The organism is Verrucosispora sp. CNZ293, assembly GCF_002754655.1.
This window is the reverse complement of record NZ_PEFR01000001.1, coordinates 2,341,911-2,395,000: the sequence shown is the minus strand read 5'-3', so window position 1 is coordinate 2,395,000 and position 53,090 is coordinate 2,341,911. Positions and strand designations below refer to the sequence as shown.

Annotated in this window: 40 protein-coding genes, 1 tRNA gene and 2 rRNA genes (2 of these 43 cut by a window edge); 33 read left to right on the top strand and 10 right to left on the bottom strand. The window is 70.3% G+C overall.

From position 1 onward, the window contains the following. The 5 genes from CLT74_RS10915 to CLT74_RS10900 form a co-directional block, all read left to right on the top strand. Positions 1 to 1,745, top strand: a 23S ribosomal RNA gene (locus CLT74_RS10915) (it extends 1,364 nt beyond the left edge of the window). A 101-nt stretch (positions 1,746 to 1,846) separates the two neighbouring features. Then, a 5S ribosomal RNA gene (rrf, locus tag CLT74_RS10910) occupies positions 1,847 to 1,963 on the top strand. A 290-nt stretch (positions 1,964 to 2,253) separates the two neighbouring features. Next, positions 2,254 to 3,762 carry a ribonuclease E domain-containing protein gene (locus CLT74_RS30775; RefSeq protein WP_199172164.1) on the top strand — a complete coding sequence of 503 codons (1,509 nt, stop codon included), beginning with the start codon at positions 2,254 to 2,256 and terminating at the stop codon, positions 3,760 to 3,762. Further along, complete coding sequence (locus CLT74_RS10905; RefSeq protein WP_486582717.1) at positions 3,699 to 4,775, top strand: tetratricopeptide repeat protein; 1,077 nt, start codon at positions 3,699 to 3,701, stop codon at positions 4,773 to 4,775. Before CLT74_RS30775 ends, CLT74_RS10905 begins: the two co-directional genes overlap by 64 nt. Then, complete coding sequence (locus CLT74_RS10900; protein ID WP_099846433.1) at positions 4,772 to 5,788, top strand: HAD-IIA family hydrolase; 1,017 nt, start codon at positions 4,772 to 4,774, stop codon at positions 5,786 to 5,788. Before CLT74_RS10905 ends, CLT74_RS10900 begins: the two co-directional genes overlap by 4 nt. Before the next feature lie 13 nt (positions 5,789 to 5,801). Here CLT74_RS10900 and CLT74_RS10895 read toward each other — a convergent pair whose 3' ends face one another. Beyond that, positions 5,802 to 6,140: an SCP2 sterol-binding domain-containing protein gene (locus tag CLT74_RS10895; protein WP_093409767.1), complete on the bottom strand. Its 339-nt coding sequence runs from the start codon at positions 6,138 to 6,140 to the stop codon at positions 5,802 to 5,804. Positions 6,141 to 6,251: 111 nt separating this feature from the next. Here CLT74_RS10895 and CLT74_RS10890 point away from each other — a divergent pair, with 111 nt between their 5' ends. From CLT74_RS10890 to CLT74_RS10830, 13 genes are all read left to right on the top strand, one after another. Continuing rightward, complete coding sequence (locus CLT74_RS10890; RefSeq protein WP_099846432.1) at positions 6,252 to 6,824, top strand: hypothetical protein; 573 nt, start codon at positions 6,252 to 6,254, stop codon at positions 6,822 to 6,824. Next, positions 6,821 to 7,048 (top strand): hypothetical protein, encoded by a 228-nt coding sequence (locus tag CLT74_RS10885; protein WP_099846431.1) that lies wholly within the window; start codon positions 6,821 to 6,823, stop codon positions 7,046 to 7,048. The genes CLT74_RS10890 and CLT74_RS10885 overlap by 4 nt, the downstream gene beginning before the upstream one ends. A gap of 16 nt (positions 7,049 to 7,064) precedes the next feature. Beyond that, positions 7,065 to 7,925: a TlyA family RNA methyltransferase gene (locus tag CLT74_RS10880; RefSeq protein WP_099846430.1), complete on the top strand. Its 861-nt coding sequence runs from the start codon at positions 7,065 to 7,067 to the stop codon at positions 7,923 to 7,925. Between the two features lie 132 nt (positions 7,926 to 8,057). Next, entirely contained in the window at positions 8,058 to 8,942 is an 885-nt protein-coding gene (locus tag CLT74_RS10875; RefSeq protein WP_099846429.1) for an NAD kinase, read from the top strand. Between the two features lie 57 nt (positions 8,943 to 8,999). Continuing rightward, the gene (gene recN, locus CLT74_RS10870; protein WP_099846428.1) at positions 9,000 to 10,757 is read left to right on the top strand and encodes a DNA repair protein RecN; all 1,758 of its coding nucleotides are present in this window, start codon (positions 9,000 to 9,002) and stop codon (positions 10,755 to 10,757) included. A 118-nt stretch (positions 10,758 to 10,875) separates the two neighbouring features. After that, positions 10,876 to 12,054 carry a putative cytokinetic ring protein SteA gene (gene steA / locus CLT74_RS10865; RefSeq protein ID WP_099851729.1) on the top strand — a complete coding sequence of 393 codons (1,179 nt, stop codon included), beginning with the start codon at positions 10,876 to 10,878 and terminating at the stop codon, positions 12,052 to 12,054. 27 nt (positions 12,055 to 12,081) lie between these two features. After that, complete coding sequence (locus CLT74_RS10860; RefSeq protein ID WP_099846427.1) at positions 12,082 to 13,023, top strand: copper transporter; 942 nt, start codon at positions 12,082 to 12,084, stop codon at positions 13,021 to 13,023. An 81-nt stretch (positions 13,024 to 13,104) separates the two neighbouring features. Further along, on the top strand, positions 13,105 to 13,971 hold the full coding sequence (locus CLT74_RS10855; protein WP_099846426.1) for a hypothetical protein: 867 nt from the start codon (positions 13,105 to 13,107) through the stop codon (positions 13,969 to 13,971). 1 nt (position 13,972) lies between these two features. Beyond that, positions 13,973 to 15,607: a lipid II flippase MurJ gene (murJ, locus tag CLT74_RS10850; RefSeq protein ID WP_099851727.1), complete on the top strand. Its 1,635-nt coding sequence runs from the start codon at positions 13,973 to 13,975 to the stop codon at positions 15,605 to 15,607. Positions 15,608 to 15,776: 169 nt separating this feature from the next. Further along, the gene (locus CLT74_RS10845) at positions 15,777 to 16,943 is read left to right on the top strand and encodes a glycosyltransferase family 4 protein (RefSeq protein WP_099846425.1); all 1,167 of its coding nucleotides are present in this window, start codon (positions 15,777 to 15,779) and stop codon (positions 16,941 to 16,943) included. Continuing rightward, a complete protein-coding gene (locus tag CLT74_RS10840; protein ID WP_099846424.1) occupies positions 16,943 to 19,228 on the top strand; it encodes a hypothetical protein in 2,286 nt (761 codons plus the stop codon). The genes CLT74_RS10845 and CLT74_RS10840 overlap by 1 nt, the downstream gene beginning before the upstream one ends. Before the next feature lie 135 nt (positions 19,229 to 19,363). Then, on the top strand, positions 19,364 to 21,103 hold the full coding sequence (pyrG, locus tag CLT74_RS10835; RefSeq protein ID WP_099846423.1) for a CTP synthase: 1,740 nt from the start codon (positions 19,364 to 19,366) through the stop codon (positions 21,101 to 21,103). Then, positions 21,100 to 21,720 (top strand): NUDIX hydrolase, encoded by a 621-nt coding sequence (locus tag CLT74_RS10830; protein WP_099846422.1) that lies wholly within the window; start codon positions 21,100 to 21,102, stop codon positions 21,718 to 21,720. Before pyrG ends, CLT74_RS10830 begins: the two co-directional genes overlap by 4 nt. Positions 21,721 to 21,782: 62 nt before the next feature. On the opposite strand, the gene CLT74_RS10825 is transcribed toward CLT74_RS10830, so the two are convergent. Beyond that, the gene (locus CLT74_RS10825) at positions 21,783 to 22,172 is read right to left on the bottom strand and encodes a TM2 domain-containing protein (RefSeq protein WP_099846421.1); all 390 of its coding nucleotides are present in this window, start codon (positions 22,170 to 22,172) and stop codon (positions 21,783 to 21,785) included. A 160-nt stretch (positions 22,173 to 22,332) separates the two neighbouring features. Here CLT74_RS10825 and ald point away from each other — a divergent pair, with 160 nt between their 5' ends. The 9 genes from ald to CLT74_RS10780 all read left to right on the top strand — a co-directional run bounded on the left by ald (position 22,333) and on the right by CLT74_RS10780 (position 31,124). After that, the gene (gene ald, locus CLT74_RS10820; RefSeq protein ID WP_099846420.1) at positions 22,333 to 23,448 is read left to right on the top strand and encodes an alanine dehydrogenase; all 1,116 of its coding nucleotides are present in this window, start codon (positions 22,333 to 22,335) and stop codon (positions 23,446 to 23,448) included. An 11-nt stretch (positions 23,449 to 23,459) separates the two neighbouring features. After that, a complete protein-coding gene (locus tag CLT74_RS10815; protein WP_099846419.1) occupies positions 23,460 to 24,446 on the top strand; it encodes a tyrosine recombinase in 987 nt (328 codons plus the stop codon). Positions 24,447 to 24,720: 274 nt separating this feature from the next. After that, on the top strand, positions 24,721 to 25,644 hold the full coding sequence (locus CLT74_RS10810) for a ParA family protein (RefSeq protein ID WP_099851725.1): 924 nt from the start codon (positions 24,721 to 24,723) through the stop codon (positions 25,642 to 25,644). A 97-nt stretch (positions 25,645 to 25,741) separates the two neighbouring features. Continuing rightward, a complete protein-coding gene (locus CLT74_RS10805; RefSeq protein ID WP_486582716.1) occupies positions 25,742 to 26,977 on the top strand; it encodes a segregation and condensation protein A in 1,236 nt (411 codons plus the stop codon). Next, positions 26,974 to 27,867 carry an SMC-Scp complex subunit ScpB gene (gene scpB, locus CLT74_RS10800; RefSeq protein WP_099846418.1) on the top strand — a complete coding sequence of 298 codons (894 nt, stop codon included), beginning with the start codon at positions 26,974 to 26,976 and terminating at the stop codon, positions 27,865 to 27,867. The genes CLT74_RS10805 and scpB overlap by 4 nt, the downstream gene beginning before the upstream one ends. Continuing rightward, positions 27,854 to 28,624: a pseudouridine synthase gene (locus tag CLT74_RS10795; RefSeq protein WP_093409729.1), complete on the top strand. Its 771-nt coding sequence runs from the start codon at positions 27,854 to 27,856 to the stop codon at positions 28,622 to 28,624. Before scpB ends, CLT74_RS10795 begins: the two co-directional genes overlap by 14 nt. Before the next feature lie 147 nt (positions 28,625 to 28,771). After that, entirely contained in the window at positions 28,772 to 29,452 is a 681-nt protein-coding gene (cmk, locus tag CLT74_RS10790) for a (d)CMP kinase (protein WP_099846417.1), read from the top strand. Further along, complete coding sequence (gene der / locus CLT74_RS10785; protein WP_099846416.1) at positions 29,449 to 30,852, top strand: ribosome biogenesis GTPase Der; 1,404 nt, start codon at positions 29,449 to 29,451, stop codon at positions 30,850 to 30,852. Before cmk ends, der begins: the two co-directional genes overlap by 4 nt. A gap of 198 nt (positions 30,853 to 31,050) precedes the next feature. Further along, a tRNA-Pro gene (locus tag CLT74_RS10780) sits at positions 31,051 to 31,124 on the top strand. Between the two features lie 106 nt (positions 31,125 to 31,230). Here CLT74_RS10780 and CLT74_RS10775 read toward each other — a convergent pair. Next, entirely contained in the window at positions 31,231 to 32,439 is a 1,209-nt protein-coding gene (locus CLT74_RS10775; RefSeq protein ID WP_099846415.1) for a site-specific integrase, read from the bottom strand. A gap of 648 nt (positions 32,440 to 33,087) precedes the next feature. On the opposite strand from CLT74_RS10775, the gene CLT74_RS10770 reads away from it, so the two are divergent. The 6 genes from CLT74_RS10770 to CLT74_RS10745 all read left to right on the top strand — a co-directional run bounded on the left by CLT74_RS10770 (position 33,088) and on the right by CLT74_RS10745 (position 43,810). Then, positions 33,088 to 34,629, top strand: a complete 1,542-nt coding sequence (locus CLT74_RS10770) for a DUF2397 family protein (RefSeq protein ID WP_099846414.1) — start codon at positions 33,088 to 33,090, stop codon at positions 34,627 to 34,629. Next, entirely contained in the window at positions 34,626 to 35,930 is a 1,305-nt protein-coding gene (locus CLT74_RS10765) for a DUF2398 family protein (protein WP_099846413.1), read from the top strand. Before CLT74_RS10770 ends, CLT74_RS10765 begins: the two co-directional genes overlap by 4 nt. After that, the gene (locus CLT74_RS10760; protein ID WP_143697138.1) at positions 35,927 to 37,426 is read left to right on the top strand and encodes a hypothetical protein; all 1,500 of its coding nucleotides are present in this window, start codon (positions 35,927 to 35,929) and stop codon (positions 37,424 to 37,426) included. The genes CLT74_RS10765 and CLT74_RS10760 overlap by 4 nt, the downstream gene beginning before the upstream one ends. Next, on the top strand, positions 37,408 to 40,896 hold the full coding sequence (locus CLT74_RS10755) for an SbcC/MukB-like Walker B domain-containing protein (RefSeq protein WP_143697137.1): 3,489 nt from the start codon (positions 37,408 to 37,410) through the stop codon (positions 40,894 to 40,896). Before CLT74_RS10760 ends, CLT74_RS10755 begins: the two co-directional genes overlap by 19 nt. A gap of 5 nt (positions 40,897 to 40,901) precedes the next feature. Continuing rightward, the gene (locus tag CLT74_RS10750; RefSeq protein ID WP_486582235.1) at positions 40,902 to 42,080 is read left to right on the top strand and encodes a TIGR02679 domain-containing protein; all 1,179 of its coding nucleotides are present in this window, start codon (positions 40,902 to 40,904) and stop codon (positions 42,078 to 42,080) included. A gap of 269 nt (positions 42,081 to 42,349) precedes the next feature. After that, a complete protein-coding gene (locus CLT74_RS10745; protein ID WP_143697136.1) occupies positions 42,350 to 43,810 on the top strand; it encodes a hypothetical protein in 1,461 nt (486 codons plus the stop codon). Positions 43,811 to 44,044: 234 nt separating this feature from the next. Here CLT74_RS10745 and CLT74_RS10740 read toward each other — a convergent pair whose 3' ends face one another. From CLT74_RS10740 to CLT74_RS10710, 7 genes are all read right to left on the bottom strand, one after another. Then, positions 44,045 to 44,482: a hypothetical protein gene (locus tag CLT74_RS10740; RefSeq protein WP_099846409.1), complete on the bottom strand. Its 438-nt coding sequence runs from the start codon at positions 44,480 to 44,482 to the stop codon at positions 44,045 to 44,047. A 1-nt stretch (position 44,483) separates the two neighbouring features. Next, positions 44,484 to 46,883, bottom strand: a complete 2,400-nt coding sequence (locus CLT74_RS10735; RefSeq protein WP_143697135.1) for a hypothetical protein — start codon at positions 46,881 to 46,883, stop codon at positions 44,484 to 44,486. A 267-nt stretch (positions 46,884 to 47,150) separates the two neighbouring features. Beyond that, on the bottom strand, positions 47,151 to 47,474 hold the full coding sequence (locus tag CLT74_RS31285) for a transposase (protein WP_486582234.1): 324 nt from the start codon (positions 47,472 to 47,474) through the stop codon (positions 47,151 to 47,153). A 47-nt stretch (positions 47,475 to 47,521) separates the two neighbouring features. Continuing rightward, positions 47,522 to 48,127 (bottom strand): helix-turn-helix domain-containing protein, encoded by a 606-nt coding sequence (locus CLT74_RS31280; protein ID WP_486582233.1) that lies wholly within the window; start codon positions 48,125 to 48,127, stop codon positions 47,522 to 47,524. 215 nt (positions 48,128 to 48,342) lie between these two features. Continuing rightward, positions 48,343 to 50,196, bottom strand: coding sequence for a DUF2357 domain-containing protein (locus CLT74_RS10720; protein ID WP_099846407.1), 1,854 nt, complete (start codon positions 50,194 to 50,196; stop codon positions 48,343 to 48,345). Next, positions 50,196 to 52,445: an AAA family ATPase gene (locus CLT74_RS10715; RefSeq protein ID WP_143697134.1), complete on the bottom strand. Its 2,250-nt coding sequence runs from the start codon at positions 52,443 to 52,445 to the stop codon at positions 50,196 to 50,198. The genes CLT74_RS10720 and CLT74_RS10715 overlap by 1 nt, the downstream gene beginning before the upstream one ends. A gap of 76 nt (positions 52,446 to 52,521) precedes the next feature. Further along, positions 52,522 to 53,090: the end of a hypothetical protein gene (locus CLT74_RS10710; protein ID WP_099846405.1), read on the bottom strand. It continues 979 nt past the right edge of the window; 569 of the gene's 1,548 nt are visible here — the last part of the coding sequence; its start codon lies beyond the right edge, outside the window; the stop codon is at positions 52,522 to 52,524.

Genomic DNA, 53,090 nt, shown 5'->3' with positions numbered 1-53,090 from the left:
GTGAGAATGCAGGCATGAGTAGCGAAAGAAGGGTGAGAAACCCTTCCGCCGGATGACCAAGGGTTCCAGGGCCAGGTTAATCCGCCCTGGGTGAGTCGGGACCTAAGGCGAGGCCGAGAGGCGTAGTCGATGGACAACGGGTTGATATTCCCGTACCCGCGAAAGAGCGTCCCTGATGAACCTCGTTGTGCTAACCATCCAAACCAGCTGAGGCCTTCGGGTTGAGGTTGGGGAGCGTGGGAACCTGGCGGGTAGTAGTCAAGCGATGGGGTGACGCAGGAAGGTAGCTGAGCCCGGCCGGTGGTTGTGCCGGGGTAAGCGTGTAGGCCGCGCCATAGGCAAATCCGTGGTGCACAGGGCTGAGACGTGATGCCGAGCCGATTCAGGTGAAGTCAGTGATCCTATGCTGCCGAGAAAAGCCTCTAGCGAGTTCTGAGCGGCCCGTACCCCAAACCGACACAGGTGGTCAGGTAGAGAATACCGAGGCGATCGGGCGAACTGTGGTTAAGGAACTCGGCAAATTGCCCCCGTAACTTAGGGAGAAGGGGGGCCGGAGACGTGAAGCCCCGCGCGGGTGGAGCGTTGTATGGCCGCAGAGAGCAGGGGGAAGCGACTGTTTACTAAAAACACAGGTCCATGCGAAGAAGTAATTCGATGTATATGGACTGACGCCTGCCCGGTGCTGGAACGTTAAGGGGACCTGTTAGCTCTTCGGGGCGAAGCGGAGAACTTAAGCGCCAGTAAACGGCGGTGGTAACTATAACCATCCTAAGGTAGCGAAATTCCTTGTCGGGTAAGTTCCGACCTGCACGAATGGCGTAACGACTTCCCCACTGTCTCAACCACAGGCCCGGCGAAATTGCAGTACGAGTAAAGATGCTCGTTACGCGCGGCAGGACGGAAAGACCCCGGGACCTTTACTATAGCTTGACATTGGTATTTGATTCGGCTTGTGTAGGATAGGTGGGAGCCGGTGAAGTCCATACGCCAGTATGGGTGGAGGCAATCTTGAAATACCACTCTGGTTGATTCGGGTATCTAACTTCGGACCGTTATCCGGTTCAGGGACAGTGTCTGGTGGGTAGTTTAACTGGGGCGGTTGCCTCCTAAAGGGTAACGGAGGCGCCCAAAGGTTCCCTCAGCCTGGTTGGCAATCAGGTGTTGAGTGCAAGTACACAAGGGAGCTTGACTGTGAGACTGACGGGTCGAGCAGGGACGAAAGTCGGGACTAGTGATCCGGCACTTGCGTGTGGAAGCGGTGTCGCTCAACGGATAAAAGGTACCCCGGGGATAACAGGCTGATCTTCCCCAAGAGTCCATATCGACGGGATGGTTTGGCACCTCGATGTCGGCTCGTCGCATCCTGGGGCTGTAGCAGGTCCCAAGGGTTGGGCTGTTCGCCCATTAAAGCGGTACGCGAGCTGGGTTTAGAACGTCGTGAGACAGTTCGGTCCCTATCCGCCGTGCGCGTAGGATACTTGAGAAGGGCTGTCCCTAGTACGAGAGGACCGGGACGGACGAACCTCTGGTGTGCCAGTTGTCCCGCCAGGGGCACGGCTGGTTAGCTACGTTCGGAAGGGATAACCGCTGAAAGCATCTAAGCGGGAAGCCTGCTTCAAGATGAGGTATCCCACCACTTTCGGGTGGGTAAGGCCCCCAGCTAGACGACTGGGTTGATAGGCCGGAAATGTAAGCCCGGTAACGGGTTCAGTTGACCGGTACTAATAGGCCGAGGACTTGACTACAAAGATTGTCGCTCGCGTCCACTGTGTAACTCACAACAAACAAACAACACACCCGACACGTGATGGTTTGGTGTTGGTGTTGTTTGACATGTTGATAAGGTTACGGCGGTCATGGCGGAGGGGAAACGCCCGGTCTCATTCCGAACCCGGAAGCTAAGCCCTCCAGCGCCGATGGTACTGCACCCGGGAGGGTGTGGGAGAGTAGGACACCGCCGGACACACGTCACAGTCGAGGGCCACCCGGAATCGGGTCGGCCCTCGACTGCGTTGCGTCGTAGATACGACGTACTCAGGAAGGATGTACCTGTGAGTTCAGCACCTCAGGGCGGAGACCGCCCCCGGGGGTACGAGGGTCGGGCCGCGGATCGCGACGGCGGATCCCGCCGCGGTGACCACTCGTCGCGCCAGGACCGGGGAGAGGAGCGGGGCTCCCGCGACGGACGCGACGCCGGCGGATACGGCGGCGACCGTGGCCGGTCCGGCGGCTTCCGCCGGGACGGTGACCGGCGTGAGGGCAGCTTCCGCGACAGCGGCCGTTCGGGTGGTGGGTTCCGGGGCGACCGCAGCGACCGTGTGGGCGGGCGCGACGGCTCCGGCGACCGGGACCGTGGCACTGGCGGCTTCCGTGGCGCCGACCGTCGTGATGGCGACCGCCGTGACGGCGGGTTCCGCCGCGATAGCGGCGAACGCTCCGGCGGGTTCCGCGGTGGCGACCGCCGCGAGGGCGGTTTCGGTGGCGGTGACCGCCGTGACGGTGGCTTCCGCGAGGGTGCCCGTCGTGAAGGTGGTTTCCGTGGCGGTGACCGCCGCGAGGGCGGTTTCCGGGACGGTGACCGCCGGGACGGTGGGTACCGCGGCAATGATCGCCGTGACGGCGGTGAGCGCCGCGAGGGTGGTTTCCGTGGCGGCGACCGTCGCGAGGGTGGCTTCGGCGGTGGTGACCGCCGTGAGGGCGGTTCCCGTGACGGTGGTTTCCGTGGCGGTGAGCGTCGTGAGGGTGGTTTCCGTGGCGGTGACCGCCGGGACGGTGGTTTCCGTGGCGGTGACCGCCGTGAGGGCGGTTTCCGTGGCGGTGACCGCCGTGAGGGCGGTTTCCGTGGCGGTGACCGCCGTGAGGGCGGGTTCCGGGACCGCCGTGATGGCGACAGCTCCGGCGGTGAGCGTCGCGAGGGTGGTTTCCGTGGCGGTGACCGCCGTGAGGGCGGTTTCCGTGGCGGTGACCGCCGTGAGGGCGGTTTCCGTGGCGGTGACCGCCGTGAGGGCGGTTTCCGTGGCGGTGACCGCCGTGAGGGTGGCTTCGGTGGCGGTGACCGCCGTGAGGGCGGGTTCCGGGACCGCCGTGATGGCGACAGCTCCGGCGGTGAGCGTCGCGAGGGTGGCTTCCGTGGCGGTGACCGCCGTGAGGGCGGTTTCCGTGGCGGTGACCGCCGTGAGGGCGGTTTCCGTGGCGGTGACCGCCGTGAGGGCGGTTTCCGTGGCGGTGACCGCCGTGAGGGTGGCTTCGGTGGCGGTGACCGCCGTGAGGGCGGGTTCCGGGACCGCCGTGATGGCGACAGCTCCGGCGGTGAGCGTCGTGAGGGTGGCTTCCGTGGCGGTGACCGCCGCGAGGGTGGTTCCCGGGACGGTGGGTTCCGTGGCGGTGAGCGTCGCGAGGGTGGGTTCCGGGACCGCCGTGATGGCGACAGCTCCGGCGGTGAGCGCCGGGACGGCGGCTTCCGTGGCGGCGACCGCCGTGAAGGCGGCTTCCGGGATCGGGACGGCGCTCGTGCCTCGGGTGGCTACACCGATCGCCGTGGCGGCGGAGTTCGGGACGACCGGGACGGCGAGCGTCGCTTCGGGCGGCGTGAGGACCGGGACGGACCTGGTGCGGCCGAGGATGGTCGTACGGAGGCGCCGGCGCTTCCCGACGAGATCGTCGCGACCGACCTGGACAAGGACGTCCGCGCCGAACTGCTGTCACTGGCGAAGCCGGTCGCGGACACCGTTGCCCGGCACCTCGTGGCGACCGGCCAACTGATCGACGAGGACCCGGCCGAGGCACTCGCGCACGCACTTGCCGCGCGCCGGCTCGCATCGCGGATCTCCGCGGTCCGGGAGGCGGTCGGCTTGGCCGCCTACCACGCCGGGGAGTGGCAGTCGGCCATCGCCGAGCTGCGGACGTACCACCGGATGAGTGGTGCGCAGAGCCACCTTGCGGTGATCGCGGACAGCGAACGGGCACTGGGCCGTCCCGAGCGTGCCATCGACCTGTTCCGGGGTGCCGACCAGGAGAAGCTGGACCCGGCCGTGGCGACCGAACTGCTGATCGTGGCCGCTGGTGCGCGCGGCGACCTTGGCCAGCGGGACGCGGCCGTGGCGATGCTTCAGGTCCCCGACCTGACCAGCGACACCGTCCAGCCGTGGACGGCACGGCTGCGGTACGCGTACGCCGATGCCCTGCTGGCCGTCGGGCGGCGGGCCGAGGCACGGGAGTGGTTCTCCCGCGCGGCGGAGGTGGACACCGAGGCGGAGACCGACGCGGCCGAGCGGCTGCTGGAACTCGACGGTGTTGTCATCGAGGGCGACGACCAGGACGAGGTGACCGAGGAACTGGTTGCTGGTCCCGGTGCCCCTGGCGCCGTACCGACCAGCCCGGACGCCGGCCCGTCGACCACCGCCGAGGTGGCCGACCAGGACGACCCGGTCGGCAGTGACCTGACGTCCGACGGGCCCGAACACGATGCGACCACCGGCGCGGAGCCGGCCATCGAGCAGCCGGACGGCGACGACGCGGCGGTCGAGGAGCGGGTGGACGACCGGTCCGCCGACGATCAGGTGGACGGCGAACAGCTTGCCGGCGACCGACCGGTCGCTGCGTCGACCGCTGACGATCGGCGCGATGCGGCAGACGGCGTGGCCGAGGACGTGGCGGTGGATGGCGTGGCCGAGGACGTGGCAGCGGACATCGAGGCCGCACCGGAGGTCGCCGAACTCGGTGCGGATCGTCCCGAGGCGAACGGAGCCGAGGAGCCGGAGGCGCGGCAGCGATGAGCGGGGAACGGCTGGTTGACGGTTACGCCCTTGTCGTTTTCGACCTGGACGGGGTGATCTACCTGATCGACCAGCCGATCCCCGGCGCGGTCGAGACGGTCGCCCGGCTGCACGGTGAGGGCCGGGCGGTCGCGTACGCGACGAACAACGCCTCGCGCCGCGCCGCCGACGTGGCCGACCTGCTCACCGGGATGGGTGTGCCGGCGCGGACGGAAGAGGTGCTCACCAGCGCCGCCGCAGCCGCCCAACTGCTGGGCGAGCGACTGCCGGCCGGCGCGCCGGTGCTGGTGGTGGGCGCCGAGGCGCTCCGGGCCGAGATCAGCGAGGTCGGGCTCAAGCCGGTCTCCACGGCCGACGAGTCACCGGTCGCGGTCATCCAGGGGTACGGTCCGCAGGTGGGCTGGGCCGATCTGGCCGAGGCAGCGGTGGCGGTGCGGGCCGGCGCGACCTGGGTGGCCACGAACACCGACCGGACCCTGCCCAGCGGGCGTGGACCGTTGCCGGGCAACGGCGCACTGGTGGCCGCGCTGGCCACCGCGCTCGGCCGCGACCCGGACGAGATCGTCGGTAAGCCGGCGCCGGAACTGTTCGCCACCGCGGCCCGACGGGCGGGCGAAGGTCGTACGGTGGTCGTCGGCGATCGGCTGGACACCGACATCGAGGGCGCCAATCGGGCCGGTCTGGACAGCCTGCTGGTCCTCACCGGTGTCAGCGACGCCGCCGAGCTGCTCGCCGCGCCTGCCGAGCGGCGGCCGACGTACGTCTCGTGGGACCTGACCGGACTCTTCGATCCCGACTGCGTGGTGCGGGTGCCGGCGTCGGACGCCGACCACGGTGGCTGGCAGGTGACCATCACCGGGGCCGACGATTGGCAGCTGTCCGGCTCGGGCCGTGACCTGGACGCGCTCGCCGCGCTCTGCGCGGTGGCCTGGCGCAGCCACCCGTCCGGTACGGCTCGGCCGGCATCCCCGGAGGCGGGGAAGGCGCTGGAGAAGCTCGGCCTGGCAACCTGACCGGACTGCCGGCTCAGAGCAGCTTGCGCAGCTTCATCAGGTCGAACGGGTTCGCCTTGATCGACACGCGGCGATTGGCGACCGCGCGGGTTACGTCGAGATCGCCGCGCACCAGGGCGAGCAGGTCGTCACTTGTGGTGCTCATGGCGATCTTCGCCTTCGGGTCGTCACCGTCGGCGAGTTCGACAAGCCTGCCGCCGGTGAGCCGACCGTGGAAGGCGGTCTCCAGATCAGTGATCCGGCAGGCCAGGGTGCGATCCAGGTCCACGCGATCACGGACGGTCTCCGCGTTGCGTTCGAGCCGGGCGGCCAGATCCTGCAACGCCTGCCGACACTCGTCCACCGTGGCCACCAATCGCCTCCTCGCCACACCACGTCGTCTCCCGGCACCGTACCGCACAGGACGGTTCCGGCGGCCCGGTAGCGTGACACCTGCACAGCCGCCGGGCGAAAGGACTCAGGCATGCAGGACGCGTGGCGCGCCTACCTCGAACTGGCCATGGGCCTGACGGAGGCGCCCCGGAAGAAGGCGCAGGACGCGGTACGCCGGGCGATGGGATCGACCGGAGCGACAGCCGCCCAGTTGCAGACCCTCGCCGAGGAGTTGCGGTCGACCGGCGCGGCCAACCGCGAGGCCCTGACCAAGCTTGTGCGGTTCGAGGTCGAACGGGCGCTCGGTGTGGTGGGCCTGGCCACCGCCGAGGAGGTCGCCGAGCTGGATCGCCGGGTCCGTGAGTTGGAACGGCAGCTTCGAGCCGCCGCCGGCACGCCCACCGGTGGCCCGACGCCGGGCCCCTCCACGGCCGCCGGATCCGCTGAGACCCCCTCCGTCGGCACGCCACCGACCGCCGCTGCGGCCCCACCGACAAAGGCGGTCGCCAAGAAGGCAGTCGCCAAGAAGGCGGTGGCCAAGAAGACCGTGGCGAAGAAGACCGTGGCGAAGAAGACGCCCGGAACCGTGGTGCGTGCCGTCGATGGCGAACCGACGCCGCGACCGGCGAAGACCGCGCCGCCGCGACCGGACGGTGTCGCGTGACCGCACCGCGCCCCGGTCCGCCGCTGGGCCCCGGCCCGCGGCCCGGTCCACCGCCGCAGCGCTGGACCGGGGAGGGCACGGAGGGCGACAGCCATCCGGCGGTGGACGCCGCGGTGCAGGCGATCGCCAACGCCGCGACCCTCGGCCCCGCCGACCAGATCGCTCAGTACGAGGCCGCGTACCAGACGCTGCGGGAGACGCTGGCCACCATCGACCAGGCCTGAGGAGACACGTCGATCCATGGCACGGCGTAACCGGTTGGACGCCGAACTCGTCCGTCGCGGGCTGGCCCGTTCCCGCGAGCAGGCGGTCGCGCTTGTCGAGGCCGGCCGCGTGCAGCTGCGTGGGGTGCCGGCGCGCAAGGCCGCCGCGATGGTCGATCCCGCCGATCCGCTGCTGGTCAGCGGCGCCGACCCCACCTCGGAGTACGTCTCCCGGGGCGGTCACAAGCTGGCCGGCGCCCTCGCCGCGTTCACCCCCGCCGGGCTGGTGGTCGGTGGTCGACGCTGCCTCGACGCGGGCGCCTCCACCGGCGGCTTCACCGACGTGCTGCTGCGGAACGAGGCCGCCGAGGTGGTCGCGGTGGATGTCGGCTACGGCCAACTGGCCTGGTCGCTGCGCAACGATCCCCGGGTACGGGTCTTCGAACGCACGAACGTCCGGACGCTGACCCCTGAGGCGATCGACGGTCCGGTCGACCTGACCGTCGCCGACCTGTCGTTCATCTCGTTGCGCCTGGTGCTGCCGGCCCTGGCGGCCTGCACCCGGGCCGACGGCGACCTCGCGTTGATGGTCAAGCCGCAGTTCGAGGTGGGTCGGGATCGGGTCGGCGCCGGTGGCGTGGTGCGTGATCCGGAACTTCGGGCGCAGGCGGTGCTGGATGTCGCCACGGCGGCCGCGACGCTGCGGCTGGGGCTGGCCGATCTCGCGGCCAGCCCGCTGCCGGGGCCGAGCGGTAACGTCGAGTTCTTCGTATGGTTACGCCGGGACGCGCCACCGGCCGACCCGGACCGGGTACGGGCCGTGGTGACGGCTGGGCCGGGTGGCCCGGTGACGTCCGGCGACGGGCCGGACGAGGCGACGGAGGAGGTGGCCACGTGAGCGAGCGAAGCGAGCGAACCGTTTGGCGCAGCAGCGTGGCGGCTCGCGCCGGCGGTGAGCGGAGCGAGGCGGCGGCGTGAGCGGGTCTCGGCGAGCGGAGCACCAGCGCGGTGGACTTGGGCGGTCGTCGCGGTGACCCGCACGGCCCTGTTGGTGACGCACACCGGCCGCCGGCGCAGCACCGAGCACGCCCGTACGGTCGCCGCGGACCTGATCGCCGCCGGGTTCGAGGTGCGGGTGGTGGCCGAGGAGGCCGAGGACCTCGACCTGCCGGGCGTGGTGCCGGTGACCGGGCCGGAGACGGCCGAGGGCGCGGAGATCGTCTTCGCGCTCGGCGGGGACGGCACGTTCCTGCGCGCCGCGGAGCTGGCCCGACCGGCGAAGGTGCCGCTGCTCGGCATCAACCTCGGCAAGGTCGGGTTTCTCGCTGAGGCGGAGATCGGCGATCTCGACGTGGCGGTCCGCGACGTGGTGAGCCGCAACTACAGCGTCGACGAACGGCTCACCCTCGACGTGACCGCGGAGTTCGACGGTGGGCCGACAATCGAGTCGTGGGCGCTCAACGAGATAAGCGTCGAGAAGGGTGAGCGGGCCCAGATGCTGGAACTGCTCGTCGACGTCGACGGGCGGCCGTTGTCCCGGTACGGCTGTGACGGCGTGGTCTGCGCCACCCCGACCGGATCCACCGCGTACGCCTTCTCCGGCGGTGGGCCGGTGGTCTGGCCCGAGGTGGAGGCGTTGCTGCTGGTGCCGATCAGCGCGCACGCGTTGTTCAGCCGGCCGCTGGTGACCGCCCCCACCTCCACCATCTCGATAACCGTCGACCCGTTCACCACCCTGGCGGTGCTCTGCTGCGACGGGCGGCGGGTCTACGACCTGCCGCCGGGGGCCCGGGTCACCGTCCGGCGGGGCACCCTGCCGGTGCGGGTCGTCCGGCTGCGCGACCGGTCGTTCACCGCACGCCTGGTGGCCAAGTTCGACCTTCCGGTGCACGGCTGGCGGGGCAACCGCCGCTGACGCCGGCGGCCGTGCCGGCTGGTCAAGTGTCGGGCCACGCGTCTACTGTCGGTTGCTGTGCTGGAGGAGCTACGCATCACCGGACTGGGCGTCATCGAGGACACGACGCTGCCGTTGACCGGCGGCATGAACGTCATCACCGGCGAGACCGGTGCCGGCAAGACCATGGTGGTGACCGGGCTCGGCCTGCTCTTCGGCGGCCGGGCCGACGCCGGTCGGGTACGCGCCGAACCCGGCCGTGCCGTCGTCGAGGGCCGGCTGCGCCTCGGTGGCCGGGTGGCGGAGACGGTGCACGCCCGGATCACCGACGCCGGAGGTGAGCCGGACGACGACGGCTGCGTGCTGCTGAGCCGTACGGTCACGGTGGAGGGTCGGTCCCGGGCCCACCTGGGTGGTCGCGGCATGCCGGTGTCGATGCTCGGCGAGGTCGGCGAGCAGGTGGTCGCCGTGCACGGCCAGTCCGATCAACTGCGCCTGCTGCGCCCGGCCGAACAGCGGGCGGCGCTGGACCGGTTCGCCGGCCCGGAGCACGAGAAGCTGCTCGACGCGACCCGGGACGCCTTCACCAGGTGGCGTCGGGTCGTCGACGACCTGGCCGACCGGCGGCGCAACGCGCGCGAACGCCACCAGGAGACCGACCTGCTGCGGCTGGGGCTCGACGAGATCACCCGGGTGGATCCGCAGCCGGGTGAGGACGACGAGCTGAAGGCGGAGACGCAGCGGCTGGAGCACGCGGAGGGCCTGCGTACCGCGGCCCAGCTGGCCCACCAGTGCGTGGCCGGCGGGCTCGAGGCCACCGACGACACTCCCGACGCCTCGACTTTGCTGGGCACCGCCCGGCGCACGCTGGAGGCGCAGACCGGCACCGATCCGGCGCTCGGTGAGCTGGCCGCCCGCCTGGAGGAGGCGGCCACGCTCGTCGCCGACGTCTCGGTGGAGCTGTCCACGTACCTCACCGGTCTGGACGCCGACCCGGCCCGGTTGCAGGCCCTCTACGAGCGGCGGGCCGCGCTGCGGGCGTTGACCCGCAAGTACGCCGACGACGTCGACGGGGTTATCGCCTGGGCGGAGCGGGCCCGGACCCGACTGTCCGAGCTGGACAACTCCGACGAGCTGCTCGACGAGTTGGATCGGGAGGCGTCCCGGTTGGCCGGTGAGGTGGCCGAGTTGGCCGGCCGGCTGTCGGTGTCCCGGCAGGAGGCTGCGGCGCGCTTCGCCGAGCAGGTCACCGTCGAGCTGGCCGGGCTGGCGATGCCGCACGCCCGGATCGAGGTGGCGGTGCTGCCCCGACCCGCCGGCCGGACCGAACCGACGTTGCCGGTCAACGGGGTCGACGTCGGCGTCGGCCCGGACGGCGGCGACGAGGTCGAGCTGCGGCTGCTGGCGCACCCCGGTGCGCCGTCGCTGCCCCTGCAACGGGGTGCCTCCGGCGGTGAGCTGTCCCGGGTGATGCTCGCCATCGAGGTGGTCTTCGCCGGCTCCGGCGGCCCACCGACACTTGTCTTCGACGAGGTCGACGCGGGCGTCGGTGGTCAGGCGGCGGTGGAGATCGGCCGGCGGCTGGCCCGGCTGGCCCGCAGCCACCAGGTGCTGGTGGTGACCCACCTGCCCCAGGTCGCCGCCTTCGCCGACCGGCACCTGGTGGTGGCCAAGGACACCGGCGGCGCGGTCACCACCAGCGGGGTGCGGGTGGTGGAGGACACCGAGCGGGCCCGCGAACTCGCCCGGATGCTCGCGGGTTTGCCAGATTCGGATCTGGGTATCGCTCACGCGGAGGAACTGCTGGCCGTGGCGGCCAGGGAACGGCGGTCCTGAGACCGCGATTGTGAGCGGAGGCACACCGGCCTTCGCCCATGTGTGCTTCCCTGGGTAGGCGGCCCTGCTCAGGCATGTCGCGACAGATTCGCCTGCCTCACATGCCAGGATGGTCACGATGCGTCTACCCACGTTGCGCCGGGCCCGGAACGCGGAACCGGGACAGATCCTCGGCACCGCGCGCCTCGATCGCCGTACGAAGCGGCTGGTCGGCCGGCTCCGCCCCGGTGACGTCGCGGTCATCGACCACGTCGACCTGGACCGGGTCGCCGCCGACTCGCTTGTCGCGGTCGGCGTCGGCGCGGTGCTCAACGCCAAGCCGTCGGTCTCCGGCAGATACCCGAACCTCGGCCCAGAGGTGCTGATCTCGGCAGGCATTCCGCTCCTCGACGACCTCGGCGAGGGCATCTTCGAGCGGATCCGCGAGGGCGACACGGTACGCATCGAGGGCAACACCGTCTACCTGAACGACGATCCGGTGGCACACGGCAGCCTCCAGGACGCCGAGAGCGTGGCCAAGGCGATGACCGACGCCCGGGAGGGCCTGTCGGTGCAGTTGGAGGCCTTCGCCGCCAACACCATGGACTACCTCAAGCAGGAGCGCGACCTGCTGCTCGACGGCGTCGGGGTGCCCGAGATCGCCACCGAGGTGCAGGGCCGGCACTGCCTGATCGTGGTCCGGGGCTACGACTACAAGGCCGACCTCGACGTGCTGCGCCCGTACATCCGGGAGTTCAAGCCGGTGCTGATCGGCGTCGACGGGGGCGCGGACGCTCTGGTCGAGGCGGGCTACACCCCCGATATGATCATCGGCGACATGGATTCGGTGACCGACGACGTGCTGCGCTGTGGCGCCGAGGTGATCGTTCACGCGTATCCGGACGGGCGGGCGCCGGGGCTGCCCCGGGTCAACGGCCTGGGGGTGCCGGCGGTCACCTTCCCGGCCGCCGCCACCAGCGAGGACCTCGCCATGCTGCTGGCCGACGAGAAGGGCGCCTCGCTGATCGTCGCGGTGGGTACCCACGCCACCCTCGTCGAGTTCCTCGACAAGGGGCGCGGGGGCATGGCGTCGACCTTCCTCACCCGGCTCAAGGTCGGTGGCAAGCTGGTCGACGCCAAGGGCGTCAGCCGGTTGTATCGGCAGAGCATCTCGGGGTCGTCCCTGTTGCTGCTGGTCCTCTCGGCCCTCGCCGCGATGGCCTCCGCGGTGGCCGTCTCCACCGTTGGCAAGGCGTACCTGGGCGTGGTCTCCGAGTGGTGGGACAATTTCGTGTTCCAGCTCGGCCAGCTCTTCTAGCTCCCGACCGATCAAGAGGCTTCAAGCGTGATCAACTTCCGGTACCACGTGGTGTCCCTGACCGCGGTCTTCCTCGCCCTGGCGATCGGCCTGGTGGTCGGCACAGCCGCACTCAACGGTCCGGTCGCGGACTCGCTCCGGGAGACCGTCAACGAACTGCGCAAGGACAACCAGCAGATGCGCCAGGCGGTCCAGAGCATGCAACGGGAGCTGGAACTGGAGGAGGAGTTCGCCGCCGAGATGGCCCAGGTGATGCTGCCGGGCACGCTCAGCGGCAAGCGGGTGCTGGTGCTCAGCCTGCCCACCGGCCGTGACCACACCGAGGGTGTGCTCAAGATGCTCCAGCTGGCCGGTGCCGACGTCACCGGGCGGGTCGACCTCCAGGACAAGTTCATCAACCCGGAGAACAACAACGACCTGCTCGAACTGGCGGTCACCGCGGCCCGACCGACAAGCGCACCGACCGCGGGCCTGCCCGGCAACGGTCACGGCGTCGAGACCTCAAGCGCCCTGCTGGCCACCGTACTGCTGGACCAGCCCGCCGGCGCCGAGCCGGTCACCGAGGCCGACCGGCGGGCGGTGCTGGCCGCGTACGGCAACGCGAACTACCTGACCACCTCCGACCGGGTGACCGCACCGGCGGAGGCCGTCGTGGTGGTCAGTGGGCAGCCGTACGTGGACAAGGACTCCGCCAAGAAGGACGAGTCCGTGGTCAAGATCGCCGAACAGTTCGACCGGACCGGGGGCATCGTGGTGGCCGGCAACGGCTCGGCCGGCGGCAACCTGGTGGCCTTCGTGCGGGGCGACGCGGTGCTCACCCAGACCATCTCGACGATCGACAACGCCAACACGGTGCAGGGCCAACTGGTCACCGCCCTGGCGCTCGTGCAGCAGCTCACCGAGCGTAAGGCCGGTCAGTACGGCGTCGGTGACAGCGCCGCGTCGCTGGTGCCTAGACTGCCCCAGTGAACCCGGGGCACCTCCGGTGCCCGATTCCGACGATCTCCGCCGGCCGGCGGGAGGGGATGGCGTGAGCGCGGTGACGGTGACGTGACGATCGTCGGTCGACTCCTGGTGGCCGGGATCGGAGCGGTCGCCGCCCGGTACGCGTTGCGCGAGATCCGTACCGCGCCGGCCGCGCCGACACTGGAACGGACCAACTTCCGGGGACGCACCGTGACCCTGGCCGCCGGCCCGGCCCTCGCGGTGGGCGCTTCGACGGCCGCGGCCGGCGGGTCGGCCAGCGTGCCGGCCGGGGCGGCGACCCTGGTGGCCGGGCTCGGCGCCGGTGCCGTGGGCCTCTACGACGATGTCGTCGGCGCCCGCCCGGAGCAGAAGGCGGCCAAGGGCTTCGCCGGACATCTGGCCGCGCTGCGGCAGGGCCGGGTCACCGCCGGCCTCGTCAAGGTCGTGGGGGTGGGTGCGGCGGGTCTGGGCGCGGCGATCCTGCTCGCGGCCGACCCCGGCGTGGCCGGGCACCGTCGTCGCCAGCGGCACGGCGCGCTGGGGCGGGGCGTCGACGTGCTGCTCGGCGCGGGGGTGGTGGCCGGCACGGCGAATCTGGTCAACCTGCTCGACCTGCGCCCCGGGCGGGCGCTGAAGTCGGGTCTGCTGCTGGGCGTGCCGCTGAGCGCCGGCCGGCACGGCGGGATCGCCTCGGGTGCCGTCGGTGCCACCGCCGGGCTGTTGCCCGCCGACCTGGCCGAGGACGTGATGCTCGGCGACAGCGGCGCCAACGCCCTCGGCGCGGTGCTCGGGGTGGCGATGGCCGCCCGCACCGGCCCGGCCGGCCGGGCCGGGCTGCTCGCCGTCCTCGCCGGGCTCACCGCCGCCAGCGAGAAGGTGAGCTTCACGAAGGTCATCGCGAGCACGCCGGGGCTGCGTGAACTCGACGCGCTGGGCCGACGCGCCGACTGACGTGACCAGACCGGCCCCCCTCGCCGGCACCGGCCGGGTGGCCGGAGCGGCAGCCCTCATCGCCGTACTCACCGTGGTCAGCAGGCTGGCCGGGTTCGGGCGCACTGCCGTGTTCACCTGGGTGGTGCAGGGCAGCGACCTGGGCGCGATGTACCTGCTCGCGAACACCATCCCGAACATCATCTTCGAGATCGTCGCGGGTGGCGCGCTGGCCAGTCTGGTCGTACCGCTGCTCGCGGCGGCGGTCGCGGCGGGGGACCGGCGCACGGTCGCGGCCACCACCGGCGCCCTGCTCACCTGGACGGTGACGCTGCTGGTGCCGTTGGCGGTGCTGGTGGCCCTGGCCGCCGGCCCGATCATCACCGTGCTCGGCGACGGTCGGTCGCCGGAGGAACTGGCCTCGGCGGCCCGGATGCTGCGGGTGTTCGCGCCGCAACTGCCGCTGTACGGCATCGGCATCGTGCTCACCGGCGTGCTCCAGGCGCACCGGCGGTTCGCCTGGCCGGTGATCGCCCCGCTGCTGTCCAGCCTCACGGTGGTCGTCGTCTACCTGGTCTTCGCCGGGGCGGCCGGCACGGGAGCGAGCGTGGCGCAGGCCGGCCGGGGCGGTGAGCTGATCCTGTCGGTCGGCACCACTCTCGGCGTGGTGGTGCTGTCGCTGTCGCTGCTGATCCCGCTGCGTCGGCTGCGGCTGACGCTGCGCCCCGGGTACGCGTTCCCGGCCGACGCCCGGGCCCGGGTACGCGGGCTGGCGGTGGCCGGCGTGGTGACGGTCACCGCCCAGCAGGTGGCGCTGGCGGTGATCCTCTACCGGCTCTCCAGCGGTCGCACCGAGGCGTTCCAGGTGTTCAACCTGGCCCAGACGTTCTACCTGCTGCCCTGGGCGGTGCTGGCGGTGCCGCTGGCCACCGCCGCGTACCCGACCCTGGCCGCGGCGGCGGGCGCGGACGAGCGCACTTTCCGCGACGTGCTGTCGGGGACGCTGCGCGGGGTGCTGCTGTGCAGTTTCCTCGGTGCGGCGGTCCTTGTCGGTGCGGCCGGCCCGATCGGGCGGTTCTTCCCACTCGACAGTGACGCGACCGCCGCCGCGATCGCCGGCTACGCGCCCGGGCTGATCGGGTACGGACTGTTCGCGGTGTTGTCGCGGGCGTTGTACGCCCGTGGCGCGACCCGGTCGGCCACCGCCACCATCACCGCCGGGTGGCTGGCGGTGCCGCTGGTGCTGGTTCCGCTGTCGGCGCTGCTGCCGGTGGCCGACCGGGTGCTGGCGGTGGCGTTGGCCAACTCGGCGGGGATGCTGCTGCTCGGTGCGCTGCTGCTGGTCGCGGTCGCCCGCTCGGCCGGCCGGGAGGCGCTGGCGGGCGCGGGCCGGGCCGGCGGTGCCGGTCTGCTGGCCGGCGGTACGGCCGCCGTCGCGGCGGTGGCGATGCTGCGGCTGCTGGACGCCGGGGGCGACCCCCCGGCGCGGTGGACGGCACTGATGCAGGGCATGCTGTCCGGAGTCCTGGTCGCTGTCGTGTTCCTCGCCCTGGTGTGGCTTGTCGACCGGCAGGACCTGCGGCCACTGCTGACCGGGCTGGGTCGACGTCTGCGCCGGGCCCGACCAGGTGACCGGAAAGAGGAGGCGTCCCGGTGAGCGCGAGGAGTGAGCTTGCGAGCCCCGCAGTCGCGAACGGAGTCGGTCCGGTGAGCGCGAGGAGTGAGCTTGCGAGCCCCGCAGTCGCGAACGGAGTCGGTCCGGTGAGCGCGAGGAGTGAGCTTGCGAGCCCCGCAGTCGCGAACGGAGTATCGGTCCGGTGAGCGCGATGAGCGGGTCGGCGGGCGCGGCAGGTCGTCCGGGCACGGTGGTGCTGCTGTTGGCCTCCAGCACCGGCGGGGTTGGCCAGCACGTCCGGTCGGTGGCGCGGGGGCTGGCCGCCGCCGGGCAGCCGGTGCTGGTCTGTGGGCCGGCGGCGACCCAGGACCAGTTTGACTTCGTGGCCGCCGGTGCCCGGTTCCGGCCGGTGGAGATCCCGGCGAGGCCCACCGCGGCCGACGCCCGCGCGGTGAGCGTGCTGCGTCGGCTGCTCGCCGCCGAGCAGGTGGGTGTGGTGCACGCGCACGGGTTGCGGGCCGGGCTGGTGGCGGTGCTGGCCCGGCCGGCGGCCCCGCTGGTGGTCACCTGGCACAACGCGGTGCTGGCCGGCGGAGTGCGTGGCGCGCTGTCGCGGCTGGTGGAGCGGGTGGTGGCGCGAGGTGCCCGGGTGACCCTCGGCGCCTCCGCCGACCTGGTGGCGCGGGCCGTCGCGCTGGGCGCGGGAGACGCCCGGCTCGCCCCGGTCGCCGCCCCCGAACTGCCCGCGCCGCGTCGCCGCCGGACCGCCGTGCGCGCCGAGTTCGCTGTCGCGGCCGACCAGCCGCTGATCCTGTCGGTGGGCCGGCTGCATCCGCAGAAGCGGTACGACGTGCTGGTGGACGCCGCCGCCCGGTGGCGGGAGCGCACCCCACCTCCGGTTGTGGTGATCGCCGGCAGTGGACCTGCCTACCTGCCGCTGGCCGCCCGGGTCAGCGCCGTCCGGGCACCTGTCACGCTGCTGGGGCACCGCACCGATGTGGCCGACCTGCTCACCGGTGCCGATCTGGCGGTGGTGACAAGCGACTGGGAGGCCCGTCAGTTGTTCGCGCAGGAGGCGCTGCGGGCCGGCGTACCGCTGGTGGCGACCGCGGTGGGCGGGCTGCCGGAACTGGTCGGCGACGCGGCGGTGCTGGTGCCTCCGGGTGACGTGGACGCGGTCGACGCGGCGGTGCGGGCCCTGCTCGACGACGACGCCCGTCGCGCCGATTTGGCGCGGCTCGGCGCGGCTCGGGCGGCGACCTGGCCGACCGAGGCGCAGACCCTCGCCCATCTGCGCGCGCTCTACGCCGAGCTGGCGCCGGGCCGGGCCGGACCGGCGACGCCGGACGCCGACGCACCGTCGACGGGACGCCGGTGATGCTGCGCCGTATCGCTCCGGTCCTGCTCACCCTGATGGTGGTGGCGCTCGGTGTCACCGCGCTCGCGGCCCGCCCGCAGAGCCCGCCGGCCCCACAGAGCGCCGACTTCGTGGTCCTCGTCGGGGTGGCCGGGCTGCGGTGGGACGACGTGGACGCGGAGCGTACGCCGACGCTGTGGCGGTTGGCCCGCGAAGGCTCGATCGGGTCGCTGTCGGTGCGTTCGGCGCACCGGCCCACCTGCCCGGTGGACGGCTGGTTGACCCTCGGCGCGGGCAGCTTCGCCGCATGGCCCGGCAGCCGTGGCGTGGACGGGCAGTGTCCCCCGGTCGACGTGACAGTGGAACAGCCGGACGGCATCGGTGCGAACCTGCCGGACCAGGAGAGCGTCGCCCTGCACAACCAGGAGCGGCTGCCGTGGGGCACGGTGCCCGGTGCGCTGTCGGAGTCGGTGCGCTGCTCGGTGGCGGTGGGGCCGGGCGCGGCGGTGGCCGCCGCCCGGCCGTTCGGTCGGGTCGACAGGTACGCCCCGACGCTGCCCGAGGAGCCGGCCGGGCTGCTCGGTTCCTGTGTGCTCAGCATCGTCGATCTCGGCGTGGTGGAGGGCACCGATCCGGCGGCCCGGGCGGCTGCGGCCGAGGCCGCGGACGCCCGACTGGTCCGGGTGCTCGACGGTCGCCCGCCACGCTCACTGGTGATCGTCGCCGGGGTTTCCGACACCGCGCAGCCGTCCCGACTGCACGTGGCCGTCGCCCACGGACCGGGCTGGGAGGAGGGCTGGCTGACCTCGCCCAGCACCGGCCGCCGAGGCTACCTGCAACTTATCGACCTGGCCCCGACCGCGCTGGCCGCCCTGGGGCGGCCGATGCCGGACCGGCCGTTCCTGGGCCGGCCCGCCGAGTCCGTCGGCGGCCGGCCGGCCGATCTGTCGGCCGCCATCGCCGAGCCCGCGGACGCGGACCGGGAGGCCGCGGCCCAGCGGGAGGTGGCCGGCGGATTCTTCACCCTGCTGGCCGCCGCCCAGGTGGCGCTCGCCGTGGCGGTGCTGCCGCTGCTGCGCCGTGCCCGGCGGCACGCCGGACCGTACGGACCGAAACCGGTGCCGCGTCAGGTGGTGGCGACGGTGGAGGTGCTGCTGGTCGCCGCCGCGCTCGCGATTCCGGCGGCGCTTGTCGCCGAGGCCGCGCCCTGGTGGCGCTTCGCGCATCCGGCGGCCTCGTTCGCCGGGCTGACCGCGGTGCTGCTGGCCGCGACGACGTTGCTGGTGCGGCTCGCTCCCGGCTATCGCACCACCCTGGGCCCGCTCGGCGCGGTGGCCGGGTTGACCACGTTGGCCGTCGGGCTGGACGTGGTCACCGGTGCCCGGTTGCAGCTCAACGGGGTGGTGGGCTATTCCGCGCTGGAGGGTGGCCGCTATGCCGGCCTCGGCACCGTCGGGCTCGGCGTCTTCGTGGCCGCCGCGCTGCTCAGCGCCGGCTGGCTCGCCCAACGGGTACGCCGTGGCTGGCGGCCGACCGTGATGGTGATCGTGGGCGGGGCGGCCGTGGTGGTTGTCGGCAGTCAGTACCTGGGTGCCGATTCGATCGGCGCGATCGCCCTGACCGCCGGGGTGAGCGTGGCGGCGGCGATCAGCGCGGGTGGCTGGCTGACGCTGACCCGGCTGGCCTGGGCGGCCATGGCCGGGCTGGCGGTGACTGTCGGGTTCGCGGTGGTGGATCTGGGTCGGGCACCGGCGGAGCGGGGGAGCCTCGGCCGGTTTCTCGCCGCGCTCGGCGACGGCACCGGTGGGTTGACCGTGCAGCGCTCCAGCGCGGCCAGTTTCGAGACGCTCGTCAACAGTCCGCTGACGGTGCTGGCGCTGGCCGGCGCGCTGCTTGTCTGGTTCGCGCTGCTGCAACCCTGGGGTGGGCTCATGCGGCTGTTCGGCATCTACCCGGCCATCCGGGCGGCGATGGCGGGCACGGCGGTGGCGGCGGTGATCGGCGGTGTGTTGGGCGGTGCGGCGTTGGACGTGGCGGGGGCCGCCGCCGCCGTGGTGGTGCCGATGGCGGCGCTGTCGGCGCTGCGGGTGCTCGACCACTCGGCGGACCGGACCCGGCCGGGGGCGGACCGTCCCGCCGACGGTGGGCCGGCCGGTGGCGGGACGGGTGGTGGCGGACCATCCGACGGCGGTCCGGGCGGCGGTGGGCCAGCCGGTGCCGGGCCGGGCGATGGTGGTCCGGGGGCGGGCGGATCAACCGACGGTGGGCCGGGCGCGCGGTCGTCGGCCGAGGTCGCGACCGGGTGACCCGACGGCCGTACCGGGTGCGGCACCAGCGTGCCATCGGGGAGGTGTTACCGTGGAATCCCGTGGATCGCGTGATCACTTCGCTGATCGGCTCGGCGGTCTGCACGACCGCGACGGACGACACGGGAGCAGGCCTTGGCCCCTTCAGCACGGACGACCAGGCACATATTCGTCACCGGGGGCGTCGCCTCCTCGCTGGGTAAGGGGCTGACCGCCTCCAGCCTCGGCAACCTGCTCACCGCGCGGGGACTGCGCGTGGTGATGCAGAAGCTCGACCCGTACCTCAACGTCGACCCGGGCACGATGAACCCGTTCCAGCACGGTGAGGTCTTCGTGACCGAGGACGGCGCCGAGACGGATCTCGACGTCGGCCACTACGAGCGGTTCCTGGACCGGGCGTTGTCCGGCAAGGCCAACGTCACCACCGGCCAGATCTACTCGGACGTGATCGCCAAGGAGCGGCGCGGCGAGTACCTGGGCGACACGGTCCAGGTGATCCCGCACATCACCAACGAGATCAAGTCACGGATCCTGGCGATGGCCGACCCGGACGACGACGGCCGTACCCCGGACGTGGTGATCACCGAGGTCGGCGGCACGGTCGGCGACATCGAGTCGCTGCCGTTCCTGGAGGCGATCCGTCAGGTCCGGCACGACCTGGGCCGGGACAACTGCTTCTACCTGCACGTCTCGCTGGTGCCCTACCTCGCCCCGTCCGGGGAGCTGAAGACGAAGCCGACCCAGCACTCGGTGGCCCAACTGCGCAGCATCGGCATCCAGCCCGACGCCATCGTGTGCCGCTCCGACCGGGACATCCCGGACAAGCTCAAGCACAAGCTGTCCCTCTACTGCGACGTGGACGCCGAGGCGGTGATCGCCGCGCCGGACGCGCCGAGCATCTACGACATCCCGAAGGTGCTGCACCGGGAAGGGCTCGACGCGTACGTGGTGCGCCGCCTCGGCCTCTCCTTCCGGGACGTGGACTGGGACGGCTGGGACGACCTGCTGGAGCGGGTGCACCAGCCCCGGCACACCATCACCGTCGCCCTGGTCGGCAAGTACGTGGACCTGCCCGACGCGTACCTGTCGGTGAGCGAGGCGATCCGGGCGGCCGGCTTCGGCCACCGGGCCCGGGTACAGCTGCGTTGGGTGCCCAGCGACGACTGCGTCACGCCGACCGGTGCGGCGGCGGCCCTGGCCGGGGTCGACGGCATCGTCATCCCCGGCGGGTTCGGCGTTCGCGGCATCGAAGGCAAGATCGGCACCGCCCGGTACGCCCGGGAGAACGGCATCCCGCTGCTCGGGCTCTGCCTGGGCCTGCAGTGCATGACCATCGAGGTGGCCCGGCACCTGGCCGGCCTGGACGGCGCGAACTCCCTGGAGTTCGACGAGGAGGCGGTGCATCCGGTCATCGCCACCATGGCCGACCAGCAGGACATCGTCGCCGGCAAGGGAGACCTGGGCGGCACGATGCGGTTGGGCGCGTACCCGGCGACGCTCACCGAGGGGTCGATCGTCGCTGAGGCGTACGGCAGCACCCAGGTCAGCGAGCGGCACCGGCACCGGTACGAGGTGAACAACGCCTACCGTGACCAGCTCGTCAAGGCGGGGCTGCACATCTCGGGTACCTCGCCGGACGGCCGGCTCGTCGAGTTCGTCGAGTTGGACCGCGACCTGCACCCGTTCTTCGTTGCCACCCAGGCGCATCCGGAACTCAAGAGCCGCCCCACCCGCCCGCACCCGCTGTTCGCCGCCTTCGTCCACGCGGCGGTGACGTACTCACAGGCCGACCAGCTTCCGGTCGACCTGGACACCGCCACCGCCGAGCGGGCCACCCGCAACGGCGCCGCGACGAAGGCGGCCTCCGCCTCGTGAGCCAGCGGAGTGAGCGAGCCGTCGAGCACCGCTACGAGGTGCGTTCGCGGGAGCTGCGCTATCACGGCCGAATCTTCGAGGTGGTCACCGAGGAGGTGACCATGCCGGGCGGTGGCACCGCGGCGCGTGACCTCGTCCGGCACGTCGGCGCGGTGGCGGTGGTGGCGCTGGACGACGCGGGTCAGGTGGTGCTGATCCGGCAGTACCGCCAGCCGGTGGGTCGGCGGTTGTGGGAACTGCCGGCCGGGTTGACGGACGTTTCCGGGGAGGACCCGGCGGTGACGGCGGCGCGTGAGCTGGCCGAGGAGGTCGACCTCACGGCCGGCCGGCTCGACGTGCTCGTCGACGTGCACAGCTCACCCGGCTTCACCGACGAGCTGGTCCGGGTCTTCCTGGCCCGGGACCTCGGCGAGGTGCCGGTGGAGCAGCGGCACGACCGTCACGACGAGGAGGCCGACCTGCAGATCGTCCGGATCGACCTGGACGAGGCGGTCGGCATGGTGCTGGCCGGGGAGATCAGCAACGGGCCGTGTGTGGCCGGGCTGCTCGCCGCCGCCCGCGCCCGCGACGGCGGCTGGTCGGGGCTGCGTCGGGCGGACGCTCCGCTGCCCCGCTGAGCGGAAGACAAGCACGCAGGGGCCGGGCGGCGCGCCGCCCGGCCCCTGCGTGCTTCCGTGGGTCAGTCGCGCAGCGGCCGGCCCTGTCCGTCGACGCCGCCGTTCACCAGGATCAGGATGCCGTCGACGAGGCCCCAGATGCCGCCGATGCCGCAGGTCACCAGGGAGACGATCAGCTGGATGACGCCGGTCTTGGTGTCACCCATGTAGAACCTGCCGGCGCCGAAAGTGCCGAGCAGGATGCCCAGGACGCCGGCGACGACCTTGCTCTTGTCGGAAACGCCCTGGGGGTACCCGGGCTGGATGGGAGGAGTAGTCATGAGGCGACACAATAGTGATCCACTCTTTCGCTGTCCGCACCGGTGTGCACCAGGTGGGACGATGGTGGCCGAACACTGTCCTGACGGCTGATGTGACGTCCACCGCCGGCCCGGCTCGTACACCTGACACATCGTCAACGGGAACGGCGAGCAGGTGTCACAGTGCAGGCTCCGGTGACCTGTTGTCACGCCTAGACTGCCGCCGGCGGGACCGGTTGACCGGGGCGGCAATGGGGCCGTCGTGGCGCCGCGCAGTCGGGGTGAACGTGCCCCGAAGAGAGGTGTCTGCATCGTGAAGGTCGGCATCCCACGCGAGGTCAAGAACCACGAGTACCGGGTGGCGATCACGCCCGCCGGCGTCAACGAGTTCACCCGTGGCGGTCACCAGGTCTTCGTCGAGGCCGGCGCCGGGCTCGGATCGAGCATCACCGACGAGGAGTTCGCCGCCGCCGGCGCCAAGATCCTGGAGAGCGCCGACGAGGTCTGGGACGCCGCGGAACTGGTGCTCAAGGTCAAGGAGCCGGTCGCCGAGGAGTACCACCGGATGCGCGCGGGGCAGGTGCTCTTCACCTACCTGCACCTGGCCGCCTCCCGCGAGTGCACCGACGCGCTCGTCGACCGCAAGGTGACAGGCATCGCGTACGAGACGGTCGAGCTGCCGGACCGGTCACTGCCGTTGCTGGCCCCGATGTCCGAGGTGGCCGGACGGCTCGCCCCGCAGGTCGGCGCCTTCTACCTGATGCGTACCGGTGGCGGCCGGGGGGTGCTGCCCGGCGGCGTCTCCGGCGTGTACGCGGCCAAGACGGTGGTCATCGGCGCCGGTGTCTCCGGCCTGAACGCCGCCGCGATCGCCCTGGGCCTGCAGTCCGAGGTGCTGCTGCTGGACAAGAACGTCGGCCGGTTGCGGCAGGCCGACGCCATCTACCGGGGCCACCTGCAGACGGTCGCCTCCAACGCGTACGAGATCGAGCGGGCGGTGCTGGACGCGGACCTGGTCATCGGCGCGGTGCTGGTGCCGGGCGCGAAGGCGCCGAAGCTGATCCCCAACGAGCTGGTCTCCCGGATGAAGCCGGGCAGCGTGCTCGTCGACATCGCCATCGACCAGGGTGGCTGTTTCGAGGACTCCCGGCCCACCACCCACGCCGACCCGGTCTACCGGGTGCATGACTCGATCTTCTACTGCGTGGCGAACATGCCCGGCGCGGTGCCGAACACCAGCACCTACGCGCTGACGAACGTCACCCTCCCGTACGCCCTCGAACTGGCCAACCACGGCTGGCGCGAGGCCGCCCGCCGCGACCCGGCGCTGGCACTGGGTCTGAACACCCACGACGGACAGGTCGTCTACGGCCCGGTCGCCGAGGCGCACGGCCTGTCCACCCTGCCGTTGACCGAGGTGCTGGGCTGACCGACGACCAGGTGACCGGGGGCGAGGCCGGCGAGGGCGACCAGCCCGCGCCGGCCCTGCGCCGTGCCGTCCGTGGTTACCTGGACCACCTCACCGTCGAACGTGGACTCGCCGCGAACACGCTCGCCTCGTACCGCCGGGACCTGGACCGTTACCTCGGCTCCCTGGCCGCCGCCGGGGTGACCGACCTGTCGGCCGTGGCCACCGGCGAGATCGAACGCCACCTGGCCCGGTTGCGTGCCGGCGCCGACGGGCACCCGCCGCTGGCGGTCTCCTCGGCCGCCCGCGCCGCCAGCGCGGTACGCGGGCTGCACCGGTTCGCGCTGCGTGAGGGACTGGCCGGCGTCGACCCGAGCCGCGACGTGCGACCTCCCGCTCCACCGCGACGACTGCCCCGCGCGCTGCCGGTCGACGCCGTGGTCGCCCTGCTGGAGACCGCCGGGCCGGTCGACGCGGCGGGGGACACCGCGCCGCTGGCGCTGCGCGACCGGGCGCTGCTGGAGTTCCTGTACGGCACCGGGGCGCGGATCTCCGAGGCCGTCGGCGCGGCGGTGGACGATGTGGACCTCGACGACGGGGTGACGGTGCTGCGCGGCAAGGGGGGCCGGACCCGCCTGGTGCCGATCGGCGGGTACGCGCTGCGGGCGCTCGGCGCGTACCTGGTGCGCGCCCGGCCGGGGCTGGCCGCCGCCGGCCGGGGCACTCCGGCGGTCTTCCTCAACGCCCGGGGCGGCCCGCTGACCCGACAGGGCGCCTGGACCATCCTGCGCCGCGCCGCCGAGCGGGCCGGGCTGACCGTCGACGGTCCACGCGCCGTGTCGCCGCACACGTTGCGCCACTCGTACGCCACCCACCTGCTCGACGGCGGGGCCGACGTCCGGGTGGTGCAGGAACTGCTCGGCCACGCCTCGGTCACCACCACCCAGGTCTACACCCTGGTCACCGTGGAGCGGCTGCGCGAGGTCTACGCCACCGCGCATCCCCGGGCCCTGAGCTGACCGTGGACTGTCGCCGGCCGTACCGGGAACCGCCGGTGACCGACGGCGCGGCAGTCTGATCCGGTGGGTGTCGGCGATGTGGTGGCGGCCTGACCTGCCGGTGGCCGTTGCCGGTGGCCGACACGCCGAGCGGGTGCCGAACGCCCTGCTCGCTGGTGGCGTACAGTCGGCATGGCGCGGCCCTCGCGGCGAGTGGACCGGGGTGCGCAGCGGCGCCGCGAAGGACGTCGGGCGGCTCCGACGCCGCACGGTGTCGGGAGGGGGCAACGAGGACATGGCTGGCAACGGTGACCGTGCCGAGACCTGGACGTCGGAGCTCCGCGAGCAGCAGAACTCTCTCAGCGCTGACCTCGGCCCAGCCGACCCGGCGGCCTACACCATGCGTAAGCCCATCCCCGAGCCGATGCCCACCGACCGGCACGGGCCGGCCCGCATCATCGCGATGGCCAACCAGAAGGGCGGGGTCGGCAAGACCACCACGACCATCAACCTCGGTGCCGCGCTCGCCGAGTACGGCCGCAAGGTGTTGCTTGTCGACTTCGACCCGCAGGGTGCCCTCTCCGTCGGTCTGGGAGTCAACCCGCACAACCTGGATCTGTCGGTCTACAACCTGCTGATGCAGGACGACGTGACCGCCGAGGACGTGCTCATCAAGACCGATGTGGCCGGGCTGCACCTGCTGCCGGCCAACATCGACCTCTCCGCCGCCGAGATCCAGTTGGTCAACGAGGTCGCCCGCGAGATGGCTCTGGCCCGGGTGCTCAAGAGCGTCCGCAAGGAGTACGACTACATCCTCATCGACTGCCAGCCGTCACTCGGTCTGCTGGCGATCAACGCGTTGACCGTCGCGCACGGCGTGCTCATCCCGCTGGAGTGCGAGTTCTTCAGTCTGCGGGGCGTGGCACTGCTGCTGGACACCATCGACAAGGTGCGCGAGCGGCTGAACTTCGACCTGGAACTCGAGGGCATCCTCGCCACCATGTACGACAGCCGCACCACACACTGCCGTCAGGTGCTCCAGCGGGTGGTGGAGGCGTTCGGCGACAAGGTCTACCAGACGGTGATCACCAAGACCGTCAAGTTCCCCGAGTCCACCGTCGCCGGCTCACCCATCACCACGCTCGACCCGGCGTCCTCGGGCGCCCGTAACTACCGTCAGCTGGCCCGCGAGGTGATCGCCGCGCAGGCCGAGCGGTAGGAGGCGCTGAATCGAGGTGTCCCGGCCGTGGACTACCGTCGTCGGCGTGAGCGCCCCGCCCCTCGACCCGACCGCCGCAGCGGATCCGCAGCCCGTGGTGGCTGACCCGTCCGTGTCGGCGCCCGGTGCGGCGCCAAGCGTTGATTCGGAACCGATCATCGCCGCCCCGTCGACTGGCGAGGCGTACCCGGTAACCCCCCTCGGATCGGCGGAGGCGGCCGAGCCGGCGGACGCCACCGGTTTCACCGTCCGGCTGGCCAACTTCACCGGCCCGTTCGACCTGTTGCTGCAACTGATCGGCAAGCACAAGCTCGACGTCACCGAGGTCGCCCTGCACCAGGTGACCGACGAGTTCATCGCCTACATCCGGGCCATGGGCGACGACTGGGACCTGGACGAGGCGAGCGAGTTCCTGTTGATCGCCGCCACCCTGCTGGACCTGAAGGCGGCCCGGCTGCTGCCCGCCGCAGAGGTCGAGAACGAGGAGGACCTCGCCCTGCTGGAGGCGCGGGACCTGCTCTTCGCCCGGCTGCTCCAGTACAAGGCCTACAAGGAGGCGGCGGCGCACATCGCCGCACTGGAGGAGGTCGGCGGGCGACGCTACCCGCGCGCCGTCACCCTCGAACCCCGCTACGCCGAGGCCCTGCCTGACCTGGTACTCGGCATCGGCCCGCAGCGGTTGCTCAAGCTGGCGGTGCGGGCGATGACCCCGAAGCCGATCCCTGAGGTGTCCGTCGCCCACGTGCACATGGTCCGGGTCAGCGTCCGGGAACACGCCGGCATCATCGCCGAACGGCTGCGCCGGGCCGGCACCGCCAGCTTCTCGCTGCTCTGCGCCGACTGCGAGGCCACCCTGGAGGTGGTCGCCCGGTTCCTCGCCCTGCTGGAGCTGTACCGGCAGGGTGTGGTGGCCTTCGTCCAGGAGCAGGCGTTGGAGGAGCTGACCGTCCGCTGGACGGGACCAGCCGACGGCGGGCCGGCGTTGGCCATCGACGAGTACGCCGGCACGCCAGCCGAGCCGTCCGCGCAGCCGTCTTCCGGGTCGCCGGCTGAGTCGTCTTCCGGGTCGCCGGCTGAGTCGTCTTCCGGGTCGCCGTCGGATGGCGGTCCGGTAGCGGCTGGCGGTGCTGGTGACGCCGAGAGCACCGGTGACGCCGATGCTGGTGCCGCTGGTGCCGGCGCAGATGTCGGTGAGACTGGTGTGCGCGGTGCTGGCGCTGACGGTGCTGAACTCGACCAGGCCGCTGGTGCTGACGGTGTTGTTGCTGACACCGACGGTGCTGGGGCCGGCGAGGCTGAGGTGACGGGAACGACCGAGGAGCGAGCTGGATGAGCAACGAAGAGCGGCCGGATTCCCTGGCCGACCAGGCCGCCGCCTGGATCCCACCCTGGCAGCGCCCCGCTCCTGCCCCACCCTCCGCTCCCGCCCCACCAGAGGACCTCGCCGCCCCACCCACCACCACCGCCTCAGTCGCGGTAGGTGATGCCGCAGATCTTGGTGCGCAGGCGCCCCTCCAGGGGCGCTCACCGTCCAAGATCGAAGTGGTCCAGCAGGCGGAGGAGCGGGTGGCGGGTGACGGGGATGCCCCGGGGGCAGACGTGTCGGGGGACCCGGGTGTGGGGCGCAAGCGGTCGGGGGGGCGGGTTCGGGCGGTGTCGGAGCCGGCGCCGGATCTTGACGACGCGGGGTTGCGTGGCGCGCTGGAGGCGATCCTGCTGGTGGTCGACGAACCGGTGAGCGAGCTGGTCCTGGCCCAGGTGCTGGAGCAGCCCGCCGAGCGGATCGGCCCGATGCTCGACGAGATAGCTGCCGGATTCACCGCGGCCGGCCACGGTTTCGAGCTGCGCCGGGCGGCGGGCGGGTGGCGGCTGTACACCCGGCCGGAATACGCCACCTACGTCGAGCGGTTCGTGCTCGACGGGCAGTCGGTCCGGCTGACCCAGGCCGCGCTGGAGACGTTGGCCGTGGTGGCGTACAAGCAGCCGGTGACCCGGTCGCGCATCTCCGCCATCCGCGGTGTCAACTGCGACGGGGTGATCCGTACCCTGGTCACTCGCGGCCTGATCGAGGAGTGCGGCACCGAGTCCGACAGCGGCGCCTACCTGTACCGGACGAGCACCATGTTCCTGGAGAAACTCGGCCTGAACAGCCTCGACGACCTGCCGCCCCTGGCCCCGTTCCTCCCCGACGACGTAGAAGAGCTTGCCGATGCCGCGCGATGACCGCACCCCCCGCCCCGACGCTCCCGTCTACACCGGCCCGGAACGCCTGCAGAAGGTGCTCGCCGCCGCCGGTGTCGGCTCCCGGCGTGCCTGCGAGGACCTGATCTTCCGTCGGCGGGTGACTGTCGACGGGCGGGTGGCGCAGCTCGGCGACAAGGTCGACCCCACCACGGCGGTCATCCACGTCGACGGCGAGCGGCTGGCGGCCGACACCCGACTGGTGTACCTGGCCATGAACAAGCCGCGCGGGGTGGTTTCCACGATGGCGGACGAGAAGGGGCGAACCGCGCTCGCCGACTTTCTCGGCAACCGGGTCGAGCAGCGTGTCTACCACGTCGGGCGGCTCGACGCGGACAGTGAGGGCCTGCTGCTGCTCACCAACGACGGCAACCTGGCGCACCGGCTGATGCACCCCTCCTACGGGGTGCCGAAGACCTACCTGTGCGAGGTTTCCGGCCCGATCCCGCGCAACCTCGGAAAGCGGTTGGCGGCCGGGGTGGAGCTGGAAGACGGCCCGGTGACCGTCGACGCCTTCCGGGTGGTGGACAGTCTGGGGCGTACCGCCCAGGTCGAGCTGACCCTGCACGAAGGCCGCAAACACATCGTACGCCGACTGCTCGCGGAGGTCGGCCACCCGGTGAGCCGGCTGGTGCGTACCTCCATCGGGCCGATCCGGCTCGGCGACCTGCGCGCCGGGCGGACTCGGAGGCTCACCAACGCGGAGGTCGCCGCCCTGTTCAAGGCCGTGGGTGACTGAGGCGGCAGTCGCGGGTACGGCTGAGGGTAGGCTGCCTGACGGCCCGGCCGGTGGCACTTCATGACGCCGGGCATGATTGAACATGTGTGGTCAACCGCTCGCGGTCGTCGTTGACGGATCGTGAGGTACGGGCTGAGGAGGACGACGGTGGAGGAAAACGTGCCGGCCGGGCGCTGCGTGGTCGCTGTGGACGGGCCGTCCGGTTCGGGTAAGTCCACCGTCTCCCGACGGCTCGCCACGAGCCTCGACGGGCGCTATCTCGACACCGGCGCGATGTACCGGGCGATCACCTGGGCGGTGCTGCGCTCCGGCGTCGACCTGACTGACGCCCAGGCGGTGGCGAAGGTCGCCGGCGAGGTGGACCTGCGCATCGGCACCGACCCGGCGGGGTACGGCGTGACTGTCGACGGGGTGAACGTCGAGACCGACATCCGCGGTCCCGAGGTGACCGCCGCCGTCTCGGCAGTGGCTGCCGTGCCGGCGGTCCGGGCACTGCTTGTCGCCCGCCAGCGCGACATGATCACCAAGGCGGGCCGGATCGTGGTCGAGGGACGTGACATCGGTTCCGTGGTGGCGCCCGACGCCGACCTGAAGGTGTACCTGACCGCCTCAGCGGCGGCGCGGGCCGCGCGGCGCAGCGCCGAGGACGCCTCCGACGTGGCGGCCACCGCCGCCGACCTGGCCCGGCGCGACCAGCTGGACTCGACCCGCAAGGCCGATCCACTGGCCCAGGCGCCGGACGCGGTGGTGCTCGACACCACCGAGCTGGGCATCGACGAGGTCGTGACGCGTCTGCGGGCACTACTTGTCGAACGGTCAGTGGCGTGACTGACGACGACGGCTGGGTCGAGCTGCGCGAGCCGGACCTGGACACCGAGGAACAGACCGGTCCGCAGCCGGTGGTGGCCGTGGTCGGCCGCCCCAACGTGGGCAAGTCCACCCTGGTGAACCGCATCATCGGCCGCCGCCAGGCGGTCGTGGAGGACGTGCCCGGGGTGACCCGCGACCGGGTGCCCTACGACGCGCAATGGTCCGGGCGGGCCTTCACGGTGGTGGACACCGGCGGCTGGGAACCGGACGCGAAGGACCGTGCCGCGGCGATCGCGGCCCAGGCCGAAACCGCAGTGGCCACCGCCGACGTGGTGGTGTTCGTGGTCGACGCGACGGTGGGCTCCACCGATGTCGACGAGGCGGCGGTGAAGATGCTGCGCCGCAGCGCCAAGCCGGTGATCCTGGTGGCCAACAAGGCCGACAACACAAGCGTCGAGCTGGAGGCCACCTCGCTGTGGTCCCTCGGCCTAGGCGAACCGCACCCGGTGTCGGCACTGCACGGGCGAGGCTCCGGTGACCTGCTCGACGCCATCCTGGCGGCGCTGCCGGAGGCACCGAAGGTGGCCGAGTACCGCCCCCGGGGTCCGCGTCGGGTGGCGCTTGTCGGGCGGCCGAACGTCGGCAAATCCAGCCTGCTGAACCGCTTCTCCGGCGAGGAACGAGCGGTCGTCGACGCCGTCGCCGGCACCACCGTCGACCCGGTGGACAGCCTGGTCACCATCGGCGGTGACACCTGGCACCTGGTGGACACGGCCGGCCTGCGCAAGCGGGTCGGCAGGGCCAGCGGCACCGAGTACTACGCCAGCCTGCGTACCGCCTCGGCGATCGAGGCGGCCGAGGTGGCGGTGGTGCTGCTCGACTCCAGCGAGCCGATCAGCGAGCAGGACCAGCGGATCCTGTCCATGGTCACCGAGTCCGGCCGGGCGCTGGTGATCGCCTTCAACAAGTGGGACCTGGTCGATGGCGACCGCCGGTACTACCTGGACAAGGAGATCGAACGGGAGCTGCGCCGCATCCCGTGGGCGATCCGGCTGAACCTGTCGGCGAAGACCGGCCGGGCCGTCGACAAGCTCGCCGCCGCCCTGCACCGGGCGCTGGACAGCTGGGAGACCCGGATCCCCACCGCACAGCTCAACGCGTGGCTCACCGCCCTGGTCCAGGCCACCCCGCACCCGGTGCGAGGCGGTCGGGCACCCCGGATCCTGTTCGCCACCCAGGCGGGGGTGGCTCCGCCGCGCTTCGTGCTCTTCACCACCGGCCCGCTGGACGCCGGCTACCAGCGCTTCGTCGAGCGCAAGCTGCGCGAGGAGTTCGGCTTCGAGGGCAGCCCGATCGAGATTTCGGTACGCCCCCGCAAGAAGCTCGGTCCCGGTGGCCGCGGCAAGGCCCACGGCTGACCCGTTCCCTCCACAGCTCGCTATCCGAATGTCGGGGTGGATCTCTCCACCCCGACCCTTCAACCCACCCTCCTAGGACGCTCTAGCGATGGTGACGTGGGCGGCGGGTACGCGAGGGCAGGGGTGGGGGCTGTGCGACGCAAGGGAGTAGCTGCGCTAAGCTGTACCGGCTGTCGCGGGCAACGCCCGAGGTGGCATCGGGACGTGGCGCAGCTTGGTAGCGCACTTGACTGGGGGTCAAGGGGTCGTCGGTTCGAATCCGGCCGTCCCGACGCATCTGACCAGGGGATATGCCGACGAAGGCATATCCCCTGTGATCTTTTTAGGGCTCTTTTGTCGCGTTGCTGTCGCAGCCTCACGCGGATCTTGCAGCGGCGGTCAGGCGGCCCGGGCGTCGGCCGCGTCGAGGGCCGCGCAGGTGGCGCTCACGCCGTCGGCGGCGGCGTCGCGGGTGAGGTGGCCGTAGATGTCGATGGTGGTGGCCACGTTCCTGTGGCGCAGCGTCTTGGACACCACGGCGATCGGCACCCCATGGTTGATCATGATCGTGGCGGCGATGTGTCGCAGGTCGTGCACCCGAATTGCCGGAAGCCCGGCGTCGGCGGTGAGGCGGCGCAGGTGGTCGAGCACGTACTGCGGCCGTAGGGGTTGCCCATCGGGCCTGGCGAACACCAGGTCGAGATTGTCGTGATGGCGGGCGGTCACCTGTTGCCGGCATTGGCGGCGGCGTTGCCGCTGCAACGCGTCGACGGCGCGGGTGGACAGGGCAACCCAGGCCCGGCTACCGTGGGTCTTGGGCGCGTTCAACATGCTGCGGCTGTTGTCGACGCTCACCAACGTCCAGCGCACGAACAGTGCCCGCGCATCAAGGTCCACATCGGCCCAGTGCAGGCCCAGAGTCTCGCCCTTGCGCATCCCGGTGCAGACCATCAACTCGAACAGGTCCGCGAGCGGATCCTCAACGGCATGGCAGTGCCGCAGGAACGCGCTTGTCTGGCTGGTGCTCCAGCAGGTGAGCTCGGGCACCGGCGGTCGGGGGATCATGGCGAAGCGGGCGGCGTTGTGGGGCAGCCGGTGGTTGCGGCGGGCGTCGTTGAGCGCGCTCGACAGGGTCGTCACACAGCGGCGCAGGGTGACCGGGCCGCGGCCGGCGGCGAGCTCACGCTTGATGAACTGGGTGACGTGGTCGTGAGTGAGCCGCTCCAAGGGCACGGCGCCGAGCGCGGGGATGAGATCGTTGTGGATATAGGCGGTGTAGCGGTTCACGGTGTTCGTCTTGAGGGCCGGGGATTTGGTCTCAAGCCAGCAGGTGAGGTAGCTGGCGACCGTCTCGCTGCCGTCGAGGCTGACACCGGCGCGCTCGCACTCAAGCACATGGGAGTGGGCGGCTGAGGCTGCCGCCTTGGTGGCGAAACCGGTACGGCGCATGGTGCTGCGCTTGTTCAGGCTCGGCAGGTCGACGGCGAACGCCCAGCCGCCGTGCCTCGCGTTGGACAGCTTGGGGCACCGGGGGCCGAGTAGTCGGCCGGTGCTGTCACGACAGGCACAGCAGCGGTAGACGCGGCCCCGGTTCGGGTTCTGTCTCATGACGTCCTCCCGGTAGTTGAGCTTTTGCCACCTCTACCGTCGCCCCGTTCGGCTGCGACAGCATCGCGACAACCCCGTATGTCCTCCCTGCTTGTGACGGTCCTACTTGTCGATCCGTCAAGGATGAGCACTCCCCCCGGCGTGCACGAGTGGCGGGGGGAGGAGGTGGTGGGCGATGGCCCCGCGGGCCGCCGCCGTATGAGCGGCAGGCGAGGTGTCATGGCCAGCAGGGACGAAGGACCGGAGTTCGACGCGCTTCTACTGTTCGGAGGGCAACCCGGTCCGGGCAAGGGTGTGGCGGCCTCTTCGCGCCCGGACCCTGGGTCAGCGCTAGGCGCTGGGCCGTCAGCTAGCCGACATCACCAACCCTTCGGCAGGTGTCGGCACTAACGTCCGTAGCAGGTCCGCAGGTGTCGTCTTTCCGACAACGACTCTGATGCGGATCGCGGTACCGGACCCTCTGCGAGGCTGACCTCCTCTGTACTGGGCCTCTATGCATCTTGCGCCGCAGGGGGACGTGTCCGATCCGCTCTCTGGCTTCGGCTGACGACCCGGGTTCCTACCAATCGGTGATTGTGGGTGATCGGAAAGTGTCCCAGGGCGCTGTGATGATGACGCGGTAGGTTGCGCCCGACGGAGAGGGGATCCATGGCGAACCCGCCGCGATTGTGGTGGCAGGACATCGATCCCATGGTGTGGCGGTGCTTCGGCCAACCGGATGATCTTGCACGGGAACGCAATACCGCAGTCCTCGCCGCCTTGGAGGAACTTGCCACACGTGCGCCGATGTCATCGCTGAACGACATCGAAGTGCAGATGCGCGAAGTGGGCTTCCTCGACGTGATCACCGACCGGGACCTCCGCGACGTCCTCGACTACCTGACCAGCGCGCATCTGGTGGACCCGTTCCGTGACTATGCCGCACTGAATTCCGGCTTGGACGCGGTGATGCGCCGCCAGGAGGCCTGGGCGTTAACCAAGGTCGGCCGAGCCGTGGTCGGTGCCGTGCGCTCCGCTGTCGTGGATTCCCGGCGAGCTTTACAGTTGCCGACCCGGCTCCTCGACGGCGTGGACCGTACGCTGCGGACACTGCTGGAACACGCGGTACAGGACCCGGGGCTGCTCTCCACCGATCTTGACGACGTGCGTACCCGCTTAGAGGAGATGCAGCGCGTCACGGCTGACTTCTACGCAGCCTTGGCGCAGATGGTGCAGTCCGACGTGACCGACGACCTGATCTTCGGCGAGAACCGCGACCGGGTCGTCGAGGCGTTACGTCAATTCCCGCGCGAGTCCGAACGCGCGCTGCGCCGAGTGGAGTCGACTCTGGCCGAGCTCGACGCCGCAGGGCCGAGGCTTCTGGTGGAGACGGCGGCGATGCATGCCGGTCTGATCGACCCTGGCGAACAGCAGCATTGGATCGACGAGCGGGTACGCCGCCTGATGGACCTGCAGGCGTGGTTCGGCCAGGACGGGTCGGTACAACGACTGATCTCGTCCGCCGCAGGAGCAGTCCACACGCTGCTGGTCGCGATCGACCGCCGGTACACCGCCTTGCGCCGGGGCTCTGACCTGGCCGCTGACTTCCGGGAACTGGCCTACAGCCTGCACACCCAGCCCGACGACGCCCGGGCCCGGCGGGTCTATGCGGCAGCGTTCGGCAGGTGGCCTTCAGTGCATGCCGCGGTCGCCACCGCCGAGGAGGACGTCACCTTCGCCACTGCCGCCGACGCGGGCATAAGCCGCCATCAGGTCGAGGTGGTGCTCCGCGAACACGAGCGCAGCGGTCCGGCCGGTGGCCGGCCCCGCAAAGTCCCCGACGCCGGCGAAGCACGGACCGCGGCGCTGCAGCGCGCGGCCGCCGAAACCGCCGCCCGACGCCGGTTCACCGCACTGCTGCTGACCGACGGCGAGGTTCGTATGACCCACTTCTCCGGTCTGGAGACTCCGGCGTTGGCCATTCTCCTGGGCGCCGTCGAAACCGCCCTACACACCACCGACCCTGCCACCGGCTACGGCGAGGCCCAAGCCGAAGGCGCCAGCGTGGTAGTGCGCGTTCGGGTCACCCGCCCCGGCGCGACCGTGGCGGTTCGGTTCGCCGAGGGCGTGCTGTGGGCACCCGACCTGCTGGTGAGCGTCATCCCCGCCGACACCGGTGTCGTAGCGGCGCGGGTGCAGGGGGCGGCATGACCCAGCGGCCCCTCGACCCGGACCTCAGCGAAGCCGCCCGCCATCTGACGGTGACCTGTCGCATCACCGCCGCTGATGATCCGGTGCGCTACCGGCACGTGCTGCGTGGCCGCCGCGAACTCACCGAGTTCTTCCGCGCCGAGCTCGGTTGGAGCCTGCACATCCACGATGTGTCCGGAGTGGTCCGGCTGCACAAACGCCGTGACGACGTACCCGCCGACCGTGGGCCGCATCTGCCGCGCCGGACCGGCCGCGGCGACCTCGCCCCGGCCCACGCCCTCGTGCTGGTGGCCCTGGTCTGCGAGCAGTTGTGGCGCCGCCCCCGCATCAGCCTGCGCGAGTTACTGCAGTCGGTCGCTCAGGTGTGCGCCGCCGAAGCGGCGACCGGACGGCTACCCGCATTCCGGATCGTCGCCGCTGACGGGGTCAGCAAGAAGGAGGCACAGACCGCCCGCGAGAACATCGTCGACGCCATCCGGCTGCTGCAGGCCGAAGGCGAGATCACCGTCGACGCCGACCTGGAACGAGCCGTAACCGATGAGGACGCCGAGGTCTTCATCACCGCCGACCGGGACAGCCTCGCCAACAAATTCGCGTCCCTGTCGCCAACCCTGCTGGCGCTCAACGACCGGCCACCCGACCAGCACGTCGAAGCGCTGACCGCAGTGTCGCTGCCCGACGCGGACCCGGTCGCCGCCGCGCAACGACGCACCGGGGTGGAGGGCCGCCGGTTGACGGCGCTACGGCGCGTCGCCGACGATCCGGCCGCGGACCCCGGCGATGATCCCAACGATGTGGGTTACCTCGCCACCCTGACCGGCCGGGAACGCGCCCTCACCGTCGCGTCAGCGTTGGGCCTGGTCAGCACCGTGCGCCGCGACTGGTGGGAGATCACCGACCCGGCGGCATCAGCGACCACCGGTGCTTTCCCGCAGGGCCGACGGATCGAACGGCAGGCGGCGCTGGCACTGCTGGCCATCCTGCCGGAGCACACCGACCAGTACGTGAGCGTCACCGACATCACCACGATGGTGGAGCGGATCCGAGCCCAGACGCCGCGGTGGGCAGCCGGCTACGCCGAACGCACCACGGCCCTTGCCCACGCCGCGGCAACCGAGCTGGTCGCCGCCGGGCTGCTGCACGCCACCAGCGACGACGACCGGTGGCAGATCACGCCCGGCGTGCACCTGTGGCGAGTCCGCGTTCGGCACCGCGAGCAACCACGCACCCGCACCCCGGTCGTACCGGAACCGGACAACCTGTTCAGCATGACCACCACGGCAGGGGAGCAGCAGCAGTGAGTGTGATCCCGCACCAGGTCTGGCGCCTGCCCGAGCCGGCCGTCGAGGACGTGGCCGGTCTCGGTGTCCCGTGGGTGCTCGGCCGGTGGCAGCCCACCCGGGCCGGTGCGGTCAACTCCTGGGCCTGGACCGACGAGGTGTTCCTGTTCGCCGACGGCTGGCTGGCCCTGGCCGGCCCGAACGGATCCGGCAAATCCCTGACCGCCTCGATGCTGGTCACCATGCTGTTGGACGCCGACACCTCACAGAAAGCCCTGTCAGTCTCGGGGGAGGCCGCCGGCACCCTCATCGACCGGCACACCGACCGCACCACCACCGAGGACCGCACCGGAGCCTGGTGGCTGGAATACGGACTGCGCACCGCCGACTCAGAGGAAGTCCGTTACCTGACCACCGGGCTGTGGCTGCGGTCGCAGGGCGGCAGCCTGCAACGAGCGTTCTTCCTCACGCCCGGCCGCATCGGCATCGACGTGCACCTTCAACGTGACCGCGATCCGGTCGCCGTGGAGGACCTCGCCGCGCAACTGGCCGCCCTCGACGGCCGGCTGTTCACCTCTCACGAGCGGCTCACCAGCAAGGCAAAACCACATCTGCACGTCGCGGACGAAGACCAGTACCGCGACGCCGTGCGCACCACGTTGTTCGCCCCGCTGGACGCGGTGCAGTTCGATGCGCTGCTCGGCGTTCTGCGCAGTCTGCGCAGCGTGCGCACCGCGGAGGCCATCTCCCCGAACGCCATGCGGACGGTCCTGACCGAGGCCCTGCCCGCCCTAGATCCGCGGGCGTTGCAGTTCATCGCCGACACTATGGAACGCATCGCCGACCTGGAACGCCAGCTGCAACAAGCCCGGTCCGAGACCCGCCAGCTGGAGCAGGCCGAGCAGCAGTACGGACGCTACCTCGACATGGTCACCGCAGTGGAGGCCGCGCAGCTTTCCCACGCCCAGACCGTCTTCGACGATCACGCCCGTCAGGTGCGCGCCGCCGAGGACAAGCTGAACGAGGCGACACGAGCCGCGCAGGCCGTGGCCGCGCAACGCGCCGAGCTGAGGACCACGATCACCGGACTGAAAGGCAAGCTCCAAGCGACCGACGCGGCCCTACGCGACCACGCCGGCGCGGAACTGCCCCAGCTCGAGGAACGCCTGGCCGAGCTGCACAAGCTGCACGACGCGGCGCGGCAGCGACGAGACGACCTGGACGGCGACGCGCAGCTGACCGCCGGCGCAGCCCAGGAAGCGCTGGAGCAGGCCGGAAGCGGGCAGCGGCACCTGAGCGAACTCGTGGCCCACCTACTGGCCGGCGCCGCCGAAGTGGGTGCACAGGCATTCGTCGACCGTATCGCCGACACCAGTGACCAGCTCACCAGCAGTAAACCCGGGTCACCGGTGACGCTGACGGTCTGGCCCAGCTGGCCGGCACGCCCCGCAGCTGGGTGCAGGCACGTCTGGAGGTCCTGCAGCGCATCGACACGGCCATGCGTGAACTCGACATAGCCCGCGAGGGCCAGCGCGGCGCCGCCGCCCAGGTACGTGCCGCCGAAACCGACCGCGACCGGTACGACCAGACTGCCGAGCAGGCCGTCACCGCGCGACACGCCAGAGAAGCTGAACTCGGTGCCGCGGTGCGGCAGTGGGACAGCCACCGCGTCGAGCTACCCGCCGTACCCGCACACCTGCTCGACACCGGCGAGAGGACCGACCCAGTCGCTTTGGTGAGCTGGCTGCACCGAGCCGGCACCAGCACCCGGCAACGGATCGCGCTCGCCGCACGTGAACAAGACGTCCTCAACGCCGGCCGCAACGTCACCGCCGCGGAGACCGCCCTGAGCGTCGTGGTCGGCAAACGCGAAAAGGCGGCAGCAGCGGCGGTCGAGGCCGAACTCGGCCTTGCCCGAGCACAGCAGCAAGCCGCGCTCGATCACGAGGCCGCCGACGAACGCGCCCGGCAGGACCACGCGGCACACGAGGCCGCGGACGAGGCCGCGCAGCAGATCACCACGGATGCCGAACAAGCACTCGCCGCCGGCTGGGCTGCCGCCACCGCCGCCGCACGCACCTGGGCTCAGCATGTCGCCGTATGGCAGAGCTCGCTGGTCCACCTCGACCCGGCCGCTGTCGTCCTGCCCGACGACCTGGACACTGTCGACCTGCACCAGCCGGCACGAGCCGTCCAGCAGGCACACGCCACGCTCACCGCGCGGCTGCAGCGCAGCATCGCCGACGCCGAACACGACCGCGACCAAGCCCAGCACACCGTCGACGACCTCGAGGCTGAGCTGCGCAACGCCCGCCGGCAGTCACCGGTACCCGCGGCACCGCCGTGGCGTGCCGTGCGGGCCCCGAACGCCGGAGTCCCGTTCTGGGCGGCGGTCGCGTTCGCACCCCGCACAGACTCCGGCCATGCCGACCGGCTGGAAGGCGCCCTGCTGGTCTCAGGCCTGCTCGACGCGGTGATCACCCATGACGGGCGGCTCATCGGCGACGGAGACCTCACCCTGTCACCCCACCAGCCGGTTCCTGGGCGCAGCCTCGCCGACCTACTGACCGCCGAAGCGGACAGCGGCATCGACCCGCACCGCATCACCACCCTGCTGCGCAGCATCACCATCGACGACCACGACAGCGACACCACCGCCGGACGTCTGCGTGTCGGCCCGCTGATCGCGACCGCCCCGCGCGACTACCGCGCTGCGTTCATCGGCCGTACCGCCCGGGAACGCGCCCGCCTCGCCCGGGTCATCGACCTCGAACAGCAGCTCGGCGCCGCCGCCGCTACCCTCACCGGCGCGCAGCAGCATCTGCAGTCGCTGCACCAGGCCACACAAGCCGCCCAGGCCGAGGTCGACAGCTTTCCCGCGACCGACGACATCGCTCAGGCTCGCGACACTCTGGTCCAGCTACGCCTCGCGCTCGCCGCCGCCCAGCAGCGCACCACCAAAGCCGTCGCCGATGCCGACGCCGTCCTTGCCCGCGCGTTGGCCGCCGTCGCCGCTACCCGCGCCACCATCGACCGCAGCGTGCTCGACGCCCGCCAACGGCTCGATTCTGCCGGTGACGCCCTGCAGGAGGCGCTTGAGGCCGAGACCGCCGCCACCGAACACTTGGACGCGATGCGCGCTGAACTGGTCACCGCGGTCGACCACCGTGATCAGGCCCACGCCGCCGAATACCGGTGCGCCCACGAAGAAGACGCCTTCCCCGACCTCGTCGACCTACGACACGCCCTGCGGGACGAGGACGCCGCAGAACAGGCCGCCATCGCCGCCCGAGCGCGCGTCACCGACCACGAACGCCTGCAACGCGAATCCGGCGCCCGCGTCGCGCAGGCGCAGCAGGCCGTCAACACCGCGGCCACGCAGCCGGACAGCACCATGCTGCCCACCAGCGTCCAACCGTTGAACCGGCACCGGCAAGCGGTCGAAAGCTTCGATCGTCAGATCAGCACCTGGTCCAACGCCGCCCAACGCACCCTCGACCTTCTCACCACCGCCCACACCAGCGAAAAAACGGCCGGGCGCGCCGCCTCCCAGGCGCAGGCCGCTGCGACCGAGGCGGGCAACCTGCAGCAGAACGCCGTCAGCCTGCAGGCCCGCGTCGAACAAACCCGCGCCCTGTACGGCGCCGAATACACCCACCTACTGCGTACCCGCGAGACTCTCGACGCTGAACACGACGCCCGGCAGGCCGACGACGAAGCGCTCGGCAAGCAGCACGGCAAGCACGAGGTCGCCGAAGCCGAAGCCCGCCTGACCCTGACCAACCTCGCACCGCAACGAGCCGAGACCGAACAGGCCCGGAGCCGATACCACCACCGGATGGGCTTGCTGGCCACCTACGGCTTCGCCGACGTCCCGGACGACATTGCGCACGAGAGCGACGGCACCCCCGCCAACATCACCGCCGCGCTGAGCTGGGCCCGCCGGATCCTGGCACAACGACAGGGAGCCACCCGCCTGGACGCCCTCATCGGCAACCGCGACCGGATGCTGCGTCAGCTCGAGAACACCACCCGCACCGTCAACCAGGCCCTCGCCGCGTTCGACCAGCAACTCGACATCACCACCCTGGAGAACACCGACTGGCGCCGCGTCACCCTCGCTGCCCCCAACGCCGCCGTCGGCGACGACCTACGCCACGCCGCCGCGACCCTGCGCACCACCGTCGCGGGCTTGGAAGCCGACCTGCGCCACGACATCAAAGGCATCCTGAAGACCTCGACGTTCATCCAGCTGCGCCGCGACATTCAGCAACGCCGCGAAGCCGCCCAAGAGCTGGTACGCCAGATCCGCGCCACCCTGCAGAACGTGCGCACCGGGGTCGCTCGCGTCGGCGTACAGGTCGACTGGAAAGTCCGCGAGGACGACAACGCCCGCCAGATGGTCGACCTGCTCACCGCACCGCCTTCCGACGAGGTCTTCGAGACGATGTACGACGTCCTACGCCGCCGGATGGAAGAAGCCGGCGACGAAACCTGGACCGACCGCGTCGCCCACACCTTCGACTACCGCTCCTGGCACGAGTGGCACATCAGCGTCACCCACAGCAGCTTCGGCGCTGACCAGTTCAAACCGGTCAACGCCCGCTCCAACCCGCTCAAGAGCCTGTCCACCGGCGAATCCCGCCTGGCCACCATGCTGCCGCTACTCGCCGCCGCCTGGTCCATGTACTCCGGCACCACCTACCAGGGCCCCCGCCTGCTGACCATCGACGAGATCGACGCCGCCTTCGACGACAAGAACCTGCGCCAGGTCCTGGCCCTGCTACGGACCTGGCAATTCGACGTGCTCGCCACCACCCCGTCGATCGCCCCACTGATCAAACGCGAATCCCGCGACGTCGTCATCCACGAAGTCATCACCACCGCCGGCCGTCACCGCGTCACCATCCCCTGGCTGTGGAACGGTGCTGGCGAAGCCACCCCCATCACCCTGCCGCTACCGACCGTCACCCCCACCGAGAGCTGACCACGGTGCCCACCGACCTGACCTACCTCGCCACCGACACCGACCTGCACCCGCTCTGGCAGGCGATCCACGACCGACTCTGCGCCGGCACCACCCCCGAAACACTCACCACCGTCCGCGTCACCGACATGAACCACGCCGGCCTCGCCCAGCTACGCACCTGGCTCGACACCACCACCCGGCGCCGCCGCAGAACCTCAGCCGTCACCGCCACCGGCACCACCATCACCGTGCCCGTCCGCGACTTGCTCACCGCCCTCGACCTCACGCCCGGCCACCTCGTCACGATCGCGGAGCTCGCCATCGACGCCCCGATCGTCGACCGCAGCGCCACAGCCCGCACCGCCGCCGTCCACCGCGACCAACTCTGGCAACACGCCGCCGACCAGCTACCCGGGCTCCCGCAGCTGGTCACCCGCATGCGCACCGCCGGCCTCGGTGAAGACGACACCGACATCCGCACCACCATCGCCGCCCTGGCCTTAGTCGTGAAACAGCTACCCCTAAAACCATCGAAACCGCTGGCCAAGCTCGCCCACGACACCGTTGGCAACCCGCACTACTTCGACCTCGACCGCCTCGCTGGCCGACGTCTGGTAGCCGCCATCGCCGAACACACCGGCCAGCCCATACCAACCCGACCCGACCTCGTACGGGCGCTGCTGGCCGAATCCGGCATCGTGGCCGACCGGCTGTCGGCCACCGTGCTGCTGTTCAACGTCCATACCACCGGCGACGGACCCATCGACCGGCGGCTCCGCGACAGCCACACCCCCGTCGCCCTCACCCTGCTCGACCTACTGGACCAGCCGCCGACACTCGACGCGCAAGTCCTCACCGTCGTGGAGAACCCGTCCGTCCTGGAAGTCGCCTACCTCACCGGCTCCACACAGCCACTGGCCTGCACCAGCGGACAGCTACGCGCCGTCGACCACACTTTGTTCCGCCTCGCCGTGCACCACGGCCTTCATTTGCGCTACGCCGGCGACATCGATCACGCTGGCCAGCACATCGCCGCCATCGTCGCCGACACCTACGGTGCCGAACTGATCGCCATGGACGCCGCCACCGCCCTGCAAGCCCAGCAGCACCCACCAGCTGTCATGCTCGCCCCTGCCATCCTGGCCGCCCCATTGGCGACTTATCAGGAGCACGACGTCGTGCTACACCGCATCCTTCGCTAACGCGTCAGGTCAACCGTACGACGACAGGCACTCACGACGTCTCCCTCAAGCTGAGAGCTCATGTGCAAAGCCAGCCGGGCGGCGTTGTGTACCCCTTGCTGAACGTGTGAGGGTCCTGCCGGACGAGGGTACGGGGTGGGTTTCCGACAGCGGGCCCTGCAAGGAGAAGCCAAATTCAGTTGCGCCGAGCATCGGTATCCAGACATCCTGGAGAGCTGGTCTTCGAGCCAGCCCGCCACCGAGCGGTACGCCAGCGCGAGGACACAACGATGCACGCCGCAGCGCTCAAACAACCCGCACCCGATCTCCGGACAGCGGTAGCAACTTTGATGGACGTCGCCCTTGCGTCTCTGGCTTCCGCCGAGGGTATGCCCACCTTCACCGATCAACTCGACACCAACGGCTGGAACCGATTCGGTCAGCGCGAGTTCGGCGCGAAGAAGCGTGACACCTGGGCGATGCCGCCGGCAGTGTCGACGCTCGGCTGGCTCGATCGGGTTCCCGCGATGCAGCCGGTCCGTGAGGCGTTCGCCGCTGATCCTGTCCTGGGCAAGCGGGTCGATAAGGTCGTCGGTGTGGAGTTCTCCCTCAAAGCCCGGCAGCTTGAGTGGTTGCTGATCAAGGAACTCCTCGAGCCGATGGTCGTGCGACTGCGCGCCTACCGCTTCGAGCCCACCGCCTTCGCTGAGGCGTACTCGCGTTTGGAAAGCGGACTGCGTGCCGCCCACGTCCGTGTCGTTGAGTTTCTGCCGTTGAACGCACTGCAGGTAACCACCGACGTAAAGCAGTTGTGTCTTGATGGTGACGTGGTCCTGGAACCGATGACAGATAGTCAGGTGAGCTGGGCGATCTCGCGTGGTGCCGTTCCCGCTGAGTTCGGCGGCGGCCCGTTGTTTGTCAGCGTCGATCCTGAACACCAGTGGGCGTTGACCCTGACGAGGCCGTATCCGGTCATGTCGACTGCTGACCTTCCCGAGAATCCGGCCGCGCCTGACTTTCCGTCACTTCTGGAACCCGGCCAGCGGCTCGTGACGGCCTTGCGGATCGTCTGTGGTGGCTCGGCGGTGGTCACCCGCACGATCCTTCAGCAACACGATGACGACTTCCCGATCATCGGCAGTGGATCAGCGGTCTTGTCAGCAGTGGAGGCTGTCGATTACTCCCGACCGACTCTGCTGACCGGCGACCACCTCGAAGACCTCGCTGCGGTCTACGGCTGGCTCGGCACCCCAACCGTCACGGACGACGTGATGTTGCAGCGCGCGCTACGTCGACTGGTCTTTGCCGGCGCTCATCGCTACGCAGAAGACCGGCTCGCCGACCTCATGACCTGCGGTGAAATCATCTTCATCAAGCGGCTGGGACATGATCGCACTCCAACGAAAGGCGATTGGGTCGCGAACGGTGCCGCCGATCTCCTGCGCGATGACACTGTCGTCGCCGTCGACACCGAACGGGTGCGGTCGTTCATCCGTAATGCGTACGGCGTACGAAACCACCGAGTGCACGGTGATGACCCCGCCGCCGGGCCGTTCGTCGCTCTCGACGGATCGCCAACACCCTCATTAGAACGAATGACCGATGACGTTGAGATCGTCATCCGACGTTGCCTTCATCTCATCCTGAGCGGACGAACGCCGAGACCGATGATGAGCCGTGCCACTTTACCGGTTGGCCAGCCCACGGCTGGTCGCATTGCGGGCAGGCGAGGGCGGAGAAGAAGGGGCTGAGTTGATCATCGACCCGCTCCTGCTTCGGCTTTACGCCGGCGACGCCTCCGCCGGCATAGGTCAGCTCGCAATGCTGGGCGCGTCGGTCGGCCACCGAACACATCGCCCAACTGCTCACCGAACCGCCGCAGATCCCGGAGTAGGTTCACGCGGCTCGTACGACAAGGGACTGCACCACGTGGGTGGCCGTGTCCGCCCTTCGTCGGCGCAAGCACGGCCACCTGTCATCGTGGCTCATACTCCTGCGGTCGCGCCCTGCGGCGCTTTGGCTCGCACGGTAGCCGGTGCCTGGTAAAGGTCCTCCTCAAGCGCGTCAACAGCGACGGTCCATGAGGCCACGTCCTCCAGAGGAGGCGCCGGATCCGGATTTCGGCCATGCAGGATTTCGCAGATGGCGACGTATGCCTCGAGCGCACCGGCGATCACCCGCATCCGCCGTGTCTGGCCCTCCGGTGACAAGCCGGGCTCGCCGATGCTGAGATACAACCGTCGCTCAATCATGGAGATGTCAGGCTTCGCGGCTATCACCGTGCTGGGCAGACTGGCTGCCATGCGCTCGATTCGGACGCGAAGCACCAGTGCCGCGAGTGCGGCCTTCTCAGCCTGGCTGCCGGGCCAGCCCTGGTAGGCGGCTTGCAGGTCGGCTATTTGGACGTCCGGATACGTCGCCATCTCAACTACCGATCTCCTGGATGGCTTTGATGATCTTCCGGGTCTGGCGTATCCAGAGCCGCGGATCTCCGTCGGGGGCGCGGCCGTGGGCTGCTCCGTTGAGTGCGTGGACCGTTGGGGTGAAGCCGTTGACGTCGATGGCTCTCATGCCCGCCCGGCGTGCATACCCGTTGAGAAGTGCCAACTGATCGAGAGTCTTCCGCGCTTTCCTGAGATCGGCGACGATTGAGGCCTCCGGCAACCCAATTCGTCGTCCCAGCATCTCGATTTGCGCGACAACCTCGGTGTCGACGGCCTGCCGGCACACGGCGAGGGACATCGCGATGACCGCGTCGGGGGTGCCGATGGGCGCTGCCCGCTCGGCGCCCAGGATTCGCTGGATCTCGTCAAGCCGCTGAATTCCCGGGCTGGCCACATGGCTCACCCGCACCTGCCGTCGACCGTGGCCGTGCCGGTCCATTCGGATGTGTGTTGGCATCGCGCCCAAGCCACGGAGCTCGCGCCAGAGGCGGTCGTCGTGGGTGAACACGATGACCTGGAAGCGCTCAGCGAGGGTCATCAGGTGCCGAGCCAAATACCGCACCCGCCAGGTGTCGAACGCGTGGATCGGGTCGTCGAGGATGAGGAATCCGAACGGGCTCTCTGGCTGGGTAGCGCGGGGCAGATACGTGGCCAATGAGAGTGCGTTGCGCTGACCGGTGCTCAGGACCGCGGAATTGTTTTTTCCGGTTGGCAGTGCCACCTCGCCGTCGGCGAGGTCCAGGGCCACACTCCGTCGCATCTTCGTCCCGCCGGTCAACGCGATGCCGGTCAGCTTCAGGTCTGCGTCTGGATTGAGCACGGACCACAACTCCATCACCTCCTTAGCGATAGGGGTGAAGATGTCTGCGCGTGCGGTCCGTATCCACCGGTCGACCCTACGGTCCAGCCGCTCGGCCACGGCGAGCCTGGTCAGTGCGGGCTGCTCCTGGCTGCGAACATCCATCCACGATCCGATATGTGCGCGGAGCGTGGCCTGCGCGGCGATTACGTCGTCGCGTCGGGCAAGTAGGTCATAACGCATTTTCCGGTACCAGTTGGCTAGGTCGGCGCTCTCATCGAGTGCTTCAGTCAGCGACGCGACGGACGGCACTTTCGTGGCGAAGTCGGTTGCCAGGCGGACGAGCCGGTCCCATTGTCTTATCCGTAGCTCGACGGCCGGATCCGTGAGTTGGGTCAGTGCCTGGCGCAGGGAGTCGGTCAACGGCGCCGGGAAGCATCTGCCCAGATTCCGGAGTGCTGTAGTCGCGGCGGCGGTCGCAGTGCGGAGTTCCCTGGTGGCCGTTCTCAGTCGGTCGGCGTCCTCGGAGGCGCGGCGCACCCACTTGTGCCCAGCCGTCTGGCAGACCGGGCACACATCCCGGTCACGCAGGTCGTTGAGCCGCGCGTCACCGAGGGCGAGCGCCTTCTGGAGCACCGCGAGGAGCGCATTTCCTCCGGCCGCATCCGAATGGAGGGCGTCGTCCATCCGGGTGAGGGTGCCGACGGCCCGGTCACGTAACGCGTCATCTACCGCCCAGACGTCGGGCAGGCCCAAGGGGGCCGGCGCCGATTCCGGCAAAGTCTCGGTCAGCGCCTCGATCCGTGCTCGGACCTCATGGTCCGGGAACGCACCGCAGCCCCGTACGATCCTGGCCAGTTCCTCGTGACCGGCCTTGAGGATGCCGCTTAGCGCGCTTGTGTGGGCGGCCTCCACCGTGCGCCGCGCGGCAGTGCCCTTCTCCCGGTCGGTTTTTAGGAGAGCCTGCAGTTCTTCAAGTGCGGTCAACTCCAGCGCGTCTTTCAGGAACGCGTGCAGATTACTCGGATCCTGAATGACCTGGGACATCTCGGGATACAGCAGCACCGGCATGTAGCGTGCGAATGCTTCGGTCCACTCGCTGGGCGGCGTGCTGAGAGAGCCGTCCGCCTCGCTCCATTGAACGATCTCGTCTGCTCCACAGACAATCTCCATGTCACGGCACCCATTACTGACCGTAACGACGATTTCGCGATGCGGATAGTGAATGTTGCTTGCTAATACTTGATAGGGGCGCTTGATTCCGCCGCTGAGTGTGTGCCGGGCGCCGTCGGCGATGCTCGTCTTTCCGGTACCGTTGCGCGCCGTAACGATTGTGAGACCTGCCGTAGGCTTCAGGTGCAGGTCGACGGCTTCCTCGGCGACTCCGATATGGCCACGTACGTGCACGGTCCGTACGTACCAAGGTCCCTCGGCCGTGGTGATGCTCGTCTCGAAATTCGGGTTCTTGGTCCGAATTAGTTCCAACAGCAGCTCCCGCATATCCGGCTCGAGGTCCGCTGCGGCGGCGGCGATGTCAGCCCACGTGAGTAGGACGCGCTGTGGAGAGTTTTCGGCGACCACGAAGAGGCCCTTTCGGATTACCGGCCGTGGGCAGTCGCCGCGTTTGCCTCATGCCGGACAACAAGAACGAGGGCCCCATGATCGGCCCAGCAGCGAGCCGCACAACATATCGCGCATTCCACCCTCCATGCCAGCTAGACGCGCAGTCGAGTTTCCTGACTTGCTGTACTGGTGTTCGAACTTCCAGGCCAAAGGCGCGATGTGAGGCATAAACACATTCCAGGAGGCGATGCCGAGCGCCTCACCTGCCCCCGACGTACTCTCGTTTCAACCGGTTGCTGCGGCTGCAAGGAGTCCCAGGGCAAGGCGGCCGGTGGCGCGCAGGGGAACGCCAGCGCAGCGTCGTTCCTGTCGGCACCCTCGGTAGGCCTGCAGCCACCAAGTCAGGGCGGGGTGGTTGGCGTGGTTGGAGCCGGCGATGACGAAGATGCGCAGCGACCCGAACTGGGCTTCGATCGGGTTGGCCCAGGAGGCGTAGGTCGGGGTGAAGCACAGTTCGACCTTGTTGCGGGCCGCCCACGTGCGGATCTTGCGGCCCTTGTGGGCGGACAGGTTGTCCAGGATGACGTTAGATCGGTGCCCTGTCCGCACGGGCGGCCCGGATCGACTTCAAGGCGGTGAGGGTGTTCGCGGCGCTCTTACGGCGCCGGACGACGCCCCAGACTTGCTGAGTAGCAGCCGTGGAACTGCCGGACCCCGTGCAGCTTGTGGTAGTTCGCGGGCAGCCGACGCGGATGGCCCGCGGGCGCCCAGCCGGTGCCAGACTGCGGGCGGATCACGAGGGGCCCGAACTCGTCGGACGCGAACACCCGCTGCGGGAAGTGGGCGCTGACGTACTCGACCCGGGCGAGTTGGGCATCGCGGTGCGGGTCGGTGGACTCCTTCCACGTCTTGGTCCGTTGAAAGGTGGTCCGGTGCTGGTGCAGGATCTGGCGCAGCCGTTCCCGACTTACCCGAACCTGGCGGGTGGCATGCACCCGCAGGTGGTCGGTGAGCTTGCGAATGCTCCACCGGGTGAACGGGCGCCCCAGTTTCTCGGGGCGGGTGTTGGCCGTCTCGATGATGAACTGTTCCTCGTCGCTACCGATCTGGCGGGGACGGCCACCCGCCCACGGAGGGTCCAGGCTGGCCATCCCCATCTCGTTGAACCGGTGGATGACCTGCCGGATCGTGTTCTCATCGGCTTGGACCAGGCGGGCGATGGCCAGCACCGTGTTCCCGCCAGCGGACGCGAGCACGACCATGGCCCGACGTAGTCGGATCGGTGAGCCGGTGCCGGCGGGGTGATTCGCAGCAGTTGCTGACCTTCCTGATCACTCAGCCGCCTACAGGATCTGCCACCGGCACAGCCTGACCGGCACGATGCCGCCCGGCCGACAGGCCAGACGGCGGGTCATCCAACACCGTGAACGTTCGTGGTCACACTAAATATACGAATGGGCATTGACTGTTGCCTGCCTTAGTCAGCGGCAGGAACATCAGGGCAACCGCATCCGGGATGGCCTGGGCAGGCGTGACACCAGAAACACCGGAACCGGGCACCCGGCGCGCGGCTGCCGTCAACGCAGGGCACGGCTAGTAGGTCCGCGCCCGCTGTCACGTCGAGACGATCGCCGCTGGTCCCATCGGGCAGGACGTTGCGCAGCCACAAGACGGGATAGGCCTTGCCGCACGATCCGCAGATCCGCGTACCCCAGCCCGTCGAGCAAACTTCACAGCGGCATTGGAATGTGTTCCGGTCTCGAGGCTCGAACTCGGTCAGATTGCTGTGACAGACAGGGCACGTCTCGAACAGATCGAACGACTGGGCCGCCCTCTCGACCGCAGCCATCGCCCGTGGCAGCGACGATGCCGTGGACCGCGGGTCCCGCTCACGTCCGGTTGTTGCGTGGACTAGCGCTTCCACCTCGTCCATCGACGGCCGGCGAGTCACCGCGATGCGCCTCGGACCAGCCGGGTACCACCAGCCATCGCTGCTCTTCGGCACACTCGCGGTCAGCTCCGCAGCGGGCGGATACTCGGCGACGAACCGGCGGCCTTGCAGGACCCACCGCAGCGCCCGGGCGAGTCGCTCCTCTCCCTCGATCTCTAGCGGTGTCACAGGAACCAGACAGGGCAGCGTGCCGAAGCCGGCCGGGTGCACGAGGCGCCCCGTGGCGGATGGCAATGCCGCCCGGGCGGCGCGGATGCCCGGATACACCACGATCGTGGGGTTGGCCTGCATACCGAGCGCGGCGGCGCGCGCCCGGCCGGCGGCGGGCTGGCCGAGGTCGTCGTCGACCGGCGCCAGCCTGGCCAGGTGTCGTCCGTCGGCGGCGACACGCAGGGTGCCGTCCTCCGCCATCGACCACGTGACACTGCCGGCCGGACCGCTCAGGAGCACGGTGGAGCCGACGACCGGCAGCGCCTCGGCCGGATCGTCCGGCCGGTAACCGAGGATTGCCAAGGCACGCAGGGAGAGCGCGGCGATGTAGTGCGTGTACGCCTCGGGGAACGCACGCTCCGCCGACTTCACGCCCGCCAAAACGGAGGACTCGTGAACCGCCCACAGCTCCCACAGCGCACCGACCTGCCGGTATCGCCCGTCGCCTAGGAACAGGTTGGTGCGCATGAGCCGGATCGGCACGGGCACCCGGCGGTTGGCCCGCCGTAGGACCGGCGATCGTTGCAGCGCCGCGAGCCTTGCGCGGGCGCGGCGGAACACGTCCAGGGTTTCGGTGATCGCCAGCGCCGACGCGGTGGTGTCCGAGACCGCCTTGGCGACGAGGCGGGCGACCCGGTCGAGCCGCCGCCACGACCGCGCGTATCGCAGCGCCCGGTTGTACTCGTCGAGGTCGGCTAGGCCGTCGGCGAGCGTGGTCAGCTCGCGGATGCGTCGGGTTAGGTGCTCGCCGAGCCGGTCCACGAGCTGCGCGGCCACCCGGTTTTCGTAGAAGTCGACGTCTTCGGCGAACCGCTGCGACAGCACGCGCAGCGGCATAATGCGCCCGTGCTCCACGCCCGCCCAGTCCTCGGTGTGCCCGGCTAGGTGGGCGAGGCCGGCAGGCGGCACCCGGCGCGCCAGGTCCGCTCGTACCAGCTCGTCCACCCGGTCGAGTCGGTCGTGGGGTCGGAGGCAGACGTCGGCGAGGACGTCGAGCCCGTCGAGAACGGCGCGCTCGAACGGGCTCAGCTCGGCGTGGTGCGACGCGTCGGGCACGAACATGTTGTCAGCTAGCCACGTGCCGAGGGTCATGTTCCTGGTTAGCGCGCGGGCGACGTCGATGACGGTGCTGACGACGAGCGGGTCCGGTGCGCCGGGCCGGTCGGCCATCACCCTTCCCTGCGCCGCTGCTCGTCGTCGAGGAGACGCACGCACCGCACCGGGGCACCGCGCAATCCGCGCAGCTCCCAGGCGGTGCAGATGGTGTCCCTAATCTTGTTGAGGCCGCCGGGGGTGACGTCGTACCGACCGCGCAGGGAGCGAAGGACCTTCCGGGCCAGGAAGTGGTCGGCGGCGAGCGACCGGCCGTCCTGTCCGCTGTCTTCGCCCTCCGGCCGTTCGGCGACCGGGTCGCCAGCGTGGGCCGCGACGACGACAGGTACGAACGCCTCCAGCTGACGCTCGAGCCGCGGGCCCATGACCGCCCGGCCATGTTCGCGCAGGTCGTCGGCTATCTCTTCCAAGAACTCGCGCACCTCGGTCGCGTCTGTCCGGTGCGTCTGCTTGGCCTGCTGGAACGACTTGCGCAGCGCGACAGCGCCGTACGGCTCGATCTCCGGGACCGTTGCCGGATGGAGCAGCCGGGGACGCTGGGCTGGCAGCTCCATCAGGTGCGCGCGATTGTAGGTTTTGTCGGCGAACTCCAGCGTCGACTCGTCCTGGTTTGCGGTGCCGATGAACCAGACGTTGCTGGGCAGGCGGATCCGCCAGCCGTCCACAAACCACTGGGGTGCGCGGCCGGTGCCGCGAGTGACCAGCTGGATCGGCTCGCCCTCGTGCTCGAGCTTCGACAGTAGGACCGAGAAGTACTGTTCCGGTCGGGCCAGGTTCATTTCGTCGAGAACGACGAAGAACGGCCGTTCCCGGTACCTCGGCGTCTGCGCCAGGTACAGGGCTTGGAGGAATTCGGACTCCTCGAAGCGGCGCTCGAAGGTGTTGTGGTGTCCGAAGAGGTCCGTCCGGTCGCGCCAGCCGGCTTGCACTTCGACGACAGTGCACTCGGTGCCGAGCGCCTTGGCGAGGGCGACCGGCAGCGATGTCTTGCCGATGCCGCTCATGCCCTCCAACAGGTGCAGCCGGCTCATCGCCAGTCCGCCGAGGAGGACGCAGACGTCGTTGAGCCGGTAGGCCCGCTGGCTGTCGGCGAACATGACCGTCTGCAGCGACCGGGCCAGCTGCGAGAGGTTGGGCCGCTCGGCGCTGATCGCTCCGGGTTCGCTCAGCTGCGGGTCGTCGTCCATTGCGACGCAGCGGGGGAAGAGCGGCGTGCCGGGGTCGGGGCTGTCTCGGGTCAGTTGCTCGACGGTGCCGTGCAGCTCGGCGATCCGACTCTCGTAGCCGCGGGCGACCACCTCGAAGTGCCGTTCAGCGTCGCTGAGCTGCTTCAACTGCAGGTTGTTGATGCGGCTGGCGAGGGCAGCACCCTCCAGCTCCTGCACGCGGTAGGCGAGGCGGTCGCGCTCGCCGGTAACCTCCCGGTGCTGCTGATCCAGCCAGCGCAGCCGGTGCAGGTCGTCGTCGGCCAGCCGTTCGGCGAGCTTGCCGCGCAGCTCGGCGTTGTGCGCGGCCAGCCGGTCGCGTTCGTCGATGAGATACTGCGGATCAGTGCCACCGATCCGCAGCAGTTGCTGCTCCCGGTCGGCCAACTGCTTGCGCAGCTCGTCGATTGTCTTGATCCGAGCGTCAGACTGGATCTGCAGGACTTGCAGCTCGCGGTCGAGAGCGGCGACGTCGGCCGCGGCGCGTGCCTGAATCTCTGCCTCCAAGTCGTCGAGCTTGCGTTGCAACTGGAACTGCTGTCCCAGCACCGCCCTGCGTTGGTCATTCAGCTCCTCCTCGGAGCGACGGAGCGCCGTTCGGTCCTCCTGCAGCCGGGCCATCTGTTCCGCGTGCTCCTCGGCGAACCCGCGCCGCCGCTCCTCCTCTTCGATTTGGGCCGCCTGTCGGCGGCGTTCCAGCTCGGCATCGAGCTCGGCGTGGGCCGCCTGGGCCTGTGCGGTGAATCCGTCCCGGGCCTCCTGCTCGCGGGCGCTCACCTGCTCGCTCCGGAGACGCAGCTGCGCCAGTTCGGTGGTGGCCTCGGCCCGGAGCGCCTCGGCGGCGTCGCGGGCCGCGGCGGCCTCAGCGAGATCCACGTCGAGGCGCTGGCGTGCGGTGTGCGCAGCGGCCTCGGCGTCCGCTGCCGCCTGCATCCGTTCCCGAGCCGCTTTCGCCGTGCGCTCGTAGTCGGCGGCTTGGCGCAGCAGGGCGTCGTACGCGGACAGCACCGCGTCGTCGTTCATGGTCGGCTCCAGCCCCTGCTCAGCGAGGGCAGCGGTGACCTCCGTGTCGTCCTCGGCCCGCTTGGCGGCCGCCGCCAAGTCGGCATTCTTGTCGGCGGCCGTCTGCTGAGCCGAGCGGCGCTGATTCGGTGGCCAGTTCGGCCTCTTGTTTCGCCTACCCATTGGTGGAGCGGTCCCTTTCGCTAGGCGTCCGGAGATCGGGCAGCGGCACGCCGATGTAGGCCGCCGCGGTGTCTTGCGCAAGCCGCCAAGCGGTCTCGCCGTAGTCGAGGTTCAGCGGCACCGCGGCGGCGTGCGCACCCCCGGTGTTCCGGTCCTTCGATACATTCGTGAGGTCGCTGAGCAGCGTCGGCCAGGCCGCGGCCACCTGGCGAAACGGATGGTCGGGGGTGCTGTTGGCGGCGCTGACAAGTGAGGCGGCCAGCAGAACGGGGGTCGTCGCCCGCTCAGGTTGTCGGATTCCCCGCCGGAGCTGATCCGCCTCCACCACGCCAAGCCGCAGGTGTTCGCCAAACGGCATCCCGAGCTGCCGGCAGTAGGTGCCGAGCTGCCGGGCGAGCGGATTCCGCAGCTGTTCGACGACCCGCGACGCTGGCCGATATTGAGCCACGAGATCGCGTAGCACAAGCTCGTGCAGCCGCCAGGAGTACCGAGCGACGTCGCCCACCTCAGGACTGCCGTCGCCATGCCGACGGGCCCGGTCGATCTCTCGCTCAAGCAGCG

What these genes read in the sequence shown, in the direction of transcription:
- CLT74_RS10900 (WP_099846433.1), top strand. Translation starts at nt 4,772, where the DNA reads ATGAGCGGGGAACGGCTGGTTGACGGTTACGCCCTTGTCGTTTTCGAC.
- CLT74_RS10890 (WP_099846432.1), top strand. Translation starts at nt 6,252, where the DNA reads ATGCAGGACGCGTGGCGCGCCTACCTCGAACTGGCCATGGGCCTGACG.
- CLT74_RS10880 (WP_099846430.1), top strand. Translation starts at nt 7,065, where the DNA reads ATGGCACGGCGTAACCGGTTGGACGCCGAACTCGTCCGTCGCGGGCTG.
- steA (WP_099851729.1), top strand. Translation starts at nt 10,876, where the DNA reads ATGCGTCTACCCACGTTGCGCCGGGCCCGGAACGCGGAACCGGGACAG.
- CLT74_RS10845 (WP_099846425.1), top strand. Translation starts at nt 15,777, where the DNA reads ATGAGCGGGTCGGCGGGCGCGGCAGGTCGTCCGGGCACGGTGGTGCTG.
- CLT74_RS10840 (WP_099846424.1), top strand. Translation starts at nt 16,943, where the DNA reads ATGCTGCGCCGTATCGCTCCGGTCCTGCTCACCCTGATGGTGGTGGCG.
- CLT74_RS10825 (WP_099846421.1), bottom strand. Translation starts at nt 22,172, where the DNA reads ATGTGTCAGGTGTACGAGCCGGGCCGGCGGTGGACGTCACATCAGCCG.
- CLT74_RS10810 (WP_099851725.1), top strand. Translation starts at nt 24,721, where the DNA reads ATGGCTGGCAACGGTGACCGTGCCGAGACCTGGACGTCGGAGCTCCGC.
- scpB (WP_099846418.1), top strand. Translation starts at nt 26,974, where the DNA reads ATGAGCAACGAAGAGCGGCCGGATTCCCTGGCCGACCAGGCCGCCGCC.
- CLT74_RS10795 (WP_093409729.1), top strand. Translation starts at nt 27,854, where the DNA reads ATGCCGCGCGATGACCGCACCCCCCGCCCCGACGCTCCCGTCTACACC.
- CLT74_RS10775 (WP_099846415.1), bottom strand. Translation starts at nt 32,439, where the DNA reads ATGAGACAGAACCCGAACCGGGGCCGCGTCTACCGCTGCTGTGCCTGT.
- CLT74_RS10770 (WP_099846414.1), top strand. Translation starts at nt 33,088, where the DNA reads ATGGCGAACCCGCCGCGATTGTGGTGGCAGGACATCGATCCCATGGTG.
- CLT74_RS10765 (WP_099846413.1), top strand. Translation starts at nt 34,626, where the DNA reads ATGACCCAGCGGCCCCTCGACCCGGACCTCAGCGAAGCCGCCCGCCAT.
- CLT74_RS10755 (WP_143697137.1), top strand. Translation starts at nt 37,408, where the DNA reads ATGCGTGAACTCGACATAGCCCGCGAGGGCCAGCGCGGCGCCGCCGCC.
- CLT74_RS10745 (WP_143697136.1), top strand. Translation starts at nt 42,350, where the DNA reads ATGCACGCCGCAGCGCTCAAACAACCCGCACCCGATCTCCGGACAGCG.
- CLT74_RS10740 (WP_099846409.1), bottom strand. Translation starts at nt 44,482, where the DNA reads ATGGCGACGTATCCGGACGTCCAAATAGCCGACCTGCAAGCCGCCTAC.
- CLT74_RS31280 (WP_486582233.1), bottom strand. Translation starts at nt 48,127, where the DNA reads ATGGTCGTGCTCGCGTCCGCTGGCGGGAACACGGTGCTGGCCATCGCC.
- CLT74_RS10720 (WP_099846407.1), bottom strand. Translation starts at nt 50,196, where the DNA reads ATGGCCGACCGGCCCGGCGCACCGGACCCGCTCGTCGTCAGCACCGTC.